Source organism: Actinomadura sp. NEAU-AAG7, assembly GCF_018603865.1.
Classification (GTDB): Bacteria; Actinomycetota; Actinomycetes; order Streptosporangiales; family Streptosporangiaceae; genus Spirillospora; species Spirillospora litoris.
The window spans coordinates 1-55,652 of sequence record NZ_JAHFZY010000009.1 but is presented as its reverse complement, the minus strand read 5'-3'; the positions used below and the strand labels follow the sequence as shown (position 1 = coordinate 55,652).

General features: G+C 75.6%; 51 protein-coding genes (1 of these 51 running past the window's edge). 31 read left to right on the top strand and 20 right to left on the bottom strand.

Annotated elements, in window-relative coordinates:
• A protein-coding gene (locus KLI87_RS34035; protein ID WP_156220746.1) for a DUF1266 domain-containing protein crosses the window boundary here: on the bottom strand, positions 1-1,076 show its 5' portion. It extends 157 nt beyond the left edge of the window; only the first 1,076 of its 1,233 coding nucleotides appear in the window; the start codon lies at positions 1,074-1,076; the stop codon falls past the left edge of the window.
• Between the two features lie 156 nt (positions 1,077-1,232).
• On the opposite strand from KLI87_RS34035, the gene KLI87_RS34030 reads away from it, so the two are divergent.
• Entirely contained in the window at positions 1,233-1,793 is a 561-nt protein-coding gene (locus KLI87_RS34030) for a GNAT family N-acetyltransferase (RefSeq protein WP_214620318.1), read from the top strand.
• Between the two features lie 46 nt (positions 1,794-1,839).
• Here KLI87_RS34030 and KLI87_RS34025 read toward each other — a convergent pair whose 3' ends face one another.
• Positions 1,840-3,918 carry a molybdopterin-dependent oxidoreductase gene (locus tag KLI87_RS34025; RefSeq protein WP_214620317.1) on the bottom strand — a complete coding sequence of 693 codons (2,079 nt, stop codon included), beginning with the start codon at positions 3,916-3,918 and terminating at the stop codon, positions 1,840-1,842.
• Positions 3,919-4,115: 197 nt separating this feature from the next.
• On the opposite strand from KLI87_RS34025, the gene thyX reads away from it, so the two are divergent.
• The 3 genes from thyX (at position 4,116) to KLI87_RS34010 (ending at position 7,064) form a co-directional block, all read left to right on the top strand.
• A complete protein-coding gene (gene thyX, locus KLI87_RS34020) occupies positions 4,116-4,913 on the top strand; it encodes an FAD-dependent thymidylate synthase (RefSeq protein ID WP_214620316.1) in 798 nt (265 codons plus the stop codon).
• Positions 4,914-5,007: 94 nt separating this feature from the next.
• Complete coding sequence (locus KLI87_RS34015; RefSeq protein ID WP_156220906.1) at positions 5,008-5,802, top strand: helix-turn-helix domain-containing protein; 795 nt, start codon at positions 5,008-5,010, stop codon at positions 5,800-5,802.
• Between the two features lie 128 nt (positions 5,803-5,930).
• On the top strand, positions 5,931-7,064 hold the full coding sequence (locus KLI87_RS34010; RefSeq protein ID WP_214620314.1) for an MBL fold metallo-hydrolase: 1,134 nt from the start codon (positions 5,931-5,933) through the stop codon (positions 7,062-7,064).
• Here the strand turns inward: KLI87_RS34010 and KLI87_RS34005 are convergent.
• Positions 6,977-8,245 carry a globin domain-containing protein gene (locus KLI87_RS34005; protein WP_214620313.1) on the bottom strand — a complete coding sequence of 423 codons (1,269 nt, stop codon included), beginning with the start codon at positions 8,243-8,245 and terminating at the stop codon, positions 6,977-6,979. The two genes, KLI87_RS34010 and KLI87_RS34005, sit on opposite strands and share 88 nt — an antisense overlap.
• A gap of 505 nt (positions 8,246-8,750) precedes the next feature.
• Between KLI87_RS34005 and KLI87_RS34000 the strand changes: the two genes are divergently transcribed.
• The 4 genes from KLI87_RS34000 to KLI87_RS33985 are packed head-to-tail and all read left to right on the top strand — an operon-like array spanning position 8,751 to position 12,215.
• Positions 8,751-9,494, top strand: coding sequence for a gamma-glutamyl-gamma-aminobutyrate hydrolase family protein (locus tag KLI87_RS34000; RefSeq protein WP_214620312.1), 744 nt, complete (start codon positions 8,751-8,753; stop codon positions 9,492-9,494).
• 16 nt (positions 9,495-9,510) lie between these two features.
• A complete protein-coding gene (locus tag KLI87_RS33995) occupies positions 9,511-10,473 on the top strand; it encodes an alpha/beta hydrolase (protein ID WP_156220741.1) in 963 nt (320 codons plus the stop codon).
• Entirely contained in the window at positions 10,470-11,264 is a 795-nt protein-coding gene (locus KLI87_RS33990; protein ID WP_214620311.1) for an enoyl-CoA hydratase/isomerase family protein, read from the top strand. The genes KLI87_RS33995 and KLI87_RS33990 overlap by 4 nt, the downstream gene beginning before the upstream one ends.
• A gap of 18 nt (positions 11,265-11,282) precedes the next feature.
• Positions 11,283-12,215 (top strand): TAXI family TRAP transporter solute-binding subunit, encoded by a 933-nt coding sequence (locus KLI87_RS33985; RefSeq protein WP_214620310.1) that lies wholly within the window; start codon positions 11,283-11,285, stop codon positions 12,213-12,215.
• Here the strand turns inward: KLI87_RS33985 and KLI87_RS33980 are convergent.
• From KLI87_RS33980 to KLI87_RS33955, 6 genes are all read right to left on the bottom strand, one after another.
• On the bottom strand, positions 12,206-13,573 hold the full coding sequence (locus KLI87_RS33980) for a HAMP domain-containing sensor histidine kinase (protein WP_214620309.1): 1,368 nt from the start codon (positions 13,571-13,573) through the stop codon (positions 12,206-12,208). The genes KLI87_RS33985 and KLI87_RS33980 overlap by 10 nt on opposite strands.
• A gap of 25 nt (positions 13,574-13,598) precedes the next feature.
• Positions 13,599-14,264, bottom strand: a complete 666-nt coding sequence (locus KLI87_RS33975; RefSeq protein ID WP_156220738.1) for a response regulator transcription factor — start codon at positions 14,262-14,264, stop codon at positions 13,599-13,601.
• A 10-nt stretch (positions 14,265-14,274) separates the two neighbouring features.
• Positions 14,275-15,612 (bottom strand): MFS transporter, encoded by a 1,338-nt coding sequence (locus tag KLI87_RS33970; protein ID WP_308166416.1) that lies wholly within the window; start codon positions 15,610-15,612, stop codon positions 14,275-14,277.
• 121 nt (positions 15,613-15,733) lie between these two features.
• On the bottom strand, positions 15,734-16,330 hold the full coding sequence (locus KLI87_RS33965) for a TetR/AcrR family transcriptional regulator (protein ID WP_156220737.1): 597 nt from the start codon (positions 16,328-16,330) through the stop codon (positions 15,734-15,736).
• A gap of 44 nt (positions 16,331-16,374) precedes the next feature.
• Positions 16,375-17,193, bottom strand: coding sequence for an ATP-binding cassette domain-containing protein (locus KLI87_RS33960; protein WP_308166415.1), 819 nt, complete (start codon positions 17,191-17,193; stop codon positions 16,375-16,377).
• Between the two features lie 15 nt (positions 17,194-17,208).
• Positions 17,209-18,039 (bottom strand): SDR family oxidoreductase, encoded by an 831-nt coding sequence (locus KLI87_RS33955; RefSeq protein WP_214620308.1) that lies wholly within the window; start codon positions 18,037-18,039, stop codon positions 17,209-17,211.
• Between the two features lie 156 nt (positions 18,040-18,195).
• Here KLI87_RS33955 and KLI87_RS33950 point away from each other — a divergent pair, with 156 nt between their 5' ends.
• The 4 genes from KLI87_RS33950 (at position 18,196) to KLI87_RS33935 (ending at position 26,960) form a co-directional block, all read left to right on the top strand.
• On the top strand, positions 18,196-19,575 hold the full coding sequence (locus KLI87_RS33950) for a M28 family peptidase (RefSeq protein ID WP_214620307.1): 1,380 nt from the start codon (positions 18,196-18,198) through the stop codon (positions 19,573-19,575).
• A gap of 201 nt (positions 19,576-19,776) precedes the next feature.
• Positions 19,777-23,583 carry a Pls/PosA family non-ribosomal peptide synthetase gene (locus tag KLI87_RS33945; protein WP_308166414.1) on the top strand — a complete coding sequence of 1,269 codons (3,807 nt, stop codon included), beginning with the start codon at positions 19,777-19,779 and terminating at the stop codon, positions 23,581-23,583.
• 33 nt (positions 23,584-23,616) lie between these two features.
• On the top strand, positions 23,617-24,894 hold the full coding sequence (locus tag KLI87_RS33940) for a M1 family metallopeptidase (RefSeq protein WP_214620305.1): 1,278 nt from the start codon (positions 23,617-23,619) through the stop codon (positions 24,892-24,894).
• A gap of 56 nt (positions 24,895-24,950) precedes the next feature.
• Positions 24,951-26,960, top strand: a complete 2,010-nt coding sequence (locus tag KLI87_RS33935; RefSeq protein WP_214620304.1) for an AAA family ATPase — start codon at positions 24,951-24,953, stop codon at positions 26,958-26,960.
• Here the strand turns inward: KLI87_RS33935 and KLI87_RS41265 are convergent.
• Positions 26,950-27,612, bottom strand: coding sequence for a TetR/AcrR family transcriptional regulator (locus tag KLI87_RS41265; RefSeq protein ID WP_214620303.1), 663 nt, complete (start codon positions 27,610-27,612; stop codon positions 26,950-26,952). The two genes, KLI87_RS33935 and KLI87_RS41265, sit on opposite strands and share 11 nt — an antisense overlap.
• Before the next feature lie 82 nt (positions 27,613-27,694).
• On the opposite strand from KLI87_RS41265, the gene KLI87_RS33925 reads away from it, so the two are divergent.
• The gene (locus KLI87_RS33925; protein ID WP_156220731.1) at positions 27,695-28,093 is read left to right on the top strand and encodes a nuclear transport factor 2 family protein; all 399 of its coding nucleotides are present in this window, start codon (positions 27,695-27,697) and stop codon (positions 28,091-28,093) included.
• 18 nt (positions 28,094-28,111) lie between these two features.
• Here the strand turns inward: KLI87_RS33925 and KLI87_RS33920 are convergent, their stop codons facing one another.
• From KLI87_RS33920 to KLI87_RS33900, 5 genes are all read right to left on the bottom strand, one after another.
• Entirely contained in the window at positions 28,112-28,636 is a 525-nt protein-coding gene (locus KLI87_RS33920) for an SRPBCC family protein (protein ID WP_156220730.1), read from the bottom strand.
• Positions 28,637-28,640: 4 nt separating this feature from the next.
• Positions 28,641-29,573 carry a 1-aminocyclopropane-1-carboxylate deaminase/D-cysteine desulfhydrase gene (locus tag KLI87_RS33915; protein ID WP_214620302.1) on the bottom strand — a complete coding sequence of 311 codons (933 nt, stop codon included), beginning with the start codon at positions 29,571-29,573 and terminating at the stop codon, positions 28,641-28,643.
• Entirely contained in the window at positions 29,570-30,214 is a 645-nt protein-coding gene (locus KLI87_RS33910; RefSeq protein WP_156220728.1) for a nucleoside monophosphate kinase, read from the bottom strand. Before KLI87_RS33910 ends, KLI87_RS33915 begins: the two co-directional genes overlap by 4 nt.
• Positions 30,215-30,281: 67 nt before the next feature.
• Positions 30,282-31,280 carry a Gfo/Idh/MocA family protein gene (locus tag KLI87_RS41730; protein ID WP_214620301.1) on the bottom strand — a complete coding sequence of 333 codons (999 nt, stop codon included), beginning with the start codon at positions 31,278-31,280 and terminating at the stop codon, positions 30,282-30,284.
• Positions 31,277-32,266, bottom strand: a complete 990-nt coding sequence (locus tag KLI87_RS33900) for a nitrilase family protein (RefSeq protein ID WP_214620300.1) — start codon at positions 32,264-32,266, stop codon at positions 31,277-31,279. The genes KLI87_RS41730 and KLI87_RS33900 overlap by 4 nt, the downstream gene beginning before the upstream one ends.
• Positions 32,267-32,361: 95 nt before the next feature.
• Between KLI87_RS33900 and KLI87_RS33895 the strand changes: the two genes are divergently transcribed.
• Complete coding sequence (locus KLI87_RS33895; protein ID WP_214620299.1) at positions 32,362-33,234, top strand: LysR family transcriptional regulator; 873 nt, start codon at positions 32,362-32,364, stop codon at positions 33,232-33,234.
• 43 nt (positions 33,235-33,277) lie between these two features.
• On the opposite strand, the gene KLI87_RS33890 is transcribed toward KLI87_RS33895, so the two are convergent.
• Both KLI87_RS33890 and KLI87_RS33885 read right to left on the bottom strand, forming a co-directional pair.
• On the bottom strand, positions 33,278-33,847 hold the full coding sequence (locus KLI87_RS33890) for a universal stress protein (protein WP_173390965.1): 570 nt from the start codon (positions 33,845-33,847) through the stop codon (positions 33,278-33,280).
• A 185-nt stretch (positions 33,848-34,032) separates the two neighbouring features.
• Positions 34,033-35,406, bottom strand: a complete 1,374-nt coding sequence (locus KLI87_RS33885) for a B12-binding domain-containing radical SAM protein (protein ID WP_214620298.1) — start codon at positions 35,404-35,406, stop codon at positions 34,033-34,035.
• 188 nt (positions 35,407-35,594) lie between these two features.
• Here KLI87_RS33885 and KLI87_RS33880 point away from each other — a divergent pair, with 188 nt between their 5' ends.
• The 11 genes from KLI87_RS33880 (at position 35,595) to KLI87_RS33830 (ending at position 45,044) form a co-directional block, all read left to right on the top strand.
• Entirely contained in the window at positions 35,595-36,572 is a 978-nt protein-coding gene (locus KLI87_RS33880; RefSeq protein ID WP_156220723.1) for a sigma-70 family RNA polymerase sigma factor, read from the top strand.
• 245 nt (positions 36,573-36,817) lie between these two features.
• Positions 36,818-37,570: a CoA transferase subunit A gene (locus KLI87_RS33875; protein WP_214620297.1), complete on the top strand. Its 753-nt coding sequence runs from the start codon at positions 36,818-36,820 to the stop codon at positions 37,568-37,570.
• The gene (locus tag KLI87_RS33870; RefSeq protein ID WP_156220721.1) at positions 37,570-38,235 is read left to right on the top strand and encodes a CoA transferase subunit B; all 666 of its coding nucleotides are present in this window, start codon (positions 37,570-37,572) and stop codon (positions 38,233-38,235) included. Before KLI87_RS33875 ends, KLI87_RS33870 begins: the two co-directional genes overlap by 1 nt.
• A complete protein-coding gene (gene pcaH, locus KLI87_RS33865) occupies positions 38,232-38,900 on the top strand; it encodes a protocatechuate 3,4-dioxygenase subunit beta (RefSeq protein ID WP_156220720.1) in 669 nt (222 codons plus the stop codon). Before KLI87_RS33870 ends, pcaH begins: the two co-directional genes overlap by 4 nt.
• Positions 38,900-39,505 carry a protocatechuate 3,4-dioxygenase subunit alpha gene (gene pcaG, locus KLI87_RS33860; protein ID WP_214620296.1) on the top strand — a complete coding sequence of 202 codons (606 nt, stop codon included), beginning with the start codon at positions 38,900-38,902 and terminating at the stop codon, positions 39,503-39,505. Before pcaH ends, pcaG begins: the two co-directional genes overlap by 1 nt.
• Positions 39,495-40,688 (top strand): 3-carboxy-cis,cis-muconate cycloisomerase, encoded by a 1,194-nt coding sequence (pcaB, locus tag KLI87_RS33855; RefSeq protein ID WP_214620295.1) that lies wholly within the window; start codon positions 39,495-39,497, stop codon positions 40,686-40,688. Before pcaG ends, pcaB begins: the two co-directional genes overlap by 11 nt.
• The gene (locus KLI87_RS41725) at positions 40,685-41,500 is read left to right on the top strand and encodes an alpha/beta fold hydrolase (RefSeq protein WP_308166412.1); all 816 of its coding nucleotides are present in this window, start codon (positions 40,685-40,687) and stop codon (positions 41,498-41,500) included. The genes pcaB and KLI87_RS41725 overlap by 4 nt, the downstream gene beginning before the upstream one ends.
• Positions 41,497-41,892 (top strand): 4-carboxymuconolactone decarboxylase, encoded by a 396-nt coding sequence (gene pcaC, locus KLI87_RS41720; protein WP_156220717.1) that lies wholly within the window; start codon positions 41,497-41,499, stop codon positions 41,890-41,892. The genes KLI87_RS41725 and pcaC overlap by 4 nt, the downstream gene beginning before the upstream one ends.
• On the top strand, positions 41,889-42,725 hold the full coding sequence (locus tag KLI87_RS33840; protein WP_308166411.1) for an IclR family transcriptional regulator: 837 nt from the start codon (positions 41,889-41,891) through the stop codon (positions 42,723-42,725). Before pcaC ends, KLI87_RS33840 begins: the two co-directional genes overlap by 4 nt.
• Positions 42,726-42,779: 54 nt before the next feature.
• A complete protein-coding gene (locus KLI87_RS33835; RefSeq protein WP_156220716.1) occupies positions 42,780-43,937 on the top strand; it encodes a 4-hydroxybenzoate 3-monooxygenase in 1,158 nt (385 codons plus the stop codon).
• Between the two features lie 279 nt (positions 43,938-44,216).
• Positions 44,217-45,044: a phosphatase PAP2 family protein gene (locus tag KLI87_RS33830; RefSeq protein WP_156220715.1), complete on the top strand. Its 828-nt coding sequence runs from the start codon at positions 44,217-44,219 to the stop codon at positions 45,042-45,044.
• Positions 45,045-45,052: 8 nt separating this feature from the next.
• On the opposite strand, the gene cphA is transcribed toward KLI87_RS33830, so the two are convergent.
• Both cphA and KLI87_RS33820 read right to left on the bottom strand, forming a co-directional pair.
• On the bottom strand, positions 45,053-47,707 hold the full coding sequence (gene cphA / locus KLI87_RS33825) for a cyanophycin synthetase (protein WP_214620294.1): 2,655 nt from the start codon (positions 47,705-47,707) through the stop codon (positions 45,053-45,055).
• Positions 47,708-47,710: 3 nt separating this feature from the next.
• Positions 47,711-48,544 carry a cyanophycinase gene (locus KLI87_RS33820; protein WP_214620293.1) on the bottom strand — a complete coding sequence of 278 codons (834 nt, stop codon included), beginning with the start codon at positions 48,542-48,544 and terminating at the stop codon, positions 47,711-47,713.
• Between the two features lie 127 nt (positions 48,545-48,671).
• Between KLI87_RS33820 and KLI87_RS33815 the strand changes: the two genes are divergently transcribed.
• Together KLI87_RS33815 and KLI87_RS33810 are read left to right on the top strand one after the other, a co-directional pair.
• The gene (locus tag KLI87_RS33815) at positions 48,672-49,424 is read left to right on the top strand and encodes a QsdR family transcriptional regulator (protein WP_214620292.1); all 753 of its coding nucleotides are present in this window, start codon (positions 48,672-48,674) and stop codon (positions 49,422-49,424) included.
• Between the two features lie 92 nt (positions 49,425-49,516).
• Positions 49,517-50,902 (top strand): AarF/ABC1/UbiB kinase family protein, encoded by a 1,386-nt coding sequence (locus KLI87_RS33810; protein ID WP_214620291.1) that lies wholly within the window; start codon positions 49,517-49,519, stop codon positions 50,900-50,902.
• Positions 50,903-50,930: 28 nt separating this feature from the next.
• Here the strand turns inward: KLI87_RS33810 and KLI87_RS33805 are convergent, their stop codons facing one another.
• The gene (locus KLI87_RS33805; protein ID WP_156220714.1) at positions 50,931-51,776 is read right to left on the bottom strand and encodes a siderophore-interacting protein; all 846 of its coding nucleotides are present in this window, start codon (positions 51,774-51,776) and stop codon (positions 50,931-50,933) included.
• 157 nt (positions 51,777-51,933) lie between these two features.
• Here KLI87_RS33805 and KLI87_RS33800 point away from each other — a divergent pair, with 157 nt between their 5' ends.
• The 4 genes from KLI87_RS33800 to KLI87_RS33785 all read left to right on the top strand — a co-directional run.
• The gene (locus KLI87_RS33800; protein WP_214620290.1) at positions 51,934-52,707 is read left to right on the top strand and encodes a cyclase family protein; all 774 of its coding nucleotides are present in this window, start codon (positions 51,934-51,936) and stop codon (positions 52,705-52,707) included.
• A complete protein-coding gene (locus KLI87_RS41715; protein WP_214620289.1) occupies positions 52,704-54,410 on the top strand; it encodes a thiamine pyrophosphate-binding protein in 1,707 nt (568 codons plus the stop codon). Before KLI87_RS33800 ends, KLI87_RS41715 begins: the two co-directional genes overlap by 4 nt.
• A gap of 84 nt (positions 54,411-54,494) precedes the next feature.
• On the top strand, positions 54,495-55,343 hold the full coding sequence (locus KLI87_RS33790) for an MIP/aquaporin family protein (protein WP_156220712.1): 849 nt from the start codon (positions 54,495-54,497) through the stop codon (positions 55,341-55,343).
• Between the two features lie 73 nt (positions 55,344-55,416).
• Positions 55,417-55,652: FGGY family carbohydrate kinase (locus KLI87_RS33785; RefSeq protein ID WP_250904554.1), on the top strand; the 236-nt coding region annotated here is incomplete at its 3' end.

Below are 55,652 nucleotides of genomic sequence, written 5' to 3'. Positions count from 1 at the left end.
TACACCTGGTGGGCGCGGTGGCCGGCCGTCAGCACGCACTTCTCGGCCTCCTCCGCGTCGCAGTACCCGCTGTTCAGGCCCCAGCGCGCCATGTTCACCGCGCGGCCGAAGTCGTAGCCGTACACGCTCTCGACCAGGCCGCCCGGAGGGAGCAGGCCGTCGGCGCGGAACCGGGACTCATACCGCAGGATCGTCCCGGACAGCTCGACGACCTCGCGGACGGTCTCCCGCCCGATGTCGCGCTCCTCGCACCAGGCGGCGATCGCCGACCGCCACGTCCGCTCGTCGGTGCCCCGGCCCCGCCGGTCGAGCACCATCTGGATCGCCGGGTCGCTGTTGTTCGCGTCGAGCAGCCTGTCCATCTGCTCGCGCCAGCTCGCCGTGTCGGTGATGCCCCAGTCCCGCTCCAGCAGCTCCCGGTCGTTCCCGTCGTCGGTGAGAGCGTTCCACGCGACGCCGTTGCCGACCGCGAGGTGCGCGCCGACGGCCAGCGCGGCGGCGAGCCGCCCCCAGGGGGCGCCGTCGGGGTCGGTGACGAGGATGTCGTGGTCGCGGTCGGGACGCCGCTCGGCGTCCGCGAGCAGCTCGGCCACCCGCCGGTGCCCGTCCCCGCCCGGCGGCATCTGCGCCAGCAGCTCGCGCAGGGGCAGCAGCGCCTTGCGCGGGCCCGCGTCCCGCACGATGAGCCGCGCCGCGTGGACGCCCGCCGCGTCCGCACGCCGATGGTCCTGGAGCGACCCGAACCCGGTCATCGCGGCCCAGGCCCGCCGCGCCGCCTCGCTGGTCCGCCCCGCGGCGGCCAGCACGTGCGCGGCCTGCGCGTCCAGCACCGCGCGGACCTCACCGGTCATCGACGCGGCGGCCCGCTCGACGGCGTCGAGGATCCGCTGCGCCTCCCCGGTCCGCCCGGCCGCCGCGAGCGCGCGGGCCTGCCGGGCCCGCACCGCGACGGCGGACGTCCAGTCGCCGCGCGCCTCCATCGCCTTCGCCGCGTCCGCGTAGGCCGCCGCGGCCTCCCCGGCGCGCCCCTGCCGCTCGAACTTGCGGGCACGGTCGAGCATGGCCTGATACGTCATGACTTCTCCTCCGCGCCAAACCGTACCGGTCGGCCGCTCACCAGAGGATCAACTCACCGCCTCCAGGGCGGGTGTCGTGCTCGTTGGCGAGGGCGCCGGCGTGGCCGCGCGCCGGCCCTCTGTCGCCGCGTCACGGCGGGCGCTAGCCTCCTGCCCATGTACCCCGTTTCGATGACGGGCGCCGGTGTGGCGCTGCGGGAGTTCACCGCGGATGATCTCGATGCCGTGTCGAAGGTGTACGGCGACCCGCATGTCGTCGAGCACCTGTCGTTCGAGCCGCGGAGCCGCGACCGGGTCGCCGCGACGCTCTCCCACCTGATCGACGCGGCCGGGCATGAGCCGCGGGTCGAGTACTCGCTCGCGGTGGCGGACGCGGCGTCCGGGCAGGTGATCGGCGTCGCGCGGCTGGCCGTGGACGTCCAGCACCCGGGGCAGTCGAGCGCCCAGCTCGGGTTCGCCTCGCGCCCCGACCGGTGGGGTGCGGGGCTGGCCGCCGAGACGGGGCGGCTGCTGTTCCGGCTCGGGTTCGAGGACCTCGGGCTGCACCGGCTGTGGGGGGCCCGCAGCCCCGACAACGTCGCGGCCGCGCGGTTGATGGCCAAGCTCGGCATGGTGGAGGAGGGCCGGATCCGGGGGCATTTACGGGTGCGGGGGGCGTGGCGGGATTCGGTAGTCCATTCCATCCTTGAGGACGACGACTGGCGGGGCGCTTCCTGAGCGCCGTTGCGCTTGTCCACTGCGACGTGCGAGGCCGCGCCTGCGCTCAGCGCTCGTCCTCTTGGTCATCGGGGATCGCGGTGATCTCCACGCGGGTGTCGTGGAAGACGGGGCCGCCGCCGAGGTCGGTGTCGCGTTCGTCCACGACGGCGTTGGCGTTCGCACCGCCGGAGAGCTTGGGCCAGTGGCCCTTGGCGGTCGCCGCGACGCCCGTCCTGACCTGGTCGGTCAGCTCCAGGGTCGCCTCGAACGCGCCGCGGTCGTTGGCCACTCGGACGCGCTGCCCGTCCCGCAGGCCGAGCCGCTCCGCGTCGTCGGGGTGCAGTCGCACCGACGGGCCGCCCCGGCGCCGCCGCAGCTCGGGGTTGTTGGCGAACTGGGTGTTCAGCGACTCGTGGGAGGCCGCCGAGACCAGCGCGAACGGGTAGCGGGCGGCGCGCGCCGCGTCCGCGACCTCGGCCGGGGGAGTGTAGCCCGCGACCGGGTCGGCGCCGGCGGCGGCCGCGAGGGCGGAGCGGAACTCCAGCCGCCCGGACGGCGTCGGGAACCCGTCGGCGTACGGCAGGAACGGGTCCGGCACGGACATCCGCACGAACCCCTCCTCGCGCAGCCGGTCGAGTGTGACGCCCGCCATCCAGGGGTGGTCGGAGTCCAGGAGCTGCTCGGCGAGGCTCTCGTCCGAGTCGTACAGGCTCGGCTCCTCCAGGCCCATCCGCCGCGCCAGCCGCCGGAACGTCTCGGCGGTCGGCAGGCACTCGCCGGGCGGCGCGACCGCCGGCTCGTTCCACGTCAGGTAGAGGTGGCCGTAGCCCTCGTGCAGGTCGGTGTGCTCGTGCTGGGACGTCGCGGGCAGCACGATGTCGGCGTAGTCCACGGTGTCGGTGGGGAACTGGTCCAGCACGACCGTGAACAGGTCCTCGCGGGCCAGGCCGCGCCGCACCCGGCCCTGGTGCGGGGTGCTGCCGACCGGGTTCGCGGCGATCACGAACAGGGCCTTGACCGGGGGGTCCCGCACGTCCAGCAGGCCCTCGCCGAGGCGGCTCATCGACAGCGTCCGCACCGGGCGCGGCCGCAGGTCGTCGCGGTACAGGGCCGCCTTGTTCAGCTTCACGTGCCCGGAGGTGGAGAACGACAGCCCGCCGCCGAGCCGCGCCCAGTCTCCCGTCACGCCCGGGATGGACGCGAGGACGCGCAGCGTCGAGCCGCCGCCCGCGTTGCGCTGGATGCCCTGGGTGGCGCGGATCGCGGTGGGGCGGGTCCGCGCGAGCCGCTCGCCCAGCGCGCGGATCCGGTCCGCCGGGACGCCGGTGATCTCCGCGGCGCGCTCGGGCGGGAACTCCGCGATCCGCGCCCGGAACTCCTCCCAGCCCTGGGTGCGGCGCGCCAGGAACTCCTCGTCCTGCGCGCCGAGGCCCACGACGACGTGCAGGAGGGCCAGCGCGAGCGCGGCGTCGGTGCCGGGCAGCGGGGCGAGGTGCTCGTCGGCCTGCCGCGCCGTCCGCGTCCGGACGGGGTCGATCACGACCAGGTGCGCGCCCGCCTTCCGCGCCGCCTGGACGAACGCCCACACGTGGTGCCCGCTGGTCAGCGGGTTGGTGCCCCACAGGATCAGCAGCCGGGCGTGCGCGAGGTCCTGCGGGTCCATGCCGCCCGGCGACCCGATCGTCGCCTCCAGGCCGGCGGCGCCCGCCGCCGAGCAGATGTTCGCGTCGTGGGCGGAGGCGCCGAGCACGTTGAAGAACCGCCGCCCGGAGTAGCCCTCCAGGCCCTGGAGGTAGCCGAGTGTGCCGGTGCCCCAGTAGGGCCAGACGGCCTCGCCGCCGTGCTCGCGGACGACGCCCTCCAGCCGTTCGGTGATCTCGTCGAGCGCCTCGTCCCAGCCGACGCGCTCGAAGCGGCCCTCGCCCTTGCGGCCCGTGCGGCGCATCGGGTGGAGGAGCCGGTCGGGCTGCTCGGCACGTTCCAGCCACCGGTTGACCTTCGCGCAGAGGGCGCCGCGGGTGTAGGGGTGGTCGGGGTTGCCCCGGATGCGGACGGCCTTGCCGTCCCGGACGGTGACGACCCACGAGCAGCCGTCCGGGCAGTCCAGCGGGCACGCGCCCAGCACCTTCAGCTCGGCCGGCATCGGATTCCTCTCCGTTCTGGGCGGACCCACCCAGTCTGCGCCATAGCCCTCATGAGTGTCACCATGGGACGCACATGACGGCGGAGGTCGCCGCCGCTCGGGCGCTGGTCCGCGTGCCCGGGGTGCCGGGTTACCGGTCCCCGGACCAGGGTGGTTTCCTATGGGGCGGACCACTCGACCCAAGGGGAGATACGACAGTGAAGAGCGTCGAGCCTGAGGTGTTCCTCGTAGCGCGGCCCGAGCTGGACTACGGCGAGGTGGCCCGCTACCTGCGGGAGGTGGGCGGCGAGAGCTGGCTGGAGCGGCTCGACCGGGGCGACCTCGACGCCGAGCTGAACGACCCGCAGAACCTGGCCGAGTTCGCCGGGCGGCTGTGCTACCGGTCCTGGGAGCCGGGCCTCAACCCCAACGTGGTCAGGGTCCGCACCGACCAGGGGCAGTACCTGGAGAACATCCTCCGGAGCCTGCACGGCTCGGTGCTGGAGCACGTCAGCTTCAGCTTCGTCCTGCACAACGTGAGCCGCGTGCTGACCCACGAGCTGGTCCGGCACCGGCCCGGCGTGGCGATCTCGCAGGAGTCGCTGCGGTTCGTCCGCCTCCAGGACATCCCGTTCTGGTTCCCCGAGTGGGCTCGCGAGGACCCCGAGCTGATGAAGCGCGCGACCGCGATGCTGGAGCAGATGGAGGAGTTCCAGGGCTGGATGGCCGGTCACTTCGGGCTCGACGACGAGGGCGTGCCGTTCAAGGAGAAGAAGCACAAGACCTCGTTCATGCGCCGGTTCGCGCCCGAGGGCGTCGGCACCGGCCTGGTCTGGACGGCCAACGTCCGCACGCTGCGCCACACGCTGGAAAACCGCACCGCGCCCGGGGCCGAGGAGGAGATCCGGCTGCTGTTCGGCCGGATCGGCGAGGTGATGCGCCGGGAGGCCCCCGACCTGTTCGGCGACTACGAGGTCGAGGACGGCTCATGGGTCCCGAAGTGGCGGAAGGTCTAGAGATCTACAACGTAAAGGCGGCCGCCGGTGTCCATTACCCGGGAGGTCATCGCCTCGATGACCTCCGCTGGGTAGCGTCGGCGCGGTGACGACGATGACCTTGGGCGACACGCGGCCGATCGGCGACCAGCTGCGGGCGTGGCGGCAGCGGCGCAGGCTGAGCCAGCTCGAACTGGCCTCGGAGGCGGACGTCTCGACGCGGCACCTCAGCTTCGTGGAGACCGGGCGGTCGGCGCCCAGCCGGGAGATGGTGCTGCGGCTCGCCGAGCACCTGGACGTGCCGCTGCGCGACCGCAACCTGCTGCTGGTCTCGGCGGGCTACGCGCCGGTGTTCACCGAGACGCCGATGGAGGAGCCGAGGATGGACTCCGTCCGCGCCGCGCTGAAGCAGGTGCTGCGGGGGCACGAGCCCTACCCGGCGGTGGTGGTCGACCGCTTCTGGAACCTGATCGACGCCAACGACGCCGCGGGCCTGTTCATGGAGGACGCGCCGCCGGAGCTGCTGGAGCCGCCGCTGAACGTGCTGCGGCTCAGCATGCACCCGGACGGGTTCGCCAAGAACATCCTGAACCTCGCCGAATGGCGCGCCCACATGATCGACCGGGTGCGGCGGCACGTGGCGCTGACGGCGGACGCGGCGCTGGAGCGGCTGTACCGGGAGCTGCGGAGCTTCCCGGGCGACGTGGGCGAGGCGATGGCGCCGCCGGCGGGCAACGAGGTGTTCGTCCCGCTGCGGGTCCGCAAGGACGGGCAGGAGCTGTCGTTCTTCGGCACGATCGCGACGTTCGGCACCCCGGTCGACGTGACGCTCGCGGAGCTGGCGATCGAGTCGTTCTACCCGGCGGACGAGCGCACGACCGCGTTCCTGCGGGAGCGCGCGGGCTGGTGACCCGCGCGGGCCGGTGACGGAGCGGGTTGGCGACGGCGCGGGCTGGCGACGGAGCGGGCTGGCGACGGAGCGGGCGCGGCGACGTGATAGACAGCTGTGCCGACCGTGCTTCCGTCCCCGGAGAACCGATGAAGATCACCGGCATCCTGCAGCACCAGGCGTGGCAGGAGCGTGTGCTCCCGCCGGTGGAACAGGTGCGCCCGGGGCTGTGGTCGATCCCGGTTCCGCTGCCGGACAACCCGCTCCGGTACGTGCTGGTGTACGGGCTGGAGGTGCCGGACGGCATCGCGCTCGTGGACGCGGGCTGGGACACCCCCGAGGCGTGGGACGCGCTGCGCGCCGGGCTCGGCATCGCCGGGTACGAGGTCGGCGACGTCAAGGCCGTGCTGGTCACGCACCTGCATCCCGACCACTACGGGCTGGCCGGACGGGTGCGCGAGGCGTCGGGCGCCTGGGTGGCGCTGCACCCGGCGGACGCGGGCCTGCTGCGCGACCGGTACCGCGACTTCGACGGGCTGATCGAGGCGATGCGGCGGCAGATGGCGCTGCACGGCGTGCCGGACGAGGAGGCGGGTCCGCTCGCCGAGGCGTCCCGGGCGATCCTGCCGCTCGTCCGGCACACCGACCCGGAACTGCTGCTGGAGGATGGGGAGCAGGTCCCCATCGCGGGCTGGAACCTGCGGACGGTGTGGACGCCGGGGCACTCGCCCGGGCACGTGTGCTTCTTCGAGCCCGACCGGCGGCTGCTGCTGTCGGGCGACCACGTGCTGCCCCGCATCACCCCGGCGATCGGCGTGCACCCGCAGCAGCGGCACAACCCGCTCGCCGACTTCTACGACTCGCTCGACAAGGTGCGCGGCCTGGACGCCGAGGAGGTCCTGCCGGGGCACGAGTACCGGTTCGCGGGCCTCGCCGACCGGGTCGGGGCGCTCGCCGAGCACCACACGGCGCGGCTTGACGAGATCGCGCTGGAGGTGATCCGCGCGGGCGCGGACGGCGCGACGGCCTGGGACCTCGCCCGGCGGCTCACCTGGTCGCGGCCGTGGGCCGACATCCAGCCGTTCATGCGCCGCGCGGCGATGCTGGAGACGCTCGCGCACCTGGTCATGCTGGAGGCGCAGGGGCGGGTGGACACCGTGGACGGCGCCCGGGCGGCCGGTGCGGCGGCGGACGGTCAGCCGCCGTGCCGCTGGCGGGCCACGCCCGTCCCGCCCGACACAGTCGACACAGTCGGCACGGCGGACCCGGCCGACACGGCCTGACCGGGCGGCTGGACGCGCGGTCGCGGCCCGTCGGGGGAGGGGATCTCCTCGGCCCGGAGAAGGTCGTGGTGGAGGCGGGTCAGCGGCAGGCCCAGCCGCTGTAACGCCGTCACCGTCCGCCGCACCATCGGGGCGGGCCCGGCGACGTAGGCGTCGTGGCCGTCCCAGCCGCCGAGCCGTTCCAGGACGTCGGGCAGCGGGCCGTGGGGCCGGTGCGGGACGTCCCCGTCGCGCTCGCCGTCCGGGGCGTCCGACAGGACGGGCACGACCTTCAGCCACGGGTGCTCCGACTCCAGCCGGCGCAGGTCGGCCAGGTCGTACAGGTCGCGCGCGGTGCGGGCGCCCATCAGCAGGTGGACGTCGCGCCGGTGCCCCGAGGCGGCGAGCTGTTCGACGAGGGCCTTGGCGGGCGCGAGGCCGGTGCCGCCCGCGACGAGCAGCAGGTCGCGGTCCGAGTCGGGGTCGAGCGTCATCGTGCCCATGGCCGGGCCGAGCAGGACGGTGTCGCCGGGCCGGGTGTGCCGGACGAGGGCGCCGCTCACCCACCCGGCGGGCAGCGCGCGGACGTGCAGGCTCAGCAGCCCGTCCGGGCGCGGGGCGTTGGCGATGGAGTAGGGCCGCCAGACCCGGGGCCAGCGCGCGGTCTGCACGGGGACGTACTGGCCGGCGGTGTAGGGCAGCGACGCGTCCGGCCGCAGGGTGAGGACGGCGAGGTCGGCCGCGCGGCGGTCGTGCTCGACGACCTCGGCGACCCACCAGGGCGGCGCGGTCGCGGCGTCCCGCTCGGCGGCGGCGATCATGGTGTCGCACGCGGACCGGTAGGCGGCGCTCCAGGCCGCCTCCGCCTCGGCGCTCCAGACCTCGGCGGCGAACGTCCGCAGGGTGGCGATCAGCGCGGCGCCGACGGCGGGGTAGTGCTCGGGCAGCACCCCGAACCGGCGGTGGTCGCGGCCGAGCCGGGCCAGGTAGGCGCTCAGCTCGTCGGGGCTGTCCTGGCTCCAGGCGATCCGGCCGAGCGCGTGGAAGAGACGGTCGCACTGGGCGCCCATCGCGGGCGGGAACAGGGCCCGCAGCCGCGGATTCTCGGCGAACAGGCGGCCGTAGAAATAGCCCGCCGCCTTTCCCGGCTCGTTTTCCAGACGGCTGAAGCTCTCTTTGAGAATGCGGGGATCCAATGACATGTCAGGCTCGCCCTCTTGGGTCATCGGGGGCCGGTTCCGCCCCGCGCGCGGCGTCGGGTGCCCGGCTCGGTGAGATTCTCGCACCCGGATCCGCCGGTCCTCAAGCGGTTCACGCCAACTCCGGGCCGGTATGACGGAGCGTAGTCGCGTATCAGGCGGTATTGGTACCAACATTTCTGACAAAGAGGACGAATACCGATCAGTACTGAAAGAGAGTGATTGGTCGGTTATGTAGTACCGGCGAATTGATGACGTGGCGGCCCGCGGAATTTCCCGCCGCGGCGCCGCGCGGCGCCTGGGAACGGACCGGGCGGCGGCGGGAGAGTAATCTCCACCCCGGTGGAGGAAAGGCGGCGTGATCTGTTCGCTGCGGAGGGCCACCGCGGGGCGGGGCGGCCCGGCCCGGGGGAGGCCCGGTGGTGCGCGATGATGACGTCGCAAAGGTGGCAACTCACCACATATCGTGACCGGAGCGCGGCCAGAGCCGTGGAGAGGGGAACCACGCATGTCAGAGGCGATCCGGGGGGCACCGACGGCACCGAGCGCCGGCGGGCCGCCCCTCATCGGCGTCACCACCTACCAGGAACCGGCCCGCTGGGGCGTGTGGGTGCGCGAGGCCGCGCTCCTGCCGGTGTCCTACCCGCGCTCGGTCGAGCGCGCGGGCGGCGTCGCCGTCCTGCTCCCCCCGGCCGCGACACTGCGCGGCCTCGGCGCCCTGGTCTCCCGGCTGGACGGCATCGTCCTGGCGGGCGGCGGCGACGTCGACCCCGACCTGTACGGCGCGGACCGGCACGCCGAGACCGGCCCGCCGCAGCCCCAGCGGGACCGCTACGAGCTGGCGCTCGTCCGCGCGGCGGTGGACGCCGACCTGCCGTTCCTGGCGATCTGCCGGGGCATGCACGTGCTGAACGTCGCGCGGGGCGGGGCGCTCGTCCAGCACCTGCCGGAGGCGGTCGGCCACAAGGGCCACTCCCCGGAGACCGGCATCGTCGGCTCGCACCGGGTTCAGTTCAGCGCGGGCAGCACGATCGGCGGGATCCTCGGCGAGGAGTCCGACGTGCCGACCTACCACCACCAGGCGGTGAGCCGCCTCGGCAAGGGCCTGTCCGCTGTCGCGTGGGCCGAGGACCAGGTCGTCGAGGCCGTCGAGCTTCAGGGGCACCGGTTCGGGCTCGGCGTCCAGTGGCACCCCGAGGAGGGCGACGACCGGCGCCTGTTCGAGGCGCTGGTCGCCGCCGCCGCGCGCTGACCCGGGAGGCCGCCGCATGCCCCTGCACCCGCAGGCCGAGGACTTCCTGGAACTGCTCGCCTCCTGGACGGCCGGAGCCCCGCCGGACGAGCCCCCGATCGAGGAGATGCGCCGCGCGATCGCCGCCGCGTTCCCGCTGGTGACGCGGGAGCTGCCGCACGTCTGCGACCTGACCGTGCCGGGGCCGGGCGGCCGCGTTCCGGTGCGCCTCTACCGCCCGCTGCCCGAGGGCGAGGGCGCGCTGCCCGCCGTGGTCTACCTGCACGGCGGCGGCTGGGTGCTGGGCGGCGTCGACAACGTGGACGCGGCGTGCCGCGAGATCGCGGCCGGCGCCGGATGCGCGGTGCTCGGCGTCGACTACCGGCTCGCCCCCGAGCACCCGTTCCCGGCGGCGGTGGAGGACGCGTGGGCGGCCCTGGCGGCCCTCACCCGCGACCCGGGCCGCTACGGCGCCCTGCCCGGCGCGGTCGCGGTCGCGGGCGACAGCGCCGGGGGGAACCTGGCCGCCGCGCTCGCGCTGCTGGCCCGCGACCGGGGCGTGCCGCTGGCGCACCAGCTCCTGGTCTACCCGGTGACCGACACGGCGATGGACACCCCGAGCTGGGCCGAGTACGGCCGGGGGTACGGGCTGGACGCCGCGACGCTCGCGCGGTTCCTGGAGCTGTACCGCGGCGGCGCCGACCCCGCCGATCCGCGCCTGGCCCCCTTGCGCGCGCCCCGGCTGGCGGGCACCGCGCCCGCTACCGTGATCACCGCCGAGTGCGACATCCTGCGGGACGAGGCGGAGGCGTACGCGCGGCGGCTGGCGGCGGAGGGCGTCCCGGTGGAGGTGCGCCGTTTCGACGGCGTCGTCCACTCGTTCTTCCTGCTGCCGGAGATCTTCGACGCCGGGGCCGAGGCCATGCGCCTGGCCGTGCGGCGGCTCCGCGCGGCGTTCGAGGGTCTCGGAGACCTGGCACAGGAGGGCGGGGCGGTATGAGCGGACGGTACGGGGCCTACGAGCGGCTCGACATCGACTGGGCGGCGCCGGGGGTGCTCCGGGTGACGATCAGCACGCCCGGCAGGCTCAACGCGGTCGACGCCGCGGGGCACCGGGAGCTGGCGGAGATCTGGCGGGACGCCGACGCCGACGACGAGGTCCGCGCCGTCCTCGTGCGCGGCGCGGGCACGGCGTTCTCGGCGGGCGGCGACCTCGCGATGATCGAGCGGATGATGGACGACCACGCCGCGCGGCGCCGGATCATGCGCGAGGCCCGCGACATCGTGATGAACGTGCTGAACTGCTCCAAGCCGGTGGTCAGCGCCGTCCAGGGCCCGGCCGTGGGCGCGGGGCTCGCGGTGGCGCTGCTGGCCGACATCTCCGTCGTCGGCCGCACGGCGCGGATCATCGACGGGCACACCCGGCTCGGCGTCGCGGCGGGCGACCACGCGGCGATCGTGTGGCCGCTGCTGTGCGGGCTGGCGAAGGCGAAGTACTACCTGCTGCTCAACGAGGTCATGACCGGAGAGGAGGCCGAGCGCATCGGCCTGGTCTCGCTGTGCGTGGACGACGCCGAGGTGCACGAGCGGGCGCTGGAGATCGCCGGGAGGCTCGCCGCCGGTCCGGCGGAGGCGCTGTCGCTCACCAAGCACGCGCTGAACAACTGGCTGCGGCTGGCGGGGCCGACGTTCGAGGCGTCGCTGGCGATGGAGTTCCTCGGGTTCACCGGCCCGGACGTCCGCGAGGGCGTGGCGGCGCTGCGCGAGAAGCGCCCGCCCGCGTTCGGGTGAGCGCCCGATGAGCGCCCGATGAGCGCCGCACCTGGACGCCGGGCGTTCCTGGCGCTGGCCGCCGGCGTCCCCGCCGCCGCGGCGGGCTGCGGGGGCCGGTCCGGGCCGAGGGCGCGGCTCAGGCTGGCCACGGGGGAGGCGGGCGGCGCCTACGAGGTGCTCGGCCAGCGGTTCGCGGCCGAGCTGCGGCGCGGCGGCCTGGACGCGCGGGTGCTGCGGACGGCCGCGAGCGTGGAGAACCTCGCGATGCTCGCCGGCGGCCGCGCCGAGCTGGGCTTCGCGCTGGCCGACAGCGCCGACCGCGCCGTCCTGGCCGAGCGGCTCCCGGTGGCGGCGCTGGCCCGCATGTACATGAACTACGTCCACCTGGTGGTCCCGGCGGGGTCGCCGGTCCGCTCGCCCGCCGACCTGGCCGGGCGCCGGGTGTCGGTCGGCGCGGCGCTGTCGGGCACGGCGGTGAGCGCCGGGCGGGTCCTGGACGCGGCGCGGCTGCGCCGTCCGGCGGTCGTCTCCACGCTCGGCCTGGACGCCTCGGCGCGGGCGCTGCGCGCGGGCCGCGTCGCGGCGTTCTTCTGGTCGGGCGGGGTGTCGACCCCGGCGCTCGCCGCGTTCGCGCGGACGACGCCGATCCGGCTGCTGCCCCTCGACGGGCTGGTGGCGCCGCTGCGCCGCGCGTACGGCCCGGTCTACGAGCACGCCGCCGTCCCGGCGGGGGAGTACGGCGGGGCGGGGCCCGTCCCGACCGTCGGCACGCCGAGCTACCTGGTGTGCGGCGCGTCCCTGCCGGGCGACGTCGCGTTCACCGCGACGCGGATCCTGTTCGCGAGCCGGGACCGGCTGGAGGCCCCCGACGCGCCCGGCGGGCGCCTCGACCGGCGCTACGCGATCGGCACCGGCGCCGTCCCGCTGCATCCGGGCGCGGCCCGCTACTACCGCTCCACCTACGGCTGAGGGCCCGCCGGGCCGGGAAGGCGCAGCTCGACGACCAGGCCGGAGGGGCTGCCCGGCAGCAGGCGCAGCGTCCCCCCGCTCGCTTTGGCCAGCTCGGCGGCGATCGCGAGGCCGAGGCCGCTGCCCGGGACGTTGGCGTGGTCGGGGGAGCGCCAGAAGCGGGACGCGGCGTCCGCGCGCTCGGCGCCGCCGAGGCCGGGCCCGTCGTCGGCGACGCGAAGGACGGCCCCCTCCGGCGCCTCCTCCAGGGTCACCGTGACCGTCCCGCCCGGGGGGACGAACTTGTGCGCGTTGTCCAGGGCGGTGTCGGCGACGCGGGCGACCGCGTCCGGCACGGCGTGGGCTGGGCAGGACTCCGGCAGCTCCACGGCGAGGGTGAGGCCCTGGGCCGCGAACACCTCCCGCCACCCGGCGAGCCGGGGGCGCAGCTCGGCGGCCGCGTCGACCTCGCGGGCCGCCGCGCCGGACTCGACCCGCGCGAGCGCGAGCATCGCCTCCACGAGCGCGGCGAGCCGGTCGATCTCGGCCATCGCCTCCTCGTGCTCGGGGGTCCCGGCGGCGTCCAGGTGCGGCAGGAGGTTCTCCAGCCGCAGCGACAGCACGGCCAGCGGGGTGCGCAGCTCGTGCGAGGCGTCGGCGACGAAGACGCGCTGGCGCTCCATCGCGGCCGACACCGCGTCCGCCATCGCGTTGAACCGGGAGGTGAGGCGGCGCAGCTCGGCCGGGCCGACGCCGGGGTCGACGCGGGCGTCCAGCCGTCCTCCGGCGATCTCGCCCGCGGTGCGGTCGAGGTCGGTGACCGGCCGCAGGATCCACCGGGCCAGGGACCGCGCCGCGAGCGTCGAGCAGCCGAGCACCGCGAGCGCGCCCAGCGCCAGCGCCGCCCACACCAGCGCGATGTCGCGGCGGGCCCGCTCGGTCGGCGCGAGCAGCAGCACCGCGCCCGACAGCTGCGCGTCCCGCCCGGCGGGCTCGGCGATCAGCACCGCGCGGGGGCCGAACGGGCCGAGCGCGGGCAGGTCCTCGGTGGTGCGCCCCGACAGCGCGGTGCGGGTCGCGGCGGTGTCGTCGACGTCCATGCGGCCCGCCTCGGCGAGCAGCGTCCCGTCCCGGTCGCGGATCCGCACGGCCGCCCCGTACAGCGCGGCGTAGCGGGTCACCTCGGGGACGAGCGCGCTGCGGTCGCCCTCCCGCGCGGCCCGGTCGGCCAGCTCGGCGAACCGGGTCGCGTCCGCGCGGCGGTCGAGCAGCAGCCGGTTCGCGCGGTGCGCGGCGTAGGCCAGGCCGAGCGGCACCGCCAGCGCCGTGACCACCAGGACGATCAGCACCGTGAACGTCGCGACGAGCCGCGGCCTCACGGCGCGGCGCCCCTCACGGCCCCGCTCACGGCGCGGTCCCGAGCCGGTAGCCGGTGCCCCGCAGCGTCACCACCAGCCACGGACGGCCCGTCTTGGAGCGCAGCCCCGCCACGTGCACGTCCAGCGACCGGGACGCCGACAGCAGCGGGTCGCCCCAGATCGCGTCCAGGATCTCCTCCCGCCCCCGCACGACGCCCGGCTCCCGCGCGAGCAGCGCCAGCAGGTCGAACTCGCGGCGGGTCAGCGGAACCGGGCGGCCCGCGACGGCCACCCGCCGCCGCGCCAGGTCGATCCGGACGTCCCCCACCGCCACGAGCGGCGGCGGCACCGGCAGCGGCCGCGTGCCGCGCCGGACGACCGCCTCCATCCGCGCCATCAGCTCCGCCGTCCGGAACGGCTTGACCAGGTAGTCGTCGGCGCCCGAGCGCAGCCCGCGCAGCACGTCCCGCTCCCGCGTCCGGGCCGTCACCACGATGATCGGGACGGCGGACACCCGGCGGACGCGGCGCAGCGCGTCCATGCCGTCCATGTCGGGCAGGCCGAGGTCCAGGAGCACGAAGTCGGCCCCGCCCGCCAGCCGGAGGGCGTCGACGGCGAGCGCGGCGCGCTCGACGGTGTGGCCGTGCCAGGTCAGGGCGGTGGTCAGCGCGGACGCGAGCCGGTCGTCGTCCTCGACCAGGAGTACCCGCATGCCGACAAGGTTAGGCGTGCGCCGGGACGTCGCCGGGCGCGCTCTCGCGCCGCGACAGCGCCGCGTCCCGGGTCTCGCGCATGCACACGTACACGACCAGCGACACCGCCGCGCAGCCCGCCACGTACCAGTAGAAGCCCGCCTCGGCGCCCGCCTTCTTGAACCACAGCGCGACGTACTCCGCGGTCCCGCCGAACAGCGCGTTCGCGACCGCGTACGGCAGCGCCACGCCCAGCGCCCGGACGTGGGTGGGGAACATCTCCGCCTTCACGACCGCGTTGATCGAGGTGTACCCGGTGACGATGACCAGGCCGGCGAGCGACAGCGCGAGCGCCCCGCCGAAGCCGTCCACCCGCGACAGCGCGGTCATCAGCGGGACGGTGCCGAGCGTCCCGCCGATCCCGAAGCCGATCAGCAGCGGGCGGCGGCCGATCCGGTCCGACAGCGCCCCGGCGAGCGGCTGCAGCCACATGAACGCGAACAGCGCGCAGAAGCTCACCAGCGACGCCGTGCTCTTCTCCAGCCCGGCGGTGTTGGACAGGTACTTGGTCAGGTAGGTCGTGTAGGTGTAGTACGCGAGCGTCCCGCCCATCGTCAGCGCGACCACCAGCGCCGCCTCCCGCCGGTGGGCGGCCAGCTCCCGCAGCGTGCCGCGCCCGGCGCCGGCCTCCTCCGGCGCCCGCTCCTGCTCGTCGAACGCCTCGGTCTCCAGCAGGCTCCGCCGCAGGTAGAGGATCACGGCGGCGGCGACCGCGCCGACGGCGAAGGGGATCCGCCAGCCGTAGGACTTCAGCGCCTCCTCGGTCATCGCGTGCTGCAGGACGATCAGGAGCCCGAGCCCCACGAGCTGCCCCGCCGTCATCGACACGTACTGGAAGCTGGAGGCGAACCCGCGCCGTCCCGGCGGCGTCGCCTCGGTGAGGTAGGTGGCGCTGGCCGCGTACTCGCCGCCGACCGACAGGCCCTGCAGCAGCCGCGCCACCAGCAGGACGAACGCGCCGAGGTACCCCACCGACCCGTAGGTCGGCGCGACCGCGATGAGCAGCGCGCTGCCCGACATCAGCGTGACGGTCAGGGTGAGCGCGGCCTTGCGCCCGCGCCGGTCGGCGAACCGGCCGAGCAGCCAGCCGCCGACCGGGCGCATGAAGAACCCGACCGCGAAGATCCCGGCGGTGTTCAGCAGCTGCGCGGTCTCGTTGCCTTTGGGGAAGAACGCCGAGGCGAAGTAGGTGGCGAAGCTCGCGTAGACGAACCAGTCGTACCACTCGACCATGTTGCCGACGGAGCCGCCGATCACCGCCTTCCACGGGACGCGGGCGGGACGCGCGGTGGGTGGGGGAGCCGTCACGGGAACCTCCTGCTGCCGGTCTGCCGGGTCTGTGCAAGGAGGCTCGCCCGCCGGGCGGGCCCGGTCCAGGGGGTCCGCCGGAGATCTAACGTCCGGTTAACGAAGACGGAAGAGGCGGGGGTCAGCCCGCCAGCGCGGGGTCCGCGCCGGTGACCGGGGCGCCGACGTAGCGCGTCACCATCCGGGCGATGAGGTGGGCGACCTCGTCCGGCGGGACGGAGGGCAGCATGATGTGGCTGGCCGTCAGCCGGACGGCCGCGTCGGTGATCTCGGTGAGCGCGGTGCGGTCCAGGCCCGGCCACTGCGCGAGCGCGTGCTCGGCGATCCGGGCGCTGGCGGTGAACAGCACCGGCTCGGCGCGGGTGGTCAGCAGCGGGAGCAGCTCGTCGCCGCCCGCGCCGGTCAGCACCGCCTTCTTGAGCTGGTCGTCGGCCGACACCTCCAGCGTGAACAGCACCGCCGCCGTGACGGCCGAGTACAGGTCGGCGTGCTCGGACAGCACCCGGTCGATCCCGTCGAGGTAGCGGTCGTTGTCGCGGACCACGACGGCGCGCGCGAGGCCCCACTTGTCGCCGAACTCGTTGTAGACGGTCTGGCGGCTGACGTTCGCGGCGGCGGCGACGTCGCGCATCCGGACGCCCCGGTACCCGCGCTCGACGAGCAGCTCGGCGGCGGCGTCCAGGAGGGAGTCGCGCACGGAGCGGCCTGCGGTGCCCATGGGTGGTCCCTCCGGTGCCGGTCGGGGGGCGGGAGTTCGGCCCATTATCCCCGGCGGGACACGCGGGGCGCGGCGGTCGCGCCGACCTCCGCGCGGACCTCCACGGGCGGGCCGGCCGCGACCACCCTCCCGGCGTCCAGGACGTGCAGGACGTCGCAGACCCCCATCGCCGGCTCCAGCCCGTCGCAGGCGACCAGTACCGCGAGGCCCTCGGCGGCGAGGTCGCGCAGCAGCACCTCCAGCGCCCGCGAGCGGCGCTCGGGCAGGGCCGTCCACGGCTCGTCCAGCAGCAGGACCGACGGCTCGGACGCCAGCGCGCGGGCGAGCCCCGCCAGCGCGGCGACCTCCGGCGGCGTCTCGGCGGCGCGCCGGCCGGCGAACTCGGCGACGCCGGCGCGGGCGAGGGCGTCCTCGGCGCGCCCCGCCGCGTCGGGGCGGCGGCGCCGGTCCCGGCCGAGGCGGTCGCGCCCGAACCGGTCCCGCGCGGACCGCTCGGCCGCCGCCCGCACGCTCTCCCGCAGGGTCGGACCGGGGAACGGCCACGCCCTCGGGCGCGCGGGCCGCTGGAACGCGCGGGCGATCCCGTGCCGGGCCCGCGCCCGCGCGGCGGTGCCGGTGAGGTCCTCGCCGTCGAGGTGGACGGTCCCCTCCGCCGGGCGGCGCACGCCGGCGATGACGTCGCACAGGGTGGTCTTGCCCGCGCCGCGCGGCCCGACCAGGCCGGTCACCGCGCCGGGCGGGGCGAGGAGCCCGGCGCCGTCCACGGCGGTCAGCGGGCCGAACCGCACCGTCACGTCCGCCACCCGCAGCCCCTCCAGCACCGTCATCCGCACCTCCGGGGCCATCGATGTGACGTGGGTCACGGTCGGGCCCTCACCTTACCCAGCGTCCCCGGACCGGGCAATCCTCCGCTCGCGCGCCCACTCCTTGACGCCCGCGACGAACGCCTCGACGTCGGCGGCCTTGCCCGAGGCCATCTCCTCGAACCAGGCCGGGACGTACCGCTCGAACCGGCCCGTCTCCAGGACCTCCAGGACGGCGGCGGCGACGTCCTCGGGCGGCAGCGCGTCGGACAGGTCGCTCAGCGGCGGCTCGTCCCCCGGCCGCGAGAACAGCTCGGTGTCGATGATCGCGGGCTGGACGACGTGGGCGTGCACGCCCGTCCCGTCCAGGTCGACCGCCATGCTCTCCCAGAACGCCGTCAGCGCCGCCTTGGACGCGGCGTAGGCGCCTTCGTGCGGGGGCCCGAGCCGCGCCGCCACCGAGCCGACCGCCACCAGGTCCCCGCGCCCCCGGGCGGTCATCCCCGGCAGCAGCGCCAGCGCGAGCCGGACGGGCGACAGGTAGTTCAGCAGCATCACCTCCTCGGCCTCGGCGGCCGACAGGTCCTGGACGCGGCGCCGCTTCGGCATCCCGGCGCACGCGACCAGCACGTCGACGCCGCCGAGCGCCTCCTCGGCCGCCGCCGCGAGCCCCGGGAGGCCGTCGAGACCGGCCAGGTCCGCCGTCCAGCTCACCGAGCCGGGGGAGTGCGCCCGGCACCGCTCCAGCACCCGCGCGAGCCGGTCCGCGCGCCGCGCGACCAGGCCCACCCGCGCGCCCGCCAGGGCGAGGGCCTGCGCGGTGGCGGCGCCGATCCCCGACGAGGCGCCCGTCACCAGCGCGGACCTCCCCGCGAGCGTGCTCACTCCATCACTTAGCGTGGTCATGGGGACCACGGTTCCGCACGGATCCCCGTGGGGCAAGGCGCAGCGCGCCGGTCACGGTTCGGTTGCGGGAACCTTCATGATCTTGTCCGCAATGAGTGTTAAACGTAGTTTCGCGGCCATCAGGCGCCCCCTGTCGCCACCACCCGAGGAGACGCCATGCCCGAGTCCCCCCGTCGCCCGCTCGACCGGCTCCCCCGCCGCGAACTGCTGGCCGGCGCCGCCGCCCTCGCCGGTCTCACGACCGTGGGCCTGCTTCCCGGCACCGCCTCCGCGGCCGGGCGGCAGCCCCCCGGCGCGGCGCGCGGCCCCGTCCCCACCCCCGGCGACACCGCCGTCACCACCCGCGTCAGCGCCCGCCGCGCGCTCCGGCACCTGCGGGTGCTGAGCGACGACATCGGCTGGCGCGTCACCGGCACCCGCCGGGAGCACCGCGCGGCGCACTACATCGCCGGGACCCTCCGTGATCTCGGTTACACCGTCGAGCTCCAGCCGTTCTCCGTCCCCGACAAGAAGCTCGCCGAACTGCGCGCCGGAGGGGAGCACTGGCAGAGCGCCGCCGCGACCCTCGGCGCGGCGGGCCGCGCCAAGGGCCGCGTCACCGACCTCGGCGAGGCCACCGAGGTCACCGCCGACCTCACCGGCCGGATCGCGCTGTTCACCCGCGTCCCCGGCAAGGAGCAGGCCCAGGCGCAGGCCGCCGCCGCCAAGGGCGCGCGGGCCGTCCTGATCGTCAACGTGCGCAGCACCACCTACCCCGAGCGCAAGGCCGCCACGTTCTTCCCCGCCCTGGAGGCGCCCGTCCAGGTCCCGGTGCTCGGCCTGGCCGAGCACCACGGCGAGCTGATCCGCGAGGGCGTGCGCGCGCTGTCCCTGGAGGTCACCGCGCACACCGGGCTGACCTCCCACAACGTCATCGCCGAGCGCCGCGCGACCCGGCCCAACCCCGGCGGCCGGGCCGTGATCGTCGGCGCCCACTACGACAGCGTCCCCGGCTCGCCCGGCGGCAACGACGACGGCAGCGGCACCGCCCTGTGCCTGGAGCTGGCCCGCGCCACGCGCCGCCTGCCCACCCAGCAGGACCTGCGGTTCTGCCTGTGGGGCGCCGAGGAGCTCGGGCTCGTCGGGGCGCGGCACTACGTCAAGGGGCTCGACGACGCGGCCGCCGCGCGGATCACCGGCTGCTTCCAGAACGACATGGTCGCCACCAGCCACCCGGCGGCGGACACCTACTGGCTCCTGTCGGTCGACGGCAAGCCCAACACCACCACCACCGCGATCGCGGGCGTCGCCGAGCGGCTCGGCTACACCGGCCGGACCAAGGGCCCCGCCGCGCGCGGCTCCAGCGACCACGAGGCCTTCCACGAACGCGGCATCGCCGCGGGCAACTTCAGCTGGCGCGGGGAGGCCCCGAGCCAGCTCGAACCCGTCTACCACACCCCCGAGGACACCGTGGAGGGGAACATCAGCCTCGAACGCCTCCAGATCTCCCTGGAGCTGATCGGCTGCGCCGCCTACGACGTCGCCCTCAACGGCTGACCGGCACGCTCGGCTACGGGACGCTCGCGTCCCGTAGCCGAGTGGTTCACGGGCGTCAAGTACAGTGTCCGGTTTGGCGGCGGAAGAGGGGCCGCCGGCCACCTGGACACCGGGGGAGACTTGAGTCCGCTTCTCGCTGAGACCGCGCGTGCCGTCTACCGATCGACACGGAGCGCGCCGCCCCCGCGCACCCTGCTCGACGTGCTCGACGCGACCGCGCAGCGGCACCCGCACGCCCCCGCGCTGGACGACGGGGCGGCCCCGCTCGACTACGCCGGGCTGCTCGCCGAGGCGTCGCTGCTGGCCAGGGAGCTGGAGGCGGCGGGCGTCGGGCGCGGCGACCGGGTCGGCGTCCGCGTCCCCTCCGGCACCGCCGACCTGTACGTCGCGATCCTCGCCGTGCTGACGGCGGGCGCCGCCTACGTGCCGGTGGACGCCGACGACCCCGACGAGCGCGCCGCGCTGGTCTTCGGCGAGGCGAACGTCTGCGCCGTCGTCGGCGAGGGCCGCGCGATCACCCTCACCGGCGTGCCCGGCGGGCGCGCCGGACGGCCGGAACCGGACGACGACGCCTGGATCATCTTCACCTCCGGCTCCACCGGCCGCCCCAAGGGCGTCGCCGTCACCCACCGCTCCGCCGCCGCGTTCGCCGACGCCGAGGCGCGGCTGTTCCCCGCCCGCCCGTCCGACCGGGTCCTGGCGGGCCTGTCGGTGGCCTTCGACGCGTCCTGCGAGGAGATGTGGCTGGCGTGGCGGCACGGCGCCTGCCTGGTGCCCGCCCCGCGCGCGCTCGTCCGCGCGGGCGTCGACCTCGGGCCCTGGCTCGCCGAGCGGGGGATCACGGTCGTCTCGACCGTCCCGACCCTCGCCGCGCTGTGGCCCGCCGGATGCCTGGACGGCGTCCGGCTGCTGATCTTCGGCGGGGAGGCGTGCCCGCCCGAGCTGGCCGCCCGGCTCGCCGTCCCCGGCCGTCAGGTCTGGAACACCTACGGCCCCACCGAGGCGACCGTCGTCGCCTGCGCCGCGCCGCTCGGCGGCGGCGCCCCGGTCCGGATCGGGCTGCCGCTGGACGGCTGGGACCTCGCCGTCGTCGACGCCTCCGGCGAACCCGTCGGGCCCGGCGAGACGGGCGAGCTGGTCATCGGCGGCGTCGGCCTGGCCCGCTACCTCGACCCCGCCAAGGACGCCGAGAAGTACGCGCCGCTGCCCTCCCTCGGCTGGGACCGCGCCTACCGCAGCGGCGACCTCGTCGTCGCCGACCCCGCCGGGCTGGTCTTCGCCGGACGCGCCGACGACCAGGTCAAGCTCGGCGGCCGCCGGATCGAACTCGGCGAGGTCGACGCCGCGCTCCAGGCGCTGCCCGGCGTGACCGGCGCCGCCGCGGCCGTCCGCGCGACCCCGACCGGGCACCAGGTCCTCGTCGGCTACCTCGTCACCGGGGAAGGCTTCGACGGCGCCGCCGCCCGCGAGCGGCTCCGGGACGCGCTGCCCGCCTCCCTCGTCCCCCGGCTCGCGACCGTCGCCACCCTCCCGACCCGGACCTCCGGCAAGGTCGACCGGGACGCGCTTCCGTGGCCGCTGCCCGGCGCCGACCCGGCGGACGAGGCGGGCGCCGAGCCCCTCACCGGCGCCGAGGAGTGGCTGGCCGCGCGGTGGGCCGAGGTGCTGGGGGAGACGCCCGACCGCCCCGGCGCCGACTTCTTCGCGCTCGGCGGCAGCAGCCTCGGCGCCGCCCGGCTGGTGTCGGCGCTGCGCCCGCGCCACCCGTCCGTCGCCGTCGGCGACGTCTACGAGCACCCGACGCTGCGGGGCCTCGCCGACCACCTCGGCGACGGCGAGCCGCAGGAGGAGGCACCGGCCCCGGCGCGGCGGGAGCCGGTGCGGCCGGTGCCGCGCCGGTTCGCCGCCGCCCAGACCCTGCTGATGGTCCCGCTGCTCACCCTCGGCGCGATGCGCTGGGCGACCGGCCTCGCCGCGTTCGGCAACCTCGCCGGGTTCGCGTGGGCGCCGAGGGTGTCGTGGTGGGCGGTGCTCGCGGGCGCGCTGCTGTTCGTGGCGCCGGTCGGCCGGATGGCGCTCGCCGCCGCCGGGGCCCGGCTGCTGCTGCGCGGCCTGCGCCCCGGCGCGTACCCGCGCGGCGGGTCGGTCCACCTGCGGCTGTGGACGGCCGAGCAGCTCGCGGCCCGGCTCGGCGCGGCCGAGCTGTCGGCGGCGCCCTGGTTCGCCTTCTACGCCCGCGCGCTCGGCGCCCGCGTCGGCCCGGACGTCGACCTGCACGCCCCGCCGCCGATCACCGGGATGCTCCGGATCGGGCGCGAGGCCGCGATCGAGCCCGAGGCCGACCTGACCGGCCACTGGATCGACGGCGACATCCTGCGGGTCGGGGAGATCCGCGTCGGCGCCGGAGCCGTCGTCGGCGCCCGCGCCGTCCTGTTCCCCGGCGCGCGCGTCGGCAAGAACGCCCAGGTCGCGGCCGGTGCCGCGGTGACCGGACGGGTCCCGGCCGGGCAGCGGTGGGCGGGCGCCCCCGCCGTCCGCCGCGGCAAGGCCCGCCGGCCCGAGGGCCCCGGCCGACCGCCCCGCACCCGCCGCTGGACGCTCGCCTACGGCGCGACCGCCGTGCTCCTCGGCCTCCTCCCGCTGCTGGCCGCGCTGCCGGGCCTGGCCGTCCTCGGCCTGTCCCTGCGCGGCACCGCGACCCTCGGAGAGGCGCTGGCCGCCGCGCTCCTGGCCGTCCCCGCCGCCACGCTCGCGGGCCTCGCGACGTTCGCCGCCGCGACCCTGGCGGCCGTGCGGCTCCTCGGCGCCGGCCTCCGCGAGGGCGAGCACCCCGTGCACAGCGCGCAGGCGTGGCGGGCGTGGGCCTCCAGCCGCCTGATGGGGATGGCGCGGGTCTGGCTGTTCCCGCTGTACGCGAGCATCCTCACCCCCGCCTGGCTGCGCGCCCTCGGCATGCGCGTCGGGCGGGACGTGGAGGCCTCCACCGTCCTCGCGCTGCCCGCCATGACCTCGGTCGCCGACGGCGCCTTCCTCGCCGACGACACCATGGTCGCCCCCTACGAGCTGGGCGGCGGACGGATGCGCGTCGCTCGGGCCCGCATCGGCAAGCGCGCCTTCCTCGGCAACTCGGGCATGGCGGCGCCCGGCCGCAAGGTGCCCAAGGGCGGGCTGATCGGGGTGCTGTCGGCCGCGCCGAAGAAGGCCAAGGCCGGCGCGTCCTACCTCGGCCTGCCGCCGGTGCGGCTGCACCGCACCGCCGACACCGCCGACCAGTCCCGCACCTACCGGCCCTCCCGGCGGCTGAAGGCGGCGCGCGCGGCCGTCGAGGCGTGCCGGGTCGTCCCGGCGATGGGATGCGTCGCCGTCGGCGTGCTGGCCGCCGCCGCCCTCGCCTGGCTCGCCTCCTCCTACGGGCCCGCTGTCGCGGTGCTCGCCTCCGGCCTGGTGCTGGCGGCCGCCGGGGCGCTCGCCGCCGCCGTCGCGACCGCCGCCAAGTGGGCGCTGGTCGGCCGGATCGCCCCCGGCGACCGGGAGCTGTGGAGCTCGTTCGTGTGGCGCAACGAGCTGGCCGACAACTTCGTCGAGGTGCTCGCCGCGCCCTGGTTCGCCGAGCCGTGGCTCGGCACCGCCCCGCTCAACCTGTGGCTGCGCTCGCTCGGCGCCCGGATCGGACGCGGCGTCTGGTGCGCCACCTACTGGCTGCCCGAGGCCGACCTCGTCCGGCTCGGCGACGGCGCGTGCGTCAACCAGGGCTGCGTGCTCCAGACCCACCTGTTCCACGACCGGATCATGAGGGTCGATACCGTCGTGCTGGAGGGTGGGGCGACGCTAGGCTCCAACGGGGTGGTCCTCCCTGCGGCCTCGATCGGGGCGGACACCACGGTCGGACCCGCGTCCCTGGTCACGCGCGGCGAGCAGCTGCCCGCCCGCACCCGGTGGCTCGGCAACCCGATCGCGGCCTGGGCCCCGCCCGCACGCGACCGACGCCGCGCCCGGCGCCCTGCCTGAGGCCGCGACCGACCCGGAGGACCCGACCGCCCCGTGAACTACTTCCCCGACCACGGCGACGACGGCTACCAGGTCGGGCGCTACGACCTCGGCCTGGACTACCGCGTCGGCCCCAACCGGCTCGCCGGCACCGCGCGGCTGTCGGCCACCGCCGCGGGCGGGCTCGACCGCCTCGCCCTCGACCTCGGAACGTTCCGCGTCGGCAAGGCGCTGGTGGACGGCGCGCCCGCCCGGTTCCGGCACCGGCGCGGGAAGCTGCACCTCACCCCGGCCCGGCCGATCGATTCCGGCGCGGAGTTCACCGTCGAGGTCCGCTACACCGGCAACCCGTCCCCGGTGCCGAGCCCGTGGGGCGGGCTCGGCTGGGAGCAGCTCACCGACGGCTCGATCGTCGCGGGGCAGCCGACGGGCGCGCCGTCCTGGTTCCCCTGCAACGACCGCCCCGACGACAAGGCCCGCTACCGGATCACCGTGACCACCGCGTCGGCCTACGAGGTCGTCGCCAACGGGCGGCTGACCGGCAGGCGCCGCACCGGCGCGAACACCACCTGGGTGTACGAGCAGGACGAGCCGATGGCGCCCTACCTGGCCAGCGTGCAGATCGGCCGCTACCAGTTCCTCGAACTGGAAGGTCCCGTCCCGCAGCACGTCTTCTTCCCCTCCTCGGCCGAGCGGGACGTCCGGCACGACTTCGGCCGGCAGGGCGCGATGCTCAGCGCGTTCACCCGCCTGTTCGGCCCCTACCCGTTCGGCCTGTACACGGTCGTGGTCGCCGACGACGAGCTGGAGATCCCCGTCGAGGCCCAGGGCATGTCGATCTTCGGGACCAACCACGTGGACGGGGAGCGCGGCCAGGAGCGGCTCGTCGCGCACGAGTTGGCCCACCAGTGGTTCGGCAACAGCCTCACGGTCGGGTCCTGGAGCGACATCTGGCTGCACGAGGGGTTCGCCACCCACGCCGAGTGGCTGTGGTCGGAGGAGTCGGGCGGCGAGCCGGCCGCCGCGCACGCCCGCCGCTGGCACCACCGCCTGGCCGGGCAGCCGCAGGACCTCGTGCTGGCCGATCCCGGCCCCGGGGACATGTTCGACGACCGCGTCTACAAGCGCGGCGCCCTCGCCCTGCATGCCCTCCGCGGCGTCATGGGCGACGAGGCGTTCTTCGGCGCGCTGCGCGAGTGGACCTCAGAGAACCGGCACGGGACGGTGACCACCGACGCCTTCACCGCGCTCGCCGACCGCCATGCCGGGCGCTCCCTGGAGGCGTTCTTCACCGCCTGGCTGCGGGAAAAGGAGCTGCCGCCGCTGCCCTGAGTCGGTAAGGTCGTGGGTTTCGCCCACGTCCCCCTCGTCTCAGGAGGTCCGCGCGCATGCCCGCCGAACCGTCGACCCTCGCAGCCGAACGGGCGCATCTCGCCGAGTCCCGCGCCGCGCTGCGCCGGATGCGCGAGCACGCTCAGGGACTCTCCGCCGACGTCGCGGCCGACTGGGTGTCCAAGCAGTTCCTGGAGTCCCTGCTCGACCAGCGGGTCGCCGCGCTCGCCGACCATCCCGACACCCCGCTGTTCTTCGGCCGGATGGACCGCGACGAGGACGGCCCGCCGGATCTGCCGGCCGTCATGTACGTCGGGCGGCGGCACGTCCACGACGGGCCCGAGGGGCGGCCCCTCGTCCTGGACTGGCGGGCCCCGGTGTCGCGGGCGTTCTACCAGGCCGGCCCCTCCGACCCGATGGGCTGGCGGCTGCGGCGCCGGTTCGGGTTCGAGGGCGGCGAGCTGACCGCGTTCGAGGACGAGCCGCTCGACCGGGGCGACCGGGACGGGCCCGGCCCCTCGCAGATCCTCACCCGCGAGATCGAGCGGCCCCGCACCGGCCCGATGCGCGACATCGTCGCGACGATCCAGCCCGAGCAGGACGTCCTCGTCCGCGCCGACCTGCCGCGCACCGTGTGCGTGCAGGGCGCGCCCGGCACCGGCAAGACCGCCGTCGGCCTGCACCGCGCCGCCTACCTGCTGTTCACCCACCGCGAGCGGCTGTCGCGGTCGGGCGTGCTGATCGTCGGACCGAACCGCGCGTTCCTCGCCTACATCGCGGCGGTGCTGCCCGCGCTCGGCGAGGTCCGCGTCGACCAGGCCACGATCGACGACCTGCTCGGCGCGCCGTCGGGGGAGGAGCCGGCCGCCGTGTCGGCGCTGAAGGGCGACGCGCGGATGGCGCGCGTGCTGCGCAAGGCGCTGTGGGCGCACGTCCGCAAGCCCGAGGAGGGGCTGGTCGTCACGCGCGGCGCCTCCCGCTACCGGCTCGCCGACCACGAGGTCAGGGAGCTGACGGCGGCGCTGCGCGGCACCACCCGCTACGGCAGCGGGCGCGCCGCCCTCGCCCAGCGGCTCGCCCACCAGATCCTGGTGCGGATGGAGCAGCGCGGCGAGGCGCCCGACGACCGCGTCCAGGACCAGGTCGCGCGCAGCAGGCCCGTCAAGACGCTCCTCGACCGGGTGTGGCCCAAGGTCACCCCCGAGCAGGTGCTCCACCGGCTGCTGTCGGACGCCGGGTTCCTGCGCGCCGCGGCCAAGGGCGTCCTGGACGAGGGCGAGCAGGCCGCGCTGCTGTGGGCCAGGCCCGCCCGCTCGCACCGCTCCGCCCGCTGGACCGCCGCCGACCGCGCCCTCCTCGACGAGCTGGCCGACCTGACCGAGCGGACGGCGTCGATCGGCCACCTCGTCCTGGACGAGGCGCAGGACCTGTCGGCGATGCAGCTCCGCGCGCTCGGCCGCCGCTGCGGGACCGGCTCGGCGACCGTCCTCGGCGACCTCGCGCAGGGCACGACGGCGTGGTCGGCGCGCTCCTGGGTGGAGGTGCTGACCCACCTCGGGCAGGAGGGCGAGGTCACCGAGCTGACCCTCGGGTTCCGCGTGCCAGGCACCGTGCTGGACTACGCCGCCCGGCTGCTCCCGCATGTCGCGCCCGGCCTGGAGCGGCCGCGCTCGCTGCGCCTGGGGGCGGGGGCGCTGGAGGTGCGCCAGGTCCCGGACCTGGTCGCGGGCGCCATCGAGGCCGCGCGCGAGGCGCTGGAGCGACCCGGGTCGGTCGGCCTGATCGTCCCGGACGCGGAGGCCGCCGCGCACGCCGCCGCGCTGGAGGAGGCCGGGCTCGCGCCCACCGTGCTCAGCGCCGACTCCGACGGCTCCGGGCGCCTGCTGGTCATTCCCGCGACGCTCGCCAAGGGCCTGGAGTACGACCACGTGGTCGTGGCCGGGCCCGCCGCGATCGCCGCCGCCGAGCCGCGCGGCCTGGCGCGCCTGTACGTCGTGCTGACCCGCGCGGTGACGTCGCTGACCGTCCTGCACCGGGGCGACCTGCCCGCCGAGCTCAGCGCCTGACCGGGCCGCCCGGGGCCGGGACGCGCGGCGCGGGCCCCTCGCGGCGCGCGGGCGGGAGCAGGCCGTCGAAGGCGATCGCGAGGACGTCCTCGCCCGCGCCCACGCGCGCGGCGGCGTACGACAGGCCCGCCAGCAGCGCCATCACCTGCGCGGGGCCCACGTCGGCGCGGACGGCGCCCGCCTCCTGCGCCCGCGCGAGCAGCGCCCCGACCGCCGAGCGCAGCGCGGGCCGCGCCCGGCCGCCCGCGCCGTCGAGGCCCGCCTCCGCGACCGCCTCCGCCACCGCGCGCTCGGCCGCCGCCTGCCCGACCACCCGCGTGAAGAAGCCGAAGAACGCCGCGCCCGGGTCGTCGGCCGCCAGCAGGCCGCGCGCGTCGTCGGCGAGGCGCTCCAGCAGGGCCGCGAGCACCGCCTCCAGCAGCGACTCCTTGGTCGGGAAGTGCCGGAACACCGTCCCGATGCCGACGCCCGCCTCCCGCGCGACCTCCTCGGTGGACGCCGAGGTGCCCCGCGCGGCGAACACCGCCTCCGCCGCCGCGAGCACCTTGGCGCGGTTGCGCAGGGCGTCGGCGCGCAGCGGCCGGCCGGTCGCGGAACTCGATGTGGCTCCTGGCACGGCGCCGGACGCGGCGCCGGGTGCGGCAGGGGTCATCGTCGCCTTCCGATTGACAAGCGGAGTCGTGGCTCCATATTTTCCTACGCAGCAGGACCTCCGATTGTAGGGAAGAGAAGCCATGTCCGAGTTCGCCAGCCCCCGCGCCGTCCTCCTGCGGCTCCTCGACGGGGTGACCGCAGGCAGGCACGAGGGGCTGCCGAGGCTGTACGCCGAGGACGCGGTGGTCGTGCACCCCCTCGCCGAGCCCGCCGCCCGGATCGAGGGCCGCGCGGCGCTGCGCGAGCACTACGCCCGGCTGGAGCGCCTGCCGCTGGAGATGACGACGCGCAACCTCGTGGTCCACCAGACGGCCGACCCCGAGGTGATCGTCGCCGAGTTCGAGTACGCGGGCCGCAACACCGAGACCGGGCGCGGGTTCGTGGTCCCGAACGTCTTCGTGCTGCGCGTCCGCGACGGGCGCATCGTGGAGTCGCGCGACTACACCCAGCACCGCGCGTTCGAGGAGGCGATGGCCTAGCGGGAGCCCCGCCGGGGCTCAGGCGCGGGCCGCCCCGGCCTCCGCCAGCGCCTTCACGCCGCTGAGGTTGTCGGACATGCTCTGCCGCAGGTCCCGCATGCGGCCCGCGACCAGCTCGACCTCGCGGTCGGGCATCGCCTCGATGACGGTGCTGAGGTGGGAGCGTCCGGGGCCGAGCCGCATCGACTGGCGCACCCGCGTGCCCGCGCCCTCCGCCGTGAGCGTGTACTTCCAGGCCGAGGACGGCTGGACGCCGTCCAGATCGCCGACGGTGAAGGAGAAGACCCGCCCCGGCTCGCACTCCACCACCGTGCAGTGGCTCGTCCAGGCGCCGATCACCGGGTGCTCGTTGCTGCCCTCGAAGCGGTGGCCCGGCGCCGGGCCGCCCGCGCCGCCGACCCACCGGGCTCCCTTGAGCTCCTGGCTGAACCGGGCGGGCAGACCGGGGTCGGACACCAGCTCCCACACGGCGGCGGGCGGGGCGTCGACGAGGACGTCGACCTCGATGACGGGACAGTCGGCGTAGCGGGGCGCGTCGGTCATGGCCTCACGGTAGAGAGGCCCGCTTCCCCGGCGCAACAGTCCCGGACGGGCCGGAAAGGCCGGTGTCGGACGCGCCCGCCGGCCCCGTCACGACGGCCGCGACGCGGGTGCCGCGAGGGAACCTCCCGCGCGCCGCGAGGGCGTAGATCCCGGCCATCATCTTCGCCACGTAGACGCGCTCCAGGACGAGGCCGTGGCGGTCGGCGAAGCCGTCGGCGAACGCGTCCAGCGCGGCGGTGCGGCGGGCGTAGCCGCCGAAGTGGAAGCCGTGCTCGACGCTCCACGCGCCCCGCCGCGTCCCGTAGGCCTCGCGCTGGAGGCGCTCGACCTCGCCGTCCATGAAGCCGCCCCGCAGCACCGCGAACCCCAGCGCGCGCTGCCCCGGCGCCAGGCCCGCCGCGAGCCCCGCCAGCGTGCCGCCCGTCCCGCAGGGGCAGCACACCACGTCGAAGCCGCGCAGCTCGGCGCCCAGCTCCGCGCACCCCCGCACGGCGCGCGCGTTGCTCCCGCCCTCCGGCAGCAGGTAGAAGTCGCCCCACCGCTCGCGCAGCATCGCCACCACGTCGGGTTCGTGCTTGCGGCGGTAGGCGGCGCGGTCCAGGTAGTCCAGGCGCATGCCCGTCCCCTGCGCGTAGGCGAGGGAGTCGTTCAACGGCAGGTGCTCCTCGCCCCGGATCACCCCGATCGTGGCGAACCCGTAGAGCCGCCCGGCGGCCGCCGCGGCCCGGATGTGGTTGGAGTAGGCCCCGCCGAAGGTGAGCAGCGTCCCCCGCTCCCTGGCGGGCGCGATGTTGTGGCGCAGCTTGCGCCATTTGTTGCCCGGCAGATCCGGGTGGACGAGGTCGTCCCGTTTCAGGAACAGCCGCACCCCGTGCGCGGCGATCCGGTCGTCCTCCAGCTCCACCACCGGCGAGGGCGCGGCCCCGGGCGGGGTCATTTCGGCGCGGGCAGCCCGAGCCGCTCCCGGATCGTCCGCTGCACGGTCGCGATGTCGGGTGTCGCGTCCACCGTCACCACGTACTCCTTGCGGCCGAACAGCTCCAGGATCGGGTCGGTCTTCTCGCGGTAGGTCCGCAGCCGCTCCGCGACCGCCTCCTCGGTGTCGTCCTCGCGGGCCACGAGGTCGCCGCCGCACACGTCGCAGCGGCCCTCCTGTGTGGGCCGGTCGGCGATCAGGTTGTAGTCCATCCCGCACCGGGAGCACAGCCGGCGGGCCAGCACGCGGCGGCGCACCTCCGCGTCCGGCAGGTCCAGGTGGATCACCCCGTCGATGTCGTAGCCCTCCAGGAAGAACTCCGTCTGCCGGCGGCTGCGCGGGAACCCGTCGATGATGAACCCGCAGTTCCAGTCGTGCTGGTCGAGCCGGTCCCGGACGACGCCCTCCACGAGGTCGTCCCCGACCAGCTCCCCGGCCGCCATCGTGCGCCGCACCTGCGCGCCGAGCTTGGTGTGGTTCTTGACGTGCCAGCGGAAGATGTCGCCGACGCTGATGTGCACCAGGTCCAGGTCCCGCGCGAGCAGCAGGGACTGGGTACCCTTGCCGCTGCCCTGGGCGCCGATGATGACGTACTTGCGCATCTCCGCACCCTATGCAGGGCAAGTAGAACATTGGGCCAAGCTTCTCATCGTGCGGGAGCAATTTTCCCTAGCGGTCCGTCGATCTCGGCGCCCAGGCGTGTTCCGGCGACCGGCGCAGTTCGTCGAGGACGCCCAGGATGTCGCGGGTCTCGTCGAGGGGCACGAGGGCCGATTCCAGGCGTCCGGCGCGCAGGCAGGCGGCGACCTCCGCGGCCTGGTAGGTGTAGCCGTGGCCGTCCAGCGTGACGCCGAAGGTCTCCGGCGGCGCGCCGTCGCGCATCAGGGTCAGGCCGTCGGGGCGCCAGAACGGCGCCGCGACGTGGATGCGGCCGGTGGTGCCGATCACCGTCGCCGTCTGGGGCGACTCGGCCCGCAGGCCGCAGTGCAGCATGGCCACCGCCCCGGAGGAGTAGCCGAACACGATCGCGGTGTTGGCGTCCACGCCGGTCGGCGCGGGGACGGAGACGGCGCGCGCCTGGTCGGGCGGGCCCAGCAGCATCCAGGCGAACGACACGGGGTACACGCCCAGGTCCAGCAGGGCCCCGCCGGCCAGCTCCGCCGACCAGACCCGGTGCCGTGGATCGTAGGGGACGTCGATGCTGAAGTCGGCGTAGACCGCTTGGACCCGGCCGATCGCGCCGTCGCCCACCAGCCGCCGCAGCCGGGCCATGACGGGGTTGAACCGGGTCCACATCGCCTCCATCGCGAACCGGCCTCGCGCGCGGGCCAGTGCGATCAGGTCGTCGGCCTCGGCGGCGGTCGTGGTGAAGGGCTTCTCCACCAGGACGGCCCGCCCGGCCTCCAGGCAGGTCCGGGCGGCGGAGTGGTGCGCGTTGTGCGGCGTGGCGATGTAGACCACGTCCACCTCGTCATCGGCGGCCAGGTCGGCGTAGGAGCCGTGGTGGCGCGGCAGGCCGTGGCGCCGGGCGAAGGCCGCGGCGGTGGCGGGGGAGCGGGAGCCGACCGCCGCGACCGCGTGGTCGGGCAGCCGCAGGAGGTCCTCGGTGAACCGGTGGGCGATGTTCCCGGTGCCCACGATCCCCCACCGGATCGGCGCGGCGCTCACGGACGGCGCTCCACGGCGACCGGCTCGGTGGAGAAGCGGGCGGTGCGGGGGTCGCGTTCGTCCCCGAACCGGCGCGTGAGGATCCCGTACAGCTCCGGGCGCCGCCCCTGGATCCAGCGCCGGCCGGTCGACATCGGCAGCAGGCCGAGGTCGAGGTCGGCCACGACCATGGCGTCGGCGGCGGCCCAGGTCTCCTCGATGATCCTGCCGTACGGGTCGAGGATCATCGCGTTGCCCGTGCGGATCTCGTCGTCGTCCACCCCCACGCCGTTGCTGAACAGGATGAACAACCCGTTGTCGTGGGCGCGGGCCGGCAGCCAGCGCAGGAGCCACTCGCGTCCGTTCGGCCCCCGCAGTTCGGCCTCGATCGCCTCCGGATCGCGGTCGCGGCGGTGCCACAGCCGCGCGGGGATCGGCCGCATGCCGTGCGGGCTGCGCGAGGCGGTGCCGCCGGTCTGGTGCGGCGCCAGGAGCACCGACGCGCCCATCAGCGCGACCGCCCTGACGTTCTCGACCAGGTTGTTGTCCCAGCAGATGAGCACGCCCAGCCGCACCCCCCAGGGGGTGTCGAAGACCGTGTAGGCGTCGCCGCTGTCGATGGCCGGGTGCTCGAACGCGTGCAGCTTGCGGTGGTGGTGGACGCCGCCGTCCGGCAGGCACACGGCATAGCTGTTGAACAGGCGTCCCTGGTCGTCGACCTCCAGGAAGCCCACCCCGGCGCCGATGCCGAGCTCGGCCGCCAGCTCGCGGACGAAGGTGACGGACGGCCCGGTCACGGGCTCGGCGAGCTCGCGCAACCGCGCGGCCGGCTGCCGGCGCAGATGCCAGTAGCCGACCAGGCACATCTCCGGGAAGACGACGACCCGCACCCCCTCGGCGGCCGCCCGCCGCATGAAGTGCTCGACCCTCGACAGGTTGTGGGCCTTGTCGTCGGGCCGGGGTTCGAACTGCACGCTCGCGCAGCGCAGGGTTGACTCTGGGCTCACCCGTCGCCTCCTCGTCCTCGTGTCGATGGCCAGCACACCGCACCGCGCTCCCATTCGTCCAATGAATACTTCCGTCTGTTCGATAGAGTCGTGGAATGGATGTTGTCCTGCTCCGCGGCTTCCTGGCGATCGCCAAGCACGGGCACTACGGCCGCGCGGCGCACGAGCTGTCGATGACGCAGCCGACGCTCACCAAGCAGATCCAGTCCCTGGAGTCGCGGGTCGGGGGCCGGCTGTTCGAGCGCGGACGCCACGGCGCCAGGCTCACCGACCTCGGCGCGGTCCTGCTGCCCGAGGCGCGGGACCTCGTGCGGCGGGCCGACGCGCTCGCCGACCGGATCGACCGGATGGCGCGCGGCGAGGCGGGGCGGCTGTCCGTCGGCTTCGGGCTCTCCAGCATCGAGCTCGCCCCGCGCGCCGTGGCCGCCTTCAGGCGCCGCCATCCCGGCGTCGACGTCACCCTCGACGACATGTCCTCCCAGGTGCAGCTCGACCGGCTCGCGGCGGGCGAGCTCGACGTCGGTTTCGTCCGCCTTCCCATCGCGCGCACCTGGGGTCACGTGCCGCTGGCCACCGACCGCCTCGCCCTCGCCGCGTCCGACCCGCATGAGCCGCCGCCCGGCAGCGCGGCGGACGTTCCGCGCTGGGCCGGCCGCCACCGGTTCATCCAGCTCGCCCGCTCCAAGGGCCCCGGACTGTCCGGCCAGATCGACCGCCTCTGCGCCGCGCTTGACGCCCGCCCGCACGTCATCCAGGAGGCGCACGACCTCCAGACGGTGCTGGCGCTCGTGGCGGCCGGAGTCGGCACGGCGTTCGTGCCGGCCAGCGCCGGCCGCATCGCGCCCCCGGCGGTGACCATCACGCCGATCGAGCACCCGGCGGCGGAATGGCAGATCGGTGCCGCCTGGAATCCTCGCCGCGTCACGGCCATGACCACCGATTTCCTGGCCCTGGCGCAGAGTTCGTAGAGCCCTGGTGACGCGCTCGGCCGGGCCGGTGCCGCGTCCTGGGTCAGCGCGGCAGGCGGAGGCGGCGGCCGAGGCGCCGGAAGCGGAACCGGTCGGGGGCGCGCCCGGCCTCGCGCGGCGGGGCGGTGTCCTGGGCGGCCAGGCACTCCAGCAGCGTGTCGAACGCCGGCGGGCGCACGCAGACCAGGGTGGCGTGGGCGCGGCGGGCGCAGTGCAGGCGGACCGAGGGGCGCAGCAGCCGCGAGAACGGGCCCCGCGCGCCGTGCCCGACGACCAGGATGTCGTCGTCGCCCGCGAGCCTGACCAGCGTCGCGCCGGGCTCCCCGACGAGCGCCAGCGCCGTGAGGTCCACGCCGTCCGGCGGGCCGCCGCACACCTCCTCCAGCAGCCGGGCGATCAGCTCGGCGCCGGAGGCGCGCAGCGCCTCGGTGACGCCCGAGCCCAGCTGGCCCGCCGCCGAGACGTGCGGCGGCAGCGGCGCCGCGTGGGCCACCAGGAGCGGCAGCCTGCGGAGCCGGGCCTCGCCGACCGCCCAGGAGAGCGCGCAGCGGGCGCCCGCGGAGTCGTCGACCCCCACGACGACGCGGGGGCCGCCCTCCGGTCTGGCGATCACGGTCCCTCCCGAGGCCGACGGTGCGGGGTTCCTAGGGTGCAGGCATACCCGCTCCGGCGGAAGTGTTTCGCGAGGAGGAATGAAGAGTTCCCGCGAAATGACGGGACCGTGGCCTGCGAGAAGGGCGGGATTTCCCGTTTGGGCGAAATATTGGGGCCATTGCGGCGGCGGGCGGCGCGTCGCGCTCAGGAGGCGGGCCGCGTCCCGAATCCGGACAGGATCGACTCCAGCAGCGGCAGCGCCCGCCCCGCCCGCTTCGCCCGGATGAGCACGTCCCACGCGGGCTCGAACTTCTTCCAGCCGCCCGCGTACGCGGCGTGCCGGGCCTTGCCCCGCAGCGTCGGCTTGGACGCGGCGCCGCGCATGATCGCCCCCCACCGGTAGAAGTCCTTGTAGGCGCGCCAGTAGCCGTCCTCCAGCTGCCGCGCGGTCATCTTCGCGGGCTTGAACACGACGGTGCGGGTGTCGTAGCGGTCCCAGTCGCTGTGCAGCAGCCGGTCCGCCTTCGCCATGCGCTCGTAGAGCCGCGTCCCGGGATAGGGGGTCAGGATGTGGAAGGTGGCGGTCTCGACGCCCTGGCCGACCGCCCAGTCGACGGTGCGGCCGAACACGTCGGGGTCGTCCTCGTCCATGCCGAACACGAAGCTGCCGTTGACCATGACGCCGTGGTCGTGCAGCCGCCTGATCACCTGGCCGTAGTCGCGGTCGATGTTCTGCCACTTGCGCTGCTCGGTGAGGTTCGCGGCGTTGACGGTCTCGAACCCGACGAACAGGCTCCGCAGGCCCGACTCGACCGCCTTCTCCAGAAGTCCTGGGCGCAGCACCGCCTGGACGGTCCCGGCGGCCTGCCAGAGCCGTCCCATGCCCCGCATCCCCTCGAACAGGGCGCCCGCGAACCGGGCGTTGCCGAACAGGTGGTCGTCCAGGAAGTACAGGTGGCGGCCGGGCAGCCGGTCGATCTCGGCCAGCGCCGCGTCCACGGTCTGCGTGTAGAACGACTTGCCGCCCTCGAAGAACGCCTCCTTGTAGCAGAAGTCGCAGACGTGGGGGCAGCCGCGCGACACCACGATCGAGTTCGGCACCAGGTAGCGGCGCCGGTCGATCAGGTCGCGGCGGACGGGCGGCAGCCCCGCCAGCGTCCGCTCCGTCGAGTCGTAGCGCGGCGCCGGGCGCCCGGCGCGCAGGTCGGCGAGGAAGCGCGGCCAGGTGTCCTCGCCCGGCCCGAGGAAGATCGTGTCGGCGTGCCGGGCGGCCTCCTCCGGTAGCGAGGTCACGTGCAGGCCGCCCAGGCACACGTGCGCGCCCCGCGCCCGGTAGCGGTCGGCCAGCGCGTACGCGCGGCGGGCGGAGGTGATGTAGACCTGGATCACCACCAGGTCCGGCTCGTCGGCCGGGTCGAGCGTGTCGACGTGCTCGTCGACCAGCCGCACCTCGTCGTCCGGGTCGAGGTACCCGGCGAGGGTCGCGAGGCCCAGCGGGGGGAACAGCGAGTACTTCACCGGCCGGAAGAACGGGGACGTCGCCTCGGTCAGGGCGGGCAGGATCATCGTGACGCGCATACCCTCACGATCACCGCGGCCCGCGCGTGATTCGTGGTCGCCGTGTGAAGATTCTGTGCAGGTCAGCGCATAGGATGGGGGCTCGCGCACGCGTTTTGTCGGTGCCGGCGCCTACCGTCTCCCGCAGGACCTCCGGAGGCGGACGAGCGGTGCCGCCCGGGCGACGCCGAGTGAAGGTGATCACCAGTATGGCGAACAGCACCCTGGACACAGACCACGACTTCCAGAACCAGGCCGATCCCTACCGGCGGGAGCTGCTGGCGCACTGCTACCGGATGCTCGGCTCCATCCACGACGCCGAGGACCTCGTGCAGGAGACCTACCTGCGCGCCTGGCGCTCCTACGGCGACTTCGAGGGCCGCTCCTCGCTGCGGACGTGGCTGTACCGGATCGCCACCAACGTCTGCCTCACCGCGATCGACCAGCGCGGGAACCGGCCGATGCCCTCCGGCCTCGGCGGGCCCACCGACGACCCCGAGCGGCCCGTGGTGGCCTCGCCCGAGGTGCCGTGGCTGGAGCCCGCGCCCGACGCCGTCCTCGGCGCCGACCCCGCCGACCCGGCCACGATCGTCGCCGCGCGGGAGAGCACCCGGCTGGCGTTCGTCGCCGCGCTCCAGCACCTGCCCGCCAAGCAGCGGGTCGTGCTGATCCTGCGGGACGTGCTGAAGTGGCGGGCGGCCGAGGCCGCCGAGCTGCTCGGCACCTCCACCGCCGCCGTCAACAGCGCGCTCCAGCGGGCCCGCGCGCAGCTGGAGGAGGTCGCCCCGCTGCGGGACGAGCTCGTCGAGCCCACCGACCCCGCCCAGCGCGACCTGCTGGAGCGCTACGCGAAGGCGTTCGAGGACGCCGACATCGAGAGCCTGGTCGCCATCTTCAAGAAGGACGCGGTGTGGGAGATGCCGCCCTTCCCCGAGTGGTACGTCGGCGTCGACACGATCGTCCGGCTCATCATCGCCCAGTGCGGCCCCGAGCCCGGCGAGCTGCGCACCCGCCCGGCCGCCGCGAACGGCCAGCCCGCGTTCGGGGTCTACAAGCGCGACGAGGAGGGCGTGCACCGCCCCTACCAGCTGCACGTGCTGTCGGTCACCGGCGAGGGCCTCGCCCAGGTCTCCGCGTTCTTCGACACGACCCTGTTCCCCACGTTCGGCCTCCCCGAGACGATCTGACCGCGGTTCGCCGACGCGGTGCGCCGACGCGGTCCGTTACACGCGGTCCCTGGCCGCAATCCGTCCATGCTCCGTCCATGCTCCGTCCAGCTTCCGTCGCTCCGCCCGCACCCCGGATTTTCCGGTGACCGGAAACCCGGGAGCCCCACCGGCCCCGGCGGCTGCCAGGGTGGGACTCGGCGGCCGTCCGCGTGGCGCGCCGCGCAGGCGTGCCAGGTCGGCCCGCCGGGGGGAATGGGAGGCACATGGACAAGGTCGTGGCCTCGGCGGCGGACGCCGTCGCGGACGTCGGGGACGGCGCGTCGCTGGCCGTCGGCGGGTTCGGGCTCTGCGGAGTGCCCACGGTCCTGATCGCGGCCCTGCACGACCGGGGCGCGCGGGACCTGCGGATCGTCTCCAACAACTGCGGGCTGGACGGGCGCGGCCTCGGGCAGCTCCTCGCCGCGGGCGCGATCGCCCGCGCGATGGGCTCCTACGTGGGCGACAACAAGGAGTTCGCCCGCCAGTACCTCGCCGGGGAGCTGGAGGTCGAGCTGATGCCGCAGGGCACGCTCGCCGAGCGGCTGCGCGCGGGCGGCGCGGGCATCCCCGCCTTCTACACCCCCGCCGGGGTCGGCACCCAGGTCGCCGACGGCGGCCTGCCGTGGCGCTACGCCCCCGACGGCACCGTCGCGGTCGCCTCGCCCGCCAAGGAGGTCCGCGAGTTCGGCGGCCGGGAGTACGTGCTGGAGGAGGGCATCCGCACCGACTTCGCGCTCGTCCGCGCGGCGGTCGGCGACCGGCACGGCAACCTCGTGTTCGACAAGGCCGCCCGCAACTTCAACCCGCTCGCCGCGATGGCGGGCCGGGTGACGCTGGCCGAGGTCGAGCGGCTCGTGGAGCCCGGCGAGATCGACCCGGACGCCGTGCACCTGCCGGGCGTGTTCGTCCAGCGCGTGGTCGAGCTGACCCCCGAGCAGGCCGCCGACAAGCCCATCGAGAAGCGGACGGTGCGCTGATGCCCTGGTCCAGGAACGAGATCGCCGCCCGCGCCGCGGCCGAGCTGCCCGACGGCGCCTACGTCAACCTCGGCATCGGGCTCCCGACGCTGATCCCCGGGTACGTCCCGGACGGCAGGCACGTGGTGCTGCACGCCGAGAACGGGATCCTCGGCGTCGGGCCCTACCCGGCCGAGGACGAGGTCGACCCCGACCTGATCAACGCGGGCAAGGAGACGGTGACGGCGCTGCCCGGCGCCGCCTGCTTCGACTCCTCGCTGTCGTTCGGCATGATCCGCGGCGGCCACATCGACATCGCCGTGCTCGGCGCGATGCAGGTCTCCGCCCGCGGCGACCTGGCCAACTGGTCCGTCCCCGGTAAGATGATCAAGGGGATGGGCGGGGCGATGGACCTCGTGCACGGCGCCCGCAAGGTGATCGTCGTGATGGGGCACACCGCCCGCGACGGCTCCCCCAAGATCGTGGAGGAGTGCACGCTGCCGCTGACCGGCGCCCGCTGCGTCGACCGGATCATCACCGACCTCGGCGTCCTGGACGTGACCGGCGGCGGCCTCGTCCTCGTCGAGACCGCGCCCGGCGTGTCGCCGGAGGAGGTCCAGGCGGCCACCGGGCCCGCGCTGGACGTGCGCGTACCCGAGACCGCCGCGGAAGGAGGCACGGCATGACGCACCCCCCGTACCTGTCGCCGGACTACCGGAGCACGGTCCTGCGCGCTCCCGCCCGCGACCTCGTCATGCCGAAGCTCGGCCCCGACAGCGTCGAGCTGACCTCGCCGGTGTTCGGCCACCACGAGCTCGGACGGCTGGACGAGGACCTCACCCGCCGGCACGCCGGCGAGCCGCTCGGCGAGCGGATCATCGTCACCGGCCGGGTGCTGGACGGCGCCGGGCGCCCCGTCCCGGACGCGCTGGTGGAGGTCTGGCAGGCGAACGCGGCGGGCCGCTACGCCCACCTCGGCGACCAGCACCCCGCGCCGCTCGACCCGAACTTCACCGGCGCGGGCCGCTGCCTCACCGGCGCCGACGGCCGCTACCGGTTCGTCACGATCAAGCCCGGCGCGTACCCGTGGCGCAACCACCCGAACGCCTGGCGGCCCGCCCACATCCACTTCTCGGTGTTCGGCACCGCGTTCACGCAGCGGCTGGTCACCCAGATGTACTTCCCGGGCGACCCGCTGTTCGCCTACGACCCGATCTTCCAGTCGATCCCGGACGTGAAGGCCCGCGAGCGGCTCGTCTCCCGGTTCGACATGGACACCACCGAACCCGAGTGGGCGCTCGGCTACCAGTGGGACATCGTGCTCGGCGACACCCCGATGGAGACGACCTGATGACCACCCCAGCACAGGCGGCGCCGGCGGAGGCGCCCCAGGCGCCCGCGGCGGCGCGCACGACGCCGGGCCTCACGCCCTCGCAGACCGTCGGGCCGTTCTTCGGCTACGCGCTGCCCTACGCCTCGGGCCCCGAGGTCGTCCCCGGCTGGCGGGCGGACGCGATCACCGTCCGGGGCCGGGTGCTCGACGGCGCCGGCGACCCGGTGCCCGACGCGCTGGTGGAGATCTGGCAGGCCGACGAGACCGGCGAGGTCCCGGCCCGGCCCGGCGCGATCGAGCGGGCCGGGCACGGGTTCTCCGGCTTCGGCCGCTGCGGCACCGACCCCGCCGGGGGCTTCTGGTTCCGCACCGTCAAGCCCGGCGCGCCCGGGGCCGGGGCGCCCTACATCGCCGTGCTCGTGTTCGCCCGGGGCCTGCTCAAGCCCGTCGCGACCCGGCTGTACTTCCCCGAGGACGCGGCGTCCCACGCCGCCGACCCGCTGCTCGCCGAGCTCCCCGAGGACCGCCGCGCGACGCTCGTCGCCGAGCCCGCCGGGGACCGCGAGTACCGGTTCGACGTGCGCCTCCAGGGCGAGCGGGAGACGGTCTTCCTTGCGTTCTGAGGGCTCTGCCGAGGGTCCGGCGCCGGCGCCGGACGCGGGGCTGCTGTCGCCCGTCCGCGCCGGGACGGAGGCGGAGGCCGCCACCGGCGACGCCGCCTACCTGGCCGCGATGCTCGACGCCGAGGCGGCCCTCGCCCGCGCGCAGGCGCGCCTCGGCATCATCCCCGGGGACGCGGCGGAGGCGATCGCGGCGGCCGCCGCGTCCGGCCGGATCGACCTGGTGAGCGTCGCGCGGCGGGCCCGGGGCGCGGGCAACCCGGTCGTCCCGCTGGTCGCGGACCTGCGGAAGCTGGCCGGGGACGCGGGTCGGCACGTCCACAAGGGCGCCACCAGCCAGGACATCGTCGACACCGGCGCGATGATCGTCGCGTCCCGCGCCCGGCGCGGGACGCTCGCCCACCTCGGCCGGGCCCTGGACGCGCTGGCCGGGCTCGCCGAGCGGCACCGCGACACCCCGATGGCGGGCCGGACGCTCGGGCGGCAGGCGCTGCCGACGACGTTCGGCGCGAAGGCCGCCGGATGGCTGGTCGGCTGCCTGGAGGCCCGCGACCGGCTCCGCTCCGTCCCGCTGCCCGCGCAGCTCGGCGGCGCCGCCGGGACGCTGGACGCCCACGGCGACCTCGCCCTCGACCTCGCCGACGCGTTCGCCGACGAGGCGGGCCTCGCGCGGCACGTCCTGCCCTGGCACACCCGCCGCGGCCCGGTCGCCGACCTCGCCGCCGCGCTGGCGCTGGTCGCCGGGGCGCTCGGCAAGATCGCCACCGATGTGTGGCTGCTCGCCCAGAGCGAGGTGGACGAGGTCGCCGAGGCCGCCGGGCCCGGCCGGGGCGGCTCGTCGGCCATGCCGCACAAGCGGAACCCGGCGCTGGCGACGCTGGTGCGGTCCGCCGCGCTTCAGGTCCCCGCCTACGCGCAGGTCGTGCTGGCCGCGCAGGCCGCGCCGCTGGAGCGGCCGGCGGGGGAGTGGCACGCCGAGTGGCAGCCGCTGCGCGAGTGCCTGCGCCTCACCGGCGGCGCCGCCGAGACCGCCGCCGAGCTGGCCGGCGGCCTGGAGGTCCGCACCGACCGCATGCGCGCCAACCTCGACGCCCTGCTGGACGTCCTCGGCGAGGACCCGGGCCCCGGCGCCGCGCCCGCCCTCGTCGACCGAGCCCTCGACGCCTACCGGAGGAACCCCGCGTGACCCAGCCAGACCAGCCCGGCCGTTTCAGGGCGTTCGGCCCGTCGGGCGTGCCCCGGTACCGGCTCGACGGCCCGGACGGCGCCCCGCTCGTCGTCCTCGGCCCGTCCCTCGGCACCTCGGCCGACCTGTGGCTGCCGCAGCTCCCCGAGCTGGCCCGGACGCGCCGAGTCCTGCGCTACGACCTGCCCGGCCACGGCGAGGCGCCGCCCACCGACGGCCCGTTCACCGTCGAGGACCTCGCCGACGGCGTCGCCGCGCTCCTGGACGGGCTCGGCGTCGCCGAGACCGCCTACGCCGGGGTGTCGCTGGGCGGCGGCGTCGGCACGGCGCTCGCGCTGCGCCACCCGTCCCGCGTCGCCTCGCTCGTGCTGTGCTGCACCTCCCCCACCTTCGGCGGGCCGGAGCCGTGGCGCGAGCGGGCCGCGCTGGTCCGCCGCGAGGGCGTGGAGCCGCTCGCCGCCACGTCCCCCGGCCGCTGGTTCACGCCCGGCTTCGCCGGCGCCGCGCCGTATGTGGCGATGCTCCGCGCGACCGACCCCGGGGGCTACGCCGCCTGCTGCGAGGCCCTCGGCCGCTTCGACGCCACCGGGCGGCTCGGCGAGATCACCGCGCCCACCCTCGTGATCGCCGGGGAGCTGGACGTCGCGACCCCGCCGGCCGGCCACGCCGACGTGCTCGCCGCCGGGATCCCGGGGGCCGCGCTGACGGTCGTGGAGGGCGCCGCGCACCTGGCCAACGCCGAGCGGCCCGGCCCCGTCACCGCCGCGATCACCGCGCACCTCGACCGCACGGCGAAGGGATCCGTCCGATGAGCGACGAACGAGCGGGCGGCGACGCCGAGCGGCACGCGCAGGGCATGGCCACCCGGCGGGAGGTGCTCGGCGACGCGCACGTCGACCGGGCGGTCGCCCGCACCGACGCCTTCACCGCCGACTTCCAGGACATGATCACCCGGTACGCGTGGGGCGAGATCTGGTCCCGCCCCGGCCTGGACCGCAGGACGCGGAGCTGCATCACGCTGACCGCGATGGTCGCGGGCGGCCACCTGGACGAGCTGGCCATGCACGTCCGCGCCGCGCGCCGCAACGGCCTGACCCGCGAGGAGATCAAGGAGGTGCTCCTCCAGACGGCGATCTACTGCGGGGTCCCGGCCGCGAACTCGGCTTTCGCCGTCGCTCAGCGGGTACTGGCCGAGGAGGAGTGAGCGCCGCGCGCGCGGCGACCGGAAAGGGAACGGCGGTGGAGCGGGGGCGCCCGAGCAGCGTGACGGGCAAGGTGATGGCGATCCTGAACGCCTTCGCCCTCGGCGACGTGCGCCTGAACCTCAGCGAGATCTGCCGCCGCGCCGGGCTGCCGCTCGCCACCGGCCACCGCCTCGTCGGGGAGCTGGCCGCGGGCGGCTTCCTGGAGCGGGTGCCCGACGGGACGTACCGCATCGGCACCCGGCTCTGGCGCATCGGCAGCCAGGCGCCCGCCGTCACCGGCCTGCGGGAGCTGGCGCTGCCCCACATGGAGGACCTGTACGAGGCCACGCACGACAACGTCCAGCTCGCCGTGCGGCGCGACCTGCGGGTGCTGGTCGTCGAGCGGCTGCGCGGCACCCGGTCGGTGCCCGTCCTCACCCAGGTCGGGCAGACGCTGCCGCTGCACACCACCGGCCTCGGCAAGGTGCTGCTCGCGCACGCGCCGCCGGAGGTGCTGGAGCAGCTGATCGCGGGCGGGCTGACCCGGCACGCGGCCCGGTCCATCACCGACCCCGACGAGCTGCGCGAGAGCCTGGAGCAGGTCCGCCGCACCGGCTACGCGATCACCCGGGACGAGATGACGCTCGGCGCCTCCTCCGTCGGCGCGCCCGTCCGCGACTTCGACGGCGAGGTCGTCGCCGCGCTGTCGCTGGTCGCGCGGACCCGCAGCGCCGACCCGCGCCGGCTGCTGCCGCCCTTGACGACGGCGGCCCGGGCGCTGTCGCGCGACGTCGCCGCGCACTGGCGCGGGCGTCCGGACATGTTTTCCGTTGACCGGAACGCCAGGGCCTGAACCTGCGGCGACACCCGCGAGCATCTCCGGGTGAGGCGAAGACGAGGAGGCTCGATGCGTACCCAGGTCGCGATCGTGGGCGGCGGCCCCGCCGGACTGCTGCTGTCCCATCTGCTGCACCGGCGGGGGATCGCCTCGGTGGTGCTGGAGGGCCGCGACCGCGCCTACGTCGAGCGGCGGCAGCGCGCCGGGATGCTGGAGCAGGGCACGACCGACGTGCTGCGCGAGAGCGGCGCGGGGGAGCGGCTCGACCGGGAGGGCCTCGTCCACCACGGGCTCGAACTGCGCTTCGGCGGGGCGGGCCACCGGATCCCGCTCACCGACCTGACCGGCCGGACCGTCACCGTCTACGCCCAGACCGAGATCGTCAAGGACCTCGTCGCGCTGCGGCTCGCCGACGGCGGCGACGTCCGGTTCGAGGCGGAGGTGCTGGAGATCGACGCGTCGGCGCCCAGCGTGACCTACCGGCAGGACGGCCGGACGCACACGCTGGAGTGCGACTACGTCGCGGGCTGCGACGGGTTCCACGGCGTCAGCCGCCCCACCGTGCCGGGCCTGCGGACGTTCTCCCGCGAGTACCCGTTCGCCTGGCTGGGGATCCTCGCCGACGTCCCGCCGTCCACCCACGAGCTGATCTACGCCAACCACGAGCGCGGGTTCGCGCTGCACAGCCTGCGCTCCCCGAAGGTCAGCCGGCTGTACCTCCAGGTCCCCCCGGACGAGGACCTCGGCGCCTGGCCCGACACCCGCATCTGGGACGAGCTGGCCGCCCGGCTCGCGACGGGGGACGGCTGGGAGCTGCGGCAGGGCCCGGTCACCGACCGGTCGATCACCCCGATGCGCAGCTTCGTCGCCGAGCCGATGCGGCACGACCGGCTGTTCCTGGCCGGGGACGCGGCGCACATCGTCCCGCCGACGGGCGCCAAGGGCCTGAACCTGGCGGTGGCGGACGTGACCGTCCTCGCGCGGGCGCTGACCGAGCGGTACGCCTCGGGCTCGGAGACGCTGCTGGACGGCTACTCCGCGACCTGCCTGCGGCGCGCCTGGCGGGCCGAGCACTTCTCGTACTGGATGACCACGCTGCTGCACGTGGACCCCGCCGCCGACCCCTTCGCGCTGCGGCTCCAGCGCTCGCACCTGGACTACGTGGCCTCCTCCGAGGCCGCCGCGACCACGCTGGCCGAGAACTACGTCGGACTGCCGTTCGACTGACGGCGCCGGCCGGGACCCCGGCCGGAGCCCCGGCCGGAAGAGGCCATTCTTCCTTCACCGAACTGATCACTGAGATACAGGTCACGTATTTTGGCAGTTCGTGAAACTTTGCTGCAACTGCAAGGCGGCTCTACGGTGGTCTCCTTGCCCTCCTCCCGCCGGCCGCGCCCGGGGTGACCGGCGCGCGCCGGTTCCCGCGCGGGCGCCGGAGGTGAGAGGCTTCGGCATCCGCAGGGCGACCCGCCGCCCGGCGGTGCCCGACGGGAGGAAGGACGGCGGATGAGGCTCCTGGACCGGCCGTCCCGGCCCGCCCGGCCGTTCCCCCGGCTGCGCGGGCCCGCGCGGCCGTCGCCGGGCGGCCGGCCCCGGCCCGTCCGCGAGCTGGTGCTGATCGCCGCCCTGTTCGGCGTCTACAAGCTCGGGCGGCTGCTGTCCAGCGGGCGGGTGTCGGAGGCGTTCGGCAACGCCCACCGCGTATGGGACATGGAACGCGCGCTGGACCTGCCGAGCGAGACCGACGTCCAGCACGGCCTGCTGCACAGCGAGTTCCTCGTGCACGCCGCCAACTGCTACTACGCGTTCGTGCACTTCCCGGCGATGGCGGCGTTCCTGCTCTGGATCTACCTGCGGCGGCCCGCCCACTACCGGTGGGTCCGGCGGATCGTGGTCGCGCTCACCGGCGCGGGGCTCGTGCTGCACCTGGTCGTCCCGCTCGCCCCGCCGCGGATGCTGACGGCGACGGGCCTGATCGACACCGGCGCGCGGTACGGGCCCGCCGTGTACGGGGCGCCGCAGACCGACACGATGGCCAACCAGTACGCGGCGATGCCGTCGCTGCACATCGGCTGGGCCGCCGTCATCGCGCTCGGGCTCATCGCCGCGTCCAGGACGCGGTGGCGGTGGCTGTGGATCCTGCACCCCGTCATGACGTTCGCGGTCGTCGTCGCCACCGCCAACCACTACTGGCTCGACGGCGCCGTCGCGCTCGCGCTGCTGGCCGTCGCCACCGTCTTCCTGCGCCCGCCGCGCGCACTCTGCCGGCCCGGCGGCGTCCAGGCCGGGGCGGACCGGGGTGCGGGAACGGACCAGGAGGCGAGGACGGGCTAGAGGACGGGCTAGAGCACGGGGACGGCGCCGAGCGTGTCGAGCAGCTCGGTGACCGGCTGCAGCTTCTCGTAGAGCAGCAGCACCGGCTCGCCCGGCCCCGCGATGTCGAGCGCCGAGGTCAGCGCCCCCTTGAGGTCGCCCGCCGGGTGGGGGCGCACGTCCGGGCGGCCCTCCCGCAGCCCCTCGACGATCAGCCGGGTCATCTCCCCGGACCGGCGGCCCCGCAGGTCCTCGTCCTCGTAGACGACGACGCGGCCGAACGTCCCGGACACGGCGCGGGCGGTCTCGGTGACCAGCGCGTCGCACCGGTCGCCAGGGAGCGTGACGGCGGCGACGCCGTTCCGCCCCCAGCGCCGCTCCACGAACGCGCCCATCGCGGCGACCGCCGCCGGGTTGTGCGCGTAGTCGACCAGGACGGGGTTGTCGCCGACCCGGTAGACGCAGCCCCGGCCCGGGTTGCGGCCGTGCGGCTCGAACGAGCGCAGCGCCTCCGCCGCCACCTCCACCGGGACGCCGAGGGCCCGCCCGGCGGCGACGGCGGCCAGCGCGTTCGCGACGACGTGCCGGGCGTGCCCGCCGAACGCCCCCGCCACCTCCTCCACCGGCAGGACCCCGACGCGGCGGTCGCCGCGCGCCTCGGTCAGCCGGCCGCGCTCGACGAAGTAGGCGGTGCCGCCGCCGCGCAGGTGCGCGGCGATCCCCGGCGCGCCGGGCGACAGCGCGAAGTAGCGCAGCACCGGCTCCCGCTCGCGGACCGCCCGGCGCTCCGCGAGGCCCGCCGCCGCCGCGTCCTCGGCGTTGAGCACGAGGTGGCCGCCGCAGCGGATCTCCTCGGCGACCAGCGCCTTGATCTCCACCAGGTCGTCCAGCGACTCGGTGCCGTCCATGCCGAGGTGGTCGCGGGTGATGTTGGTGACGACCGCGACGTCCGCGCGGTCGTAGCCGAGGCCGCGCCGGACGATCCCGCCGCGCGCCGTCTCCAGCACCGCCGCCTCCACCGACCGGTCGCCGAGCACCATCTCCGCCGACCTCGGCCCGGACGCGTCGGACCGGTGGACGAGCCGTCCGCCGACGTACACGCCCTCGGTGCTGGTCATCCCGGTGCGCAGCCCGCGCAGCTCCAGCATGTGGGCGATCATCCGGACCGTGGTGGTCTTGCCGTTGGTGCCGGTGACCGACACGACCGGCACCCGCGAGGGCGTCCCCTCCGGGTACAGCAGGCCGATGATGTCGGCGGCGACGTCCCGCCGGTCGCCCTCGTGCGGGGCCAGGTGCATGCGCAGCCCCGGCGCGGCGTTGACCTCCAGGATCCCGGCGGCGCCGCGCTCCTCGGGCGGCGCGGAGCCGATGTCGGGGAGCCGCAGGTCGATGCCGCACACGTCCATCCCGACGGTCGCGGCGGCGCGCACGCACACGCCCGCCACGTCCGGGTGGACGTCGCCGGTCACGTCGCGGCTGGTGCCGCCCGTGGACAGGTTGGCGTTGCGGCGCAGCCACACCGTCTCGCCGTCCGCGGGGACGGTCAGCGGGCCGTGCCCCTGCCGCGCCAGCAGCGCCAGCTCCGCCGGGCCGAGCGCGAGCCGGGTCAGCGGGCGGTCGTGCCCCGCGCCGCGCGCCGGGTCGGCGTTCACCCGCTCCACCAGAGCGGCGACCGTCGCGGCGCCGTCGCCGGTCACCCGCGCGGCCGTCAACTCGGCCGCGGCCGCCACCCGCCCGCCGACGACCAGGACCCGGTAGTCGCGGCCGGGGACGTAGGTCTCGACGAGCACCTCGCCGCCCGCGCCCCCGTCCCCGGCGCCGGCCGCCGCCGTGAACGCCGCCACCACCTCGGGCGGGCTGGTCAGCTCGATGTGCACGCCCTCGCCCTGGTGCCCCGCCAGCGGCTTGACCACCACCGGCCCGCCGATCTCGCGCAGCGCCTCCAGCGCCTCCGCCGCCGACCCCGCGACCCGCCCCTCCGGGACGGGCAGGCCCGCGTCGGCGAGCAGCCGGTGCGTGAGCCGCTTGTCGGCCGCGACCTCCATCCCGATCGCGGACGTCGCGTCGGTCATCGCCGCCCACACCGTCCGGCGGTGCCGCCCGTACCCGAGCCGCAGCAGGTTCAGCCCGCCGACGCGGCGGACCGGTATCCCGCGCCGCCGCGCCGCCCGCGCCAGCGCCGCCGTGCTCACGCCGAGCCGCCCCGCCTCGTGGTCGGCCGCCACCCGCGCGAGGTCGGCGGACGGGTCGGGCACCGCCCCCGCGATCGCGCCGTTCACCAGCCGGATCGCGATGCCGACCAGGTCCTCCACCACCGCCGAGCCGGGCGGCTCGTCGCGCGGGCACTCCAGCACCACCTCGTAGTCGCCCGGCCCGCCCGCGCGCACCGTCCGGCCGAAGAACACCTCCCGGCCGATGAGCCCGGACAGCTCCAGCGTGACGTGCTCGGTGACGTGGCCGAAATAGGTGCCCCGGGCCATCGCCTCCAGCAGCCCGCCGGGGCGGCCCGCCGAGCAGTGGTGCGAGGTCAGCCCCGGCAGCGCCGCCACCAGCCGGTCGGCGAACCCCGGATGGTCGGTGGTCTCGTGGCCGGTCAGGCCCCGCAGGTCCAGCCGCGCGACCGCGACGGGACGGGACAGGTAGACGTTGGGGCCGCTCAGGCGGCGCACATGGTCGAGCCGCACGGGCTATCCCTCCTCCGGGCCGCGCATGGTGCCGATCGCCGGGAGCTTGTCGTTCATCTGGAACGAGCATCCGGCGGGCAGCAGGTGCAGCGACACATCGAACATCGCCATCGGCTCGTCGTCCGAGGCGGCGTAGGCGACGGTGGCCTGCCCGGCGTCCACGACGGTCACGACGCCGGTGCCGACGACGCCGAACTGGCCGTCGCCCACCACGATCGCGGTGTCCTCGTCGATGCCGACGCCGAGCAGCCGCGTGTCCAGCGCGATCCCGCTCATCAGCCGCGGCAGCCGGCCCCGCTCGTTGAAGTGCATGTCGATCAGGACGTTGTCCAGCAGCGCGAGGCCGGGGCCGACCCGCACGCTGGACGCGGCGACCTCGTGCCCGTGGCCGCCGAGGATCATCCAGTGGCCCATCGCGGTCGCCCCCGCGCTCGTCCCGGCGATCACCAGGCCCTCCTGGTCGAGGCGCCGCTTGAGCAGCTCGTTGGTGCGGGAGCCGACGAGCGTCCTGATCCGGGACTGGTCGCCGCCGCTGAACAGCACCCCGTCGGCCGCCTCCAGCGCGCGCAGCGTGGCCGCGTCGTCGGCGGCGGCGCGGCCGAGCAGCCGCAGCTCGCGGACGGAGGCCACGCCGAGCCGCCCGAACACGCCGGTGTACTCCTCGACGACCTCGTCCGGGACCTCGGTGGCCGTCGTCACCACCACGATGCGGGCGTCCTCGCCGCCCGCGAGGCCGACGAAGGTCTCCAGCGGGCCGGCGCCGCAGGTCCGGTCCTCGGCGCCGCCGATGATGAGCAGCCGGCCCTTGCGTCCGGCGCCCCCCTGATTCGCTGTCACCTCCCGTAGCTACCCTTTGATCACGGTCGGTAGTCTTTTGATCGCGAGGAGTCGCCGGTGCGCCCGATCCGGGGCCGGTCGCTCCGGCACCTCCCCGCGCCCATCCGCGGCGTGCCATGCTGAGCGGATGAGCGGCAGCCCGCCCCGCCCGCCCACCACGGACGGCCTGTCCCGGCCGCCGGCGCGCGACCCCTCGCCCGCGCCGGGCCCCGCACCCGGCCGTGCCGCCGGCCCCGCACCCGGCCGCGCCGCCGTGCGCGCCGCCGTGCGCGCGCACGGGCCCGAGGGGGCGCTGGCCGCCGCGTCCGCCCGCTACCTGCGCGGCGAGCCGATCGACATGTCCGCGCTGGCCGCCGACCTCGGCGTCGGCCGCGCCACCCTCTACCGCTGGGTGGGCAGCCGGGAGCGGCTGGTCGCCGCGGTGCTCGCCGAGATGACCGAGCGGACCTACCACGCCGCCGCGCGCGGCGTGGACGGCAGCGGCCCCGACCGGATCCTCACCGTGCTCGACCGGTTCATGCGCGCGGTGGTGGACGCGCCGCCGCTGCGGGCCTTCACCGAGCGCGAGCCCCGGCTGTTCGTCCGGCTGGCGACGATGCCCGGCGCCGTCGAGGACCGCGCCGCGGGGCTGCTCGCCCGCGAACTGCAGGCCGAGATCGACCGGGGCGCGCTGGCGGCGCCGCTGCCGACCCGGACGCTCGCGCAGGCCATCGTCCGCGTCGCCGACTCGTTCATGTACGCCCACTACCTGGGCGGGAACCGGCCCGAGATCGACACCGCGCTGGAGGTCGTGGCGCTGCTGCTGCGGCCCGCGCCCGACGGGGCCGCGGAGGCGGGCGCGGGAGGCGCCGGGGAATCTCCGCGCCGTCCCGGACGCTGAATCCCCCGCAGGGCGGATGACCGCTTTGTCGTGTTCGGTCGCCGTGAGAGGCTGGACCACCGGAGGCTTCGTCGATCGAGGGAGGGCAGGCCGTGACCGACATCCCCCGCCGCGCGGTGACGCGGACCGCCAAGCTCGCGACGCTGCCGCTCGGCTTCGCCGGGCGCACCGCCCTCGGGTTCGGCAAGCGCACGATCGGCCGGCCCGCCGAGGCCGTCGCGCTGGAGGTGCAGCGCCGGACCGCCGAGCAGCTCTTCGCGGTGCTCGGCGAGCTCAAGGGCGGCGCGATGAAGGTCGGGCAGCTGCTGTCGATCTTCGAGGCGGGGCTGCCCGAGGAGATCGCCGGGCCCTTCCGCGCGAGCCTGACCCGGCTCCAGGAGGCCGCGCCGCCGATGTCGGCCGCGACCACGCACCGGGTGCTGGCCGAGGGGTTCGGCGACGGCTGGCGCGACCGGTTCGCCGAGTTCGACGACCGGCCCGCCGCCGCCGCGTCGATCGGGCAGGTCCACCGGGCCGTGTGGCACGACGGGCGCGCCGTCGCGGTCAAGGTGCAGTACCCCGGCGCCGCCCAGGCGCTGATGAGCGACTTCAACCAGATCTCCCGGCTGAGCCGCCTGTTCACCCCGCTGTTCCCCGGCGTCGACGTCAAGCCCGTCGTCGCCGACCTCAAGCGGCGGCTGGAGAAGGAGCTGGACTACGCCGACGAGGCCCGCGCGCAGACCGCCTTCCACGACGCCTACGCGGGCGACCCCGACTTCGCCGTCCCCGCCGTGGTCGCGCAGGCGGGCGACGTGCTGGTCACCGAGTGGCTGGAGGGGACCCCGTTCTCCCAGGTGATCGCCGGTGACGACCAGGAGCGGCGCGACCGCGCGGGGCTGCTGCTGTTCCGCTTCCTGCTGTCGGGTCCCGCCCGCTGCGAGATGATCCACATCGACCCGCACCCGGGCAACTTCCGGCTGCTGGAGGACGGCCGCCTCGGCGTCCTGGACTTCGGCGGCGCCGCGCGCGTCCCCGCCGAGCTCCAGTGGTCGATCGGGCGGCTGCTGCGCATCGGGACGCTCGGCGACCCGGACCAGATCGTCGCCGCGCTGCGCGAGCAGGGCTTCCTCGCCCCCGACGGCGACGTCGACGCCGAGCAGGTCGCCGCGTTCGTCGCCCCGCACGCCGCGCCGTTCGCCGCCCCCCGGTTCCGCTACTCGCGCGAATGGCTGCGCGAGCAGACCGCGCGGGGCCTCGGCCTGGCCTCGGACATGCGGCCCGGCGCCCTCGCCCGGCAGTTCCGGCTGCCGCCGCAGTACCTCGCGGTCAGCCGCGCGCTGTCGGGCTGCGGCGGCGTGCTGTGCCAGCTGGAGGCCGAGGGCCCCTTCCGCGCCGAGGCCGAGCGGTGGCTGCCCGGCTTCGCCGAGGACGAGTACGACGACGGGCACGACGACGAGCGGGGCCCGGACGCGGACGGCGCCGAGCAGGCGACCGCCTGAGGCCCCCGGGCCCGCCGGTGCTCGGCGCTCAGCTCAGCGCGCTGGCCTCTTCCTCCTCGACCTGGCGGTTCCACTCGCGCTTGGAGGACTGCCAGCCGTCCTCGTCGCGGCCCCGCCGCCAGTACCCGGAGATCGACAGCCGCTCCAGCGGCAGGCCCCGGTCGACGCGCAGGTGGCGCCGCAGCGCCTTGACGAAGTTCGCCTCGCCGTGGACGAACGCGTGCACGTCGTCCCCGGGGAAGTCGAGCTTCTGCACGGCCTCGACCAGCAGCTCGCCGACCTGCCCGCCGCCCCGGTGCAGCCACACGATCTCGGTGCCCGCGGGCGCCCGCAGGTCCTGCTCCTCCTCGGGCCCGGCCACCTCGACGAACACCCGCGCGGGCGCGCCCACGGGGAGGCGCTCCAGCGACGCGGCGATCGCCGGGAGCGCGCTCTCGTCGCCGACGAGCAGGTGCCAGCCCGCGTCCGCGCTCGGCGCGTAGGCGCCGCCCGGCCCGTTGAAGTAGATCTCCTCGCCCGCCTGGACCCGCGCCGCCCACGGCCCCGCGAGCCCCTTGTCGCCGTGGTGGACGAAGTCGATCGTCAACTCCACCGCGTCCGGGTCCCAGGAGCGGACGGTGTAGGTCCGCGTGACCGGCCACTGCTCCCGGGGCAGCTCCTCCCGGACCTTCTCCATGTCCAGCGGGTCGGGATAGGTGACACCCGGCTGCGGGAACAGCAGCTTCACGTAGTGGTCGGTGAACTCGCCCGCGCCGAACCCGGCCAGGGCCTCGCCGCCGAGCACCACGCGGATCATGTGCGGGGTGATCCGCTCCGTGCGCAGCACCGTCCCCCGGTGCAGCCTCGGCCTCCTGCGCGCCGGTTCCGTCGCCATGCGCCCTCCGATGATCGATCGTCTTAGGCAAGCCTAACCTGTAGGGGCGGGGCCTCGTGACCGAGGACCTCCGGGGTGACCCTCCGGAGGGGGCCATCTGCGGTACGTTCGGTGGACGCTGCCGGAACCCTCAGCCGCCCGTGCCGCCGGAGGAACGATGTCCGTGCTCGCCCAGCTCCTCGACGCCGTCGCCGGAGGGACGGTCGAGGTCGTCGACCTGACCGCGCCCCTGTCGGAGCGGACCCCGATCCTGCGGCTCCCCGAGCCGTTCGCCAACACCGTCCCGTTCTCGCTCCGGGAGATCAGCCGGTACGACGAGCGCGGCCCCGGCTGGTACTGGAACGACATCACGACCGGCGAGCACGTCGGCACCCACTTCGACGCGCCCGTGCACTGGGCCACCGGACGCGGCGGCGAGGACGTCTCGCAGGTCCCGCCCGGCCGCCTGGTCGCCCCGGCGGTGGTGCTGGACGCCTCGTCCGAGGCCGCCGCCGACCCCGACTTCCTGCTGGAGATCGACCACGTCCGGGAGTGGGAGCGGGCGCACGGGCCGCTGCCGCCCGGCGGCTGGCTGCTCTACCGGACGGGCTGGGACGCGCGCTCGGGCGACCAGGAGCGGTTCCTCAACGCCGACGAGATCGGCCCGCACACGCCGGGGATCTCCGCCGCGTGCGCCCGCTGGCTCGCCGAGGAGACCCCGCTGCTCGGGCTCGGCACCGAGACCGTCGGCACCGACGCGGGCGCCGCGCACTCCTTCGACCCGCCCTTCCCCTGCCACTCCTACTTCCTCGGCGCGGGCAAGTACGGCCTCACCCAGCTCCAGAACCTCGCGCTGCTGCCGCCGCGCGGGGCGGTGCTGCTCGCCGCGCCGCTGCCCATCGTGGGCGGCTCGGGCAGCCCGGCCCGCGTGCTCGCGCTGGTCGAGCGGTGAACGTCGCGGAGGCGGTCGGCGCGGCCCTCGTCCGGCTCGGCGCCCACACGGCCTTCGGTGTCGTCGGCAGCGGCAACTTCCACGTGACCAACGCGCTCGTCGCGAGCGGCGCCCGGTACGTGGCGGCCCGGCACGAGGGCGGGGCCGCGACGATGGCCGACGCCTACGCGCGCGTCACCGGCGGCCTCGGCGTGCTGTCGGTGCACCAGGGCCCCGGCCTCACCAACGCGCTCACCGGGATCACCGAGGCCGCCAAGAGCCGCACCCCGCTGCTGGTGCTGGCGGGGGAGGTCGCGGCGGCCGAGGTCCGCTCCAACTTCCGCGTCGACCAGGCCGCGCTCGCCGCCGCCGTCGGCGCCGTCCCCGAGCGGATCCACTCGCCCGAGACCGCGCTCGCCGACGTGGCCCGCGCCTGCCGCGTCGCGGTCGCCGAGCGCCGCACGGTGCTGCTCGGGCTGCCGCTGGACGTCCAGGGCGCCGCGTTCCCCGGGCCCGCGGGCCTGGAGCGCCCGATCGCCGCGCACCAGGCCGGGCAGCGGGCCCGGCCGCCCGCGGTGCCGCCGCTGCCCGTCCCGACGGCGGGCGCGATCGCCCGGTTCGCCGACGCGCTCCAGGGCGCGGAGCGGCCGGTGTTCGTCGCCGGGCGCGGCGCGTGGCTGGCGGGCGCCGGCCCGGCCCTCGCCGATCTGGCCGCGCGCTGCGGGGCGCTGCCCGCGACCTCCGCGGTCGCGCGCGGGCTGTTCGCCGGCGACCCGTTCGGGCTGGACGTCAGCGGCGGCTTCGCCACACCCGCCGCCGCCGACCTGATCGCCCGCGCCGACCTCGTCGTCGGGTGGGGCTGCTCGCTGAACGCGTGGACCACCCGCCACGGCGCCCTCGTGGGCCGTGACACGCGGGTCGTCCAGGTCGACGTGGACGCCCAGGCCCTCGGCGCGCACCGGCCCGTCGACCTCGGCCTGATCGGCGACGCCGCCGAGACCGCGCTCGCCGTCACGGCGGAGCTTGAGGCGCGCGGGCACTCCGCCACCGGCTACCGGACCGGCGCGGTCGCCGCGCGGCTCGCCCGCGAGGGCCGCTGGCGGGACGTCCCCTACGAGGACGACTCCGGCGGGGACCCGGCCGAGGGCGGGCCCCGCCTCGACCCCCGCACGCTGACGATCGCGCTCGACGCGCTGCTGCCGCGCGAGCGGACCGTCGCCGTCGACTCCGGGAACTTCATGGGATATCCGGCGATGTTCCTGGACGTCCCCGACGCCGACGGGCTCGTGTTCACCCAGGCGTTCCAGTCGGTCGGGCTGGGCCTCGCCACCGCGATCGGCGCGGCCGTGGCCCGCCCCGACCGGCTGACGGTCGCCGCGCTCGGCGACGGCGGCGCGCTGATGGCGGCCGCCGAGCTGGAGACGGCCGTCCGGCTGGGCCTCGGGCTGCTCGTGGTCGTCTACGACGACGAGGCCTACGGCGCCGAGGTGCACCACTTCGGGCCGGACGGCCACCCGCTGGACACCGTCACCTTCCCGCCCGCCGACCTCGCCGCGATCGGACGGGGCTACGGCTGCGCCGCCGCGACCGTCCGGCGGCGCGAGGACCTCGGCGCGGTGGCCGACTGGCTCGCGGGGCCGCGCGACCGCCCGATGCTGGTCGACGCCAAGGTCACCCGGGGGCGCGCGGCCTGGTGGCTGGAGGAGGCCTTCCGCGGCCACTGAAGTGTAATCGCTCGGTCACCGACCGTGTAGGCATCCCCTGGCTGGGCATGATCACTGCCCTACGTCACATCCGGAGGGGGACAGATGACGCGTGGGCCCGCGATGCCGGAACTCGCCCGGGAGTTGGCGGCCGAGTTCGCCGGGACGCTGATCCTCATCCTGTTCGGCGTGGGCGTCGTCGCCCAGGCCGTCGCCGGGAGCGGGCTCGGCGAACCGCAGAGCCTCGGCGGCCACGACGCCATCGCCTGGGCGTGGGGGATCGCGGTGACGCTCGGCGTCTACGTCTCCGCCCGGATCAGCGGCGGGCACATCAACCCGGCCGTGACGTTCGCGCTCGCGGTGTTCAAGGGGTTCCCCTGGCGCAAGGTCGGGCCGTTCTGGATCGCGCAGTTCCTCGGGGCGTTCGTCGCGGCACTGATCGTCCGGTGGGACTACAGCGAGATCCTCGCGAAGTTCGACCCCGGCCACACCGCCAAGACGCAGTTCGTGTTCTCCACCATGCCCGGCAACGGGTCGCTTCCGGTGGGCACCTGGGGCGCGTTCCGCGACCAGGTGATCGGCACCGCGATCCTGCTGTTCCTCGTGCTCGCGCTCACCGACCTGCGCAACTCCCCGCCGCTGGCGAACATGGCCCCGCTCGTCATCGGGCTGGTCGTGGTGGCGATCGGGATGGCGTTCGGCTCCGACGCCGGGTACGCGATCAACCCCGCCCGCGACCTCGGCCCGCGCCTGGCCCAGTACCTCACCGGATACGCCGACGCCTGGCGCGACCAGAACGGCGACCTCTACTTCTGGGTGCCGATCGCCGGGCCGCTGATCGGGAGCATCGTCGGAGCGGCGCTCTACATCCTGCTGATCGGACGCAACATCCCCGAGGACGAGCCGCCGCAGCCGGGCGGCGGCGAGCCGAGGCCCGAATACGACGTCACCTGAACGTCACCCGGCGGGAGCCCCGCCCCCGTCGGCATGACCAAGTGAGAAACGGTGCGAGAGAGGCAGGGCCCGCATGGCTGAGTTCGTCGGTGCGTTGGACCAGGGCACGACCAGTACCCGGTTCATGGTGTTCGACCATGGCGGCGGCGAGGTCGCGCGGCATCAGTTGGAGCATGAGCAGGTCCTGCCGCGGGCGGGGTGGGTGGAGCACAACCCGACCGAGATCTGGGAGCGGACCCGGGCGGTGATCCAGACCACGCTGAACAAGGCGCACCTGTCCCACACCGATCTGGCGGCGCTGGGGATCAC

What these genes read in the sequence shown, in the direction of transcription:
- KLI87_RS33915 (WP_214620302.1), bottom strand. Translation starts at nt 29,573, where the DNA reads ATGACCCCGCCCGGGGCCGCGCCCTCGCCGGTGGTGGAGCTGGAGGAC.
- KLI87_RS33965 (WP_156220737.1), bottom strand. Translation starts at nt 16,330, where the DNA reads ATGGGCACCGCAGGCCGCTCCGTGCGCGACTCCCTCCTGGACGCCGCC.
- KLI87_RS33790 (WP_156220712.1), top strand. Translation starts at nt 54,495, where the DNA reads ATGACGCGTGGGCCCGCGATGCCGGAACTCGCCCGGGAGTTGGCGGCC.
- KLI87_RS33800 (WP_214620290.1), top strand. Translation starts at nt 51,934, where the DNA reads ATGTCCGTGCTCGCCCAGCTCCTCGACGCCGTCGCCGGAGGGACGGTC.
- KLI87_RS34015 (WP_156220906.1), top strand. Translation starts at nt 5,008, where the DNA reads ATGACCTTGGGCGACACGCGGCCGATCGGCGACCAGCTGCGGGCGTGG.
- KLI87_RS33805 (WP_156220714.1), bottom strand. Translation starts at nt 51,776, where the DNA reads ATGGCGACGGAACCGGCGCGCAGGAGGCCGAGGCTGCACCGGGGGACG.
- KLI87_RS34025 (WP_214620317.1), bottom strand. Translation starts at nt 3,918, where the DNA reads ATGCCGGCCGAGCTGAAGGTGCTGGGCGCGTGCCCGCTGGACTGCCCG.
- KLI87_RS33955 (WP_214620308.1), bottom strand. Translation starts at nt 18,039, where the DNA reads ATGACCACGCTAAGTGATGGAGTGAGCACGCTCGCGGGGAGGTCCGCG.
- pcaC (WP_156220717.1), top strand. Translation starts at nt 41,497, where the DNA reads ATGAGCGACGAACGAGCGGGCGGCGACGCCGAGCGGCACGCGCAGGGC.
- KLI87_RS33950 (WP_214620307.1), top strand. Translation starts at nt 18,196, where the DNA reads ATGCCCGAGTCCCCCCGTCGCCCGCTCGACCGGCTCCCCCGCCGCGAA.
- KLI87_RS34000 (WP_214620312.1), top strand. Translation starts at nt 8,751, where the DNA reads ATGTCAGAGGCGATCCGGGGGGCACCGACGGCACCGAGCGCCGGCGGG.
- KLI87_RS33925 (WP_156220731.1), top strand. Translation starts at nt 27,695, where the DNA reads ATGTCCGAGTTCGCCAGCCCCCGCGCCGTCCTCCTGCGGCTCCTCGAC.
- KLI87_RS33830 (WP_156220715.1), top strand. Translation starts at nt 44,217, where the DNA reads ATGAGGCTCCTGGACCGGCCGTCCCGGCCCGCCCGGCCGTTCCCCCGG.
- pcaG (WP_214620296.1), top strand. Translation starts at nt 38,900, where the DNA reads ATGACCACCCCAGCACAGGCGGCGCCGGCGGAGGCGCCCCAGGCGCCC.
- KLI87_RS33880 (WP_156220723.1), top strand. Translation starts at nt 35,595, where the DNA reads ATGGCGAACAGCACCCTGGACACAGACCACGACTTCCAGAACCAGGCC.
- KLI87_RS33975 (WP_156220738.1), bottom strand. Translation starts at nt 14,264, where the DNA reads ATGCGGGTACTCCTGGTCGAGGACGACGACCGGCTCGCGTCCGCGCTG.
- KLI87_RS33985 (WP_214620310.1), top strand. Translation starts at nt 11,283, where the DNA reads ATGAGCGCCGCACCTGGACGCCGGGCGTTCCTGGCGCTGGCCGCCGGC.
- KLI87_RS33870 (WP_156220721.1), top strand. Translation starts at nt 37,570, where the DNA reads ATGCCCTGGTCCAGGAACGAGATCGCCGCCCGCGCCGCGGCCGAGCTG.
- KLI87_RS34030 (WP_214620318.1), top strand. Translation starts at nt 1,233, where the DNA reads ATGTACCCCGTTTCGATGACGGGCGCCGGTGTGGCGCTGCGGGAGTTC.
- KLI87_RS33910 (WP_156220728.1), bottom strand. Translation starts at nt 30,214, where the DNA reads ATGCGCAAGTACGTCATCATCGGCGCCCAGGGCAGCGGCAAGGGTACC.
- KLI87_RS33835 (WP_156220716.1), top strand. Translation starts at nt 42,780, where the DNA reads ATGCGTACCCAGGTCGCGATCGTGGGCGGCGGCCCCGCCGGACTGCTG.
- KLI87_RS41265 (WP_214620303.1), bottom strand. Translation starts at nt 27,612, where the DNA reads ATGACCCCTGCCGCACCCGGCGCCGCGTCCGGCGCCGTGCCAGGAGCC.
- pcaH (WP_156220720.1), top strand. Translation starts at nt 38,232, where the DNA reads ATGACGCACCCCCCGTACCTGTCGCCGGACTACCGGAGCACGGTCCTG.
- KLI87_RS33995 (WP_156220741.1), top strand. Translation starts at nt 9,511, where the DNA reads ATGCCCCTGCACCCGCAGGCCGAGGACTTCCTGGAACTGCTCGCCTCC.
- KLI87_RS33935 (WP_214620304.1), top strand. Translation starts at nt 24,951, where the DNA reads ATGCCCGCCGAACCGTCGACCCTCGCAGCCGAACGGGCGCATCTCGCC.
- KLI87_RS33990 (WP_214620311.1), top strand. Translation starts at nt 10,470, where the DNA reads ATGAGCGGACGGTACGGGGCCTACGAGCGGCTCGACATCGACTGGGCG.
- KLI87_RS33875 (WP_214620297.1), top strand. Translation starts at nt 36,818, where the DNA reads ATGGACAAGGTCGTGGCCTCGGCGGCGGACGCCGTCGCGGACGTCGGG.
- KLI87_RS33920 (WP_156220730.1), bottom strand. Translation starts at nt 28,636, where the DNA reads ATGACCGACGCGCCCCGCTACGCCGACTGTCCCGTCATCGAGGTCGAC.
- KLI87_RS34010 (WP_214620314.1), top strand. Translation starts at nt 5,931, where the DNA reads ATGAAGATCACCGGCATCCTGCAGCACCAGGCGTGGCAGGAGCGTGTG.
- KLI87_RS34005 (WP_214620313.1), bottom strand. Translation starts at nt 8,245, where the DNA reads ATGTCATTGGATCCCCGCATTCTCAAAGAGAGCTTCAGCCGTCTGGAA.
- KLI87_RS33895 (WP_214620299.1), top strand. Translation starts at nt 32,362, where the DNA reads ATGGATGTTGTCCTGCTCCGCGGCTTCCTGGCGATCGCCAAGCACGGG.
- KLI87_RS33885 (WP_214620298.1), bottom strand. Translation starts at nt 35,406, where the DNA reads ATGCGCGTCACGATGATCCTGCCCGCCCTGACCGAGGCGACGTCCCCG.
- KLI87_RS33815 (WP_214620292.1), top strand. Translation starts at nt 48,672, where the DNA reads ATGAGCGGCAGCCCGCCCCGCCCGCCCACCACGGACGGCCTGTCCCGG.